Origin of the sequence: Streptomyces sp. NPDC053069 (genome assembly GCF_044546895.1) — a bacterium.
Lineage (GTDB): Bacteria > Actinomycetota > Actinomycetes > Streptomycetales > Streptomycetaceae > Streptomyces.
The window spans coordinates 454789-500997 of sequence record NZ_JBITZN010000006.1 but is presented as its reverse complement, the minus strand read 5'-3'; the positions used below and the strand labels follow the sequence as shown (position 1 = coordinate 500997).

The following is a 46209-nucleotide window of genomic DNA, read 5'->3' as shown; positions in this document are numbered from 1 at the left end:
ACGACACCGGCGACCGGGGCGACTATCTGCGTGCCATTGTCAGACTCGCGTGCGAACGTGAAGACCTGGGCCCGGACTTCCGGACCTGGCTTCGCGATTATGTCGGCCAGGAGCTGACGGGCGACGACAGCTGACGCCGGCACCGAGAAGACGAGAGGGCGGGCCGGAGGATCACCTCCGGCCCGCCCTCTTTCGTTTCCCCTGCTCCGCGCGGCGGGCGGGCTGGAACGGCTGCTAGAACGGCTCGAAGTCGTCGAACTCCCGGCTGGCCTCGTCGCGTTCGGCCTGCCGGTCCCGGCGCCGCTGGGCGGCGGGGCGGGACTCTTCGAATCGGTGGTCCTCGCCACGGCGCCCGAGCATCTCCGCGCCGGCCGTGACCGACGGCTCCCAGTCGAACACGACCGCGTTCTCCTCGGGACCGATGGCCACGCCGTCGCCGGAGCGGGCACCCGCCTTCATCAGCTGCTCCTCGACACCGAGGCGGTTGAGCCGGTCGGCGAGGTAGCCGACCGCCTCGTCGTTGTTGAAGTCGGTCTGCCGCACCCAGCGTTCGGGCTTCTCGCCGCGCACCCGGAACAGCGGCTCCCCGCCGACCTCCTCGCGGGTGACCGTGAAGCCCGCGTCGTCCACGGCCTTCGGCCGGATGACGATCCGCGTCGCCTCCTCCTTGGGCTTCGCGGCGCGTGCCTTGGCGACCAGTTCACCGAGCCCGTACGACAGCTCCTTCAGCCCGATGTGTGCGACCGCCGACACCTCGAAGACGCGGTAGCCGCGCTCCTCCAGGTCGGGGCGGACCATCTCGGCGAGGTCCTTGCCGTCCGGTACGTCGACCTTGTTCAGGACGACGATCCGGGGCCGGTTGCCGAGGCCGCCGTACTGCCGCAGCTCCTCCTCGATGACATCGAGGTCGGAGACCGGGTCACGGTCGGACTCCAGGGTCGCGGTGTCCAGCACGTGCACGAGCACGCTGCACCGCTCCACGTGCCGCAGGAACTCCAGGCCCAGACCCTTGCCCTGGCTGGCACCGGGGATCAGACCCGGCACGTCGGCGATGGTGTAGACGGTGGAACCGGCGGTGACGACACCGAGGTTCGGCACGAGCGTCGTGAAGGGGTAGTCGGCGATCTTCGGCTTGGCCGCGCTGAGCACGGAGATCAGCGAGGACTTGCCGGCGCTCGGGTAGCCGACCAGCGCCACGTCGGCGACGGTCTTGAGCTCCAGGACGATGTCGTGCAGGTCACCGGGCTCGCCGAGCAGCGCGAAGCCGGGCGCCTTGCGGCGGGCGGAGGCCAGCGCCGCGTTGCCGAGGCCGCCGCGGCCGCCCTGGGCGGCGATGTACGAGGTGCCGTGGCCGACGAGGTCGGCGAGCACGTTGCCCGCCTTGTCCAGGACGACGGTGCCGTCCGGCACCGGCAGGATCAGGTCCTGGCCGTCCTTGCCGGAGCGGTTGCCGCCCTCACCGGGCTTGCCGTTGGTGGCCTTGCGGTGCGGCGAGTGGTGGTAGTCGAGCAGCGTCGTGATCGACTGGTCGACGGTCAGGATGACGTCACCGCCGCGTCCGCCGTTGCCGCCGTCCGGGCCGCCGAGCGGCTTGAACTTCTCGCGGTGTACGGAGGCACAGCCGTGACCTCCGTTACCCGCGGCGACATGCAGTTCGACGCGGTCCACGAAGGTGGTCATGGTTCAGTGCCTCCAGATAGTGCGGGTATGTGCAGTCGTTGACACCAGGGTCAACACGCGAAAGGCGGACCCGCCTTCCCGACCGGGAAGTGAGGTCCGCCTCGCGAAAGCGTTCGGTCGGAGCCTGGCTCAGGCTCCTTGAATCAGCCGATTCAGGCGACCGGAACGATGTTCACGACCTTGCGGCCACGGTGGGTACCGAACTCCACCGCACCGGCCTGCAGGGCGAACAGCGTGTCGTCGCCGCCACGGCCGACACCGGCGCCGGGGTGGAAGTGGGTGCCGCGCTGGCGGACCAGGATCTCACCCGCGTTCACGACCTGACCGCCGAAGCGCTTCACGCCGAGCCGCTGGGCGTTGGAGTCGCGACCGTTCCGGGTGGACGATGCGCCCTTCTTGTGTGCCATCTGTTCTCAGTCCCTTACTTCGCAGCCGTGGGGATCTCAGTGACCTTGATCGCCGTGTACTGCTGGCGGTGGCCCTGACGACGACGGTAGCCGGTCTTGTTCTTGTAGCGCAGAATGTCGATCTTCTGGCCCTTGTGGTGGTCCACGACCTCGGCCTGGACCTTGATGCCGGCCAGCACCCACGGGTCACTGGTCACAGCGTCGCCGTCGACAACGAGCAGGGTCGAGAGCTCGACCGTGTCGCCAACCTTGGCGGTGGAAATCTTGTCAACCTCAACGATGTCGCCGACAGCAACCTTGTGCTGGCGACCACCGCTGCGCACGATGGCGTACACGCGGATCTCTCTTTCGCTCGTTCAGAACCGGCACCCCCGCAGGCCAGCCGCCCAGAAACGCCATGGACGACCTCTCCCGGCCAACCCAGTGCCCGGGAGGAAGAGGTTTACGGGGATGTGGCGTGCTCAGTGGACACGCCGACGGTCAAGGTTACGGGGCACGGCCGTAGGGGTCAAACTGGGCGTCGGCTCATGCAGCGACCGCGGCGACGTAGTCCGCGTACGCCTCCCTGATGCCCCTCGGCGACAGCTCCAGGTGCTCCAGGACGGTGTAGCGGCCGGGCCGGGTCTCCGGGGCGAACTCGACGGCCCGGACGAACTCGTCGTCGCTGAAGCCGATCTCCTCCGCCACGACGGGCAGCCCGTGCCGGCGCAGCACGTCGGCCATCAGCCGGGAGCCCTCGTGATCGCCCCGCAGGTGCGTGGCGAAGGCGGCACCGAGGCCCACCTGCTCGCCGTGGCTCGCCGCCCGCTTCGGATACAGCAGGTCGAGCGCGTGACTGATCTCATGGCAGGCGCCCGACGAGGGGCGGGTGTGTCCGGCGATCGACATGGCGACGCCCGACAGCACCAGTCCCTCGGACAGCACGGTCAGGAACCCGTCGTCACCGCATCCGCCCGGGTGGCGCAGCACGGCCTCGCCCGCCTGACGGGCCATGGCGGCGGCCAGGCCGTCGAGCTTCTCGCCGTTGACGCGGTTGGACAGCTCCCAGTCCGCGACCGCGGAGATGTTGGACAGGGCATCGCCGATGCCCGAGCGCACGAACCGGATCGGGGCCTCGCGGATCACCGTGAGGTCGATGAGGAGGGCGATGGGGGTGGGCACGCCGTACGAGCCGCGGCCGGCGTCGTTGTCCAGGATGGACACGGGCGAGCAGATGCCGTCGTGGGAGAGGTTGGTGGCGACGGCGACCATGGGCAGTCCGATGCGCGCCGCGGAGTACTTCGCGCAGTCGATGACCTTGCCGCCGCCGAGCCCCACGACCGCGTCGTAGTGGCCGGACTTCATCTCGTCGGCCAGCCGGACGGCGTCGTCGAGGGTGCCGCCGCCGACCTCGTACCAGCCGGCGCCGGGCAGTGACGGGGCGATGCGCTCGCGCAGCCTGGCACCCGAGCCGCCGCTGACGGCCACGGCGAGCCGGCCGGAGTGCGAGATGCGCTGGTCGGCGAGGACGCTCGCCAGGTCGTCCAGGGCACCCGGGCGGATGTCCACGACGACCGGCGAGGGAATCAGCCTGGTCAGTACCGGCATGCGATCTCCCGTCCCCGGGCGAGGTCGTCGTGGTTGTCGATCTCGACCCACGGCACGTCGCCGATCGGCGCCACGTCGATCTTGAAGCCCCGGTCGACCAGCTCCTGGTAGCCGTCCTCGTAGTACAGCTGCGGGTCACGCTCGAACGTGGCCCGCAGGGCGTCGGCCAGCTCCTCGGCGGCGTCGCCCTCGATGAGCGTGACGCCGATGTACTCGCCGGTCGCCTCGGCCGGGTCCATCAGCTTGGTGATCCGCCGAACGCCCTTCTCGGGGTCGACGACCACCTTCATCTCCTCGTCGGCGAGGTTCTTCACCGTGTCCAGGGCGAGGATGATGCGACGGCCCTCACCGCGCGCGGCGAGCAGCGTCTTCTCGACGGAGACCGGGTGCACGGTGTCGCCGTTGGCGAGGATCACGCCGTCCTTGAGGGCGTCACGGCCGCACCACAGGGAGTAGGCGTTGTTCCACTCCTCGGCCTTGTCGTTGTCGATCAGGGTGAGCTTGAGGCCGTACTTCTGCTCCAGAGCCGCCTTGCGCTCGTAGACGGCCTCCTTGCGGTAGCCGACGATGATCGCGGCCTCGGTCAGACCCACCTCGGCGAAGTTGCCGAGCGTCAGATCGAGGACGGTGAGGACGTCCGGTGCGTCCTCCGCCCCGACGGGCACGAGGGCCTTGGGCAGAGTGTCGGTGTAGGGGCGAAGACGCCGTCCGGCACCAGCCGCCAGCACGAGGCCTATCATCGCGGTTCTCTCCTTTGTTTCACATGTGGCACGGTGGCTCGGCCCGACGGCAAACAGGTGTGGCCCTGTCCTGAGGTGGACAGGGCCACACCGTGTCGCGGCGACAGGTCAGCTGTCGTCGGAAGAAGCGGACGACGCGGACGACACCGTCTGCGGAGCCGCCGCGGTCTTCTTCGCCGTCGACTTCGCGGCAGCCGTCTTGGCGGTCTTCGCCGCCTTCTTGGCCGTCGTCTTCTTGGCGGCCGTCTTCTTGGCCGTCGTCTTCTTCGCCACGGTCTTCTTGGCGGCGGCCTTCTTCGCCGTGGCCTTCTTGGCGGTCTTGCGGGCCGCCTTCTTGGCCGGAGCGGCCTCCTCGGCCGTCTCCTCGGCGACCGGGGCCTCCTCCGCCGCGGCCGACGGGACGACCACGACGGCCGTCTCCTCGGACGCGGTCGGAGCGCTGGCCACGCGTACGGCACGGCGGCGCGGGCGGGCCGGGGCGGCGCTCTCGGCGGGCGCCTCCTCGGCCGGAGCCGCGGCCTCGGGCTGCGGCTCGGGCTGTGCCACCGGGGCCTCGGCCGCGGGCGCGGTCTCGGGCACCGTCACCACGGCCGCCTCGGCGCCCGCGGGGGAACCGGCCGGCGCCGACACCTTCCGGGTCGCACGACGGCGCGTACGGCCCTTGGGTGCCGCCTCCTCGGCGGACTCGGCCTGCGGTGCCGGAACCACCTGGTCCTCGACGGCCGCGGGCTCGGCCAGGGCCTCGGCGGCCGGCTCCGGACGCACGGGACGCGACGCCGCCTCCTCGGCGGTGACCTCCTGTGCGGTCGGCGCCTCGGCGGCCACCGTCGTCGGGGCCTCTTCCTGCGCGGCCTCGGGCTGCGGGGCCTCCTCCCGAGGAGCCTTCACGGCCCGCTCCGCCTTCGGAGCGCCCGCCGGAGCCGAGGCCCGGCGGCTCGCCCGGCGCCGCGTGCGGCCACGTGTGGCCGCCGCCTCCGCCTCGGCGACGCTGCTGTACAGCTCCTCGTCGGGGGCGAAGTCGGGCGCGGGCAGCGCGACGGGCTCGGCGACCTCGGCGGCCACCTCGACGGCCGTCTCGACCTCCGGCTCGACGGCCTCGCCGGTCTCCACGGCCACGGCGGCGGTCTCGTGCACGTGCTCCTGCACGTCACCGCCCCGGCCGCGCTTCTTGCGCTTGCCGCCACCGCCGCCGGCGGCGGTCGGCTGCTCCATGTGCACGATGACACCGCGGCCGTTGCAGTGGACACAGGTCTCGGAGAAGGACTCCAGCAGGCCCTGGCCGACCCGCTTGCGGGTCATCTGCACCAGACCCAGCGAGGTCACCTCGGCCACCTGGTGCTTCGTACGGTCGCGGCCCAGGCACTCCAGCAGGCGGCGCAGCACCAGGTCGCGGTTGGACTCCAGGACCATGTCGATGAAGTCGATCACGATGATGCCGCCGAGGTCGCGCAGCCGCAGCTGGCGCACGATCTCCTCGGCCGCCTCCAGGTTGTTCCTGGTGACCGTCTCCTCCAGGTTGCCGCCCTGGCCGGTGAACTTGCCGGTGTTGACGTCGACGACGACCATCGCCTCGGTCCGGTCGATCACCAGCGAACCGCCGCTGGGCAGCCAGACCTTGCGGTCCAGGGCCTTGGCGAGCTGCTCGTCGATCCGGTAGGTGGCGAAGACGTCGACCTCGGAGGTCCACTTCTGCAGCCGGCCCGCGAGGTCCGGGGCCACGTGCGAGACGTACCCGTGGACCGTCTGCCAGGCCTCGTCACCGCTGACGACGACCTTGGAGAAGTCCTCGTTGAAGATGTCGCGCACGACCCGGACGGTCATGTCCGGCTCGCCGTACAGCAACGACGGGGCGTTGCCGTTCTTCGACTTCTTCTGGATGTCCTCCCACTGCGCCTGCAGCCGCTCGACGTCCCGGCGCAGCTCGTCCTCGCTCGCGCCCTCGGCGGCGGTGCGCACGATCACGCCCGCGTCCTCGGGGACGATCTTCTTGAGGATGGTCTTCAGCCGGGCCCGCTCGGTGTCGGGCAGCTTGCGGCTGATGCCGGTCATCGAGCCCTCGGGGACGTACACGAGGTAGCGGCCCGGCAGGGAGACCTGGCTGGTCAGACGCGCGCCCTTGTGCCCGATCGGGTCCTTCGTCACCTGGACGAGGACCGACTGGCCGGACTTCAGGGCGGACTCGATGCGGCGCGGGCCGTTGGCCATGCCCAGCGCCTCGAAGTTGACCTCACCGGCGTAGAGAACGGCGTTGCGTCCCTTGCCGATGTCGATGAACGCGGCCTCCATCGACGGCAGCACGTTCTGGACCTTGCCCAGGTAGACGTTGCCGACGTACGACGTCGCCTGCTCCTTGTTGACGTAGTGCTCGACGAGCACGCCGTCCTCCAGGACGCCGATCTGGGTGCGCTCGCCGTGCTGGCGCACGACCATCACGCGCTCGACGGCCTCACGGCGGGCCAGGAACTCGGCCTCGGTGATGATCGGAACACGCCGGCGGCCCTGCTCGCGCCCCTCGCGGCGGCGCTGCTTCTTGGCCTCCAGACGGGTCGAGCCCTTGATGGACTGCACCTCGTCGGACGGCTCGCTGGGCTTGCGCGGCTCGCGGACCTTGACGACCGTACGCTCGGGGTCGTCGGCGGACGGCTCGGTGTCGAGGGCGGTGTCACCGGCCCGGCGACGACGCCGGCGGCGGCGCCGGCTCCCGGCGCTGGAGGACGCGGCCTCGTCCCGGTCCTCCTCGGCGTCCTCTTCCTCCTGCTCGGCGGTGTCCTCGGCGTCCTGCGCGGCCTGCTCGGCGGCCAGTTCATCGGCCTCGGCGTCCGCGCCCTCGCCCTCGGCGGCGTCACCGCGGCGACGGCGACGGCCGCCACGACGGCGACGGCGGCGCGAGCCGGACTCCTCGAAGCCCTCGGCGCCCTCCGTCTCCTCGGCCTCCTCGCCCTCGGCGAGGTCCTCGACGGGCTCCTGGGCCTGCTCGGTCTCCTGGGGCTCGGCGGCCTGGACGGTCTCCGGCTCATCGGCGACGGCGGCGCCCCGGCGACGACGGCGGCGGCGCGGGCCGGTCTCGGCGCGCTCCTCCGCGTACTCCTCGGGCTCCTCGGGCTCCTCCGCCCCGGCGGCCTCGGCAGCCTCCGCGGCAGCCTGGGCGGCGGCGCGCTCGGGGGTCTGGAACTTCGGCTCGGTGAACACCGGCGCCTGGAAGACGGCGACGGCGGGCCGGGCGGGCCGACGCGGAGACTCACCCTCGGCGTCCCCGGACTCGGCGGCCGGCGCGGGCTGCGCGGGCTCGGAGAACCCGAACACGGGGCGCACGACCCGGCGCCGGGCACGACGCGGAGCGGCCTCCTCGACGGGGGCCGACGGGGCGGCGGGGGCGGGCTCGGGGGCGGGCGTGGCGGCGGGGACCTCCGGGGTCTGCGCGCCGGCACCGGCGGGCGCGGCCTCGGCTGCGGTCGGCTCGGCCTCGGCGACGGGAGCGGCGGCGGCCTCGGCGGGCGCGGACGCGCGGCGTGTGGCCCGGCGCCGGGTACGGCGCGGGGCGGCCTCCTCGGCGGCACCGCTCACCTCGGCGGCAGCGGGGGCCTCGGCGGCGGGGGCCGCCTCTGCGGCAGCGGCAGCGGCAGCCGGGGCTTCCTCGGTGGCGGCCTTCGGTGCCCCGGCGGGCGCGGACGCGCGGCGGGTGGCACGACGGCGGGTACGGCCGGCGGGCGCGGCCTCCTGGGCCGGGGTCGGCGTCTCGGCGGCGGCAGGCTCCTCCTGGGTCCGGCCGGCCTCGGCGGCCGCGGCCGCAGCGGAAGCGGGCGCGGCCTGCGCGGCGGTGGCCGGTACGACGGTCTCCGCGGCCTCGGCGGACACGGGCGCCCCGGCCGGCGCGGAAGCGCGGCGTGTGGCCCGGCGGCGCGGGCGGCCGGCGGGCGCGGCCTCGGCGGGAGCGGCGGGGACCGTGGCCTCGGCGGCCTCCTCCGTGGCGGCAGCGGCGGCGCTGGGAGCCTCCGGGGCTCCGGTGGCACCGGTCGGCGCGGACACGCTGCGCGTGGCGCGGCGGCGGGTACGGCGCGGGGCGGCCTCCTCGCCGACGACGACCTCGCCGCCCTCTGCGACGGCAGCGGGCTTCTCGGTCCCGGCGGCGGGCGTGGCCGGTACGACGGTCTCGACGGCCTCGGTGGCCGACGGCGCCCCCGCGGGCGCGGACGCACGGCGCGTGGCCCGACGGCGCGGACGGCCTGCGGGAGCGGCCTCCTCGGCGCCGGGCGCCGGGACGGGCTCTGCGGTCTCGGGGCTCTCCACGTCGGCCTCCACAGCCTCAACGGCCTCTTCGGCCTCGATTGCGGCTACGGCCTCGTCGGTGCCCTCCGCCGCAGCCACGGTGATCTCGTCGGAGTCCGCGGCCGGTATGGCCGGCACGGTCACCTCGGCGGGTGCCTCCGCGCCGGCGGGCGGGCCCGCCGGGCGGGAGGCGGCACGGCGACTCCTGCGCGGCGGCAGGGTGTCGCTCGGAGTGTTCGGTTCGGAACCCTCACGGGGTTCGGTCGGCTCGAGCATGCGGGCGTTTCTCCCGTCAGGCTCCCGGGCGCCGCGCCTGGTCCGGCGACGGTCTCGGTGGACCGTCCGCCGTTGACGTCCGCGGCCCGCGTGATCCGCGATGGCCGCCGTCCGGGGCGCGGGCGCCGCACGGGAGCACTCTGTGTCCTGTCTCGCCGGTTCCGTACGCCTTGTCGGTACGGCCTGGCGAAAGTCTTCTGGTCGGTGCGCTGCCCGACCCAGGTGGCTCCCGAGTACAAGGGCGGCGCTACGACGTCCGTCCCTACGCGGAACCTTCCGGCGTCGGCGCCGTCGCGGCGGCAGCCGGCTGGGCCGTCAGGGCCTCGGCTGCCTCGCGGTCGGGCGCGAGCGGGTCGGTCACCGTGCCGGTCTCTTCATCGAACAGCCCCTGCGCCAGCCTGGTCACCGCTGCGGGGACCGGCGGCGCCAGGTCGGCCACGGCGCGGAGACCGGACAGGACGTCGTCGGGTCGTACGGCAGGCGTCACGTGCCGAACAACCAGCCGCAGTATCGCACAGGGCTGGTCGCTAGGCCTATCAGCCGGTGAACCGTGCGTTTCCAGGCTCACCACGGCCGGGCGGGCGTCGAAGGTGCGGACGCCGTTCTTGGTCATCCGCTGCACCTCGACGGTCTCGGCCCTGGTGAAGGCCTCGACCGCGCGCTCGGCGTCGGCCGGGTCGACGCCGTCCAGCCGCAGCTCCCACACGGAGGCCGTGAGCCGGTCGGCGAGGCCCGAGGTCCGCGCCTCGACCGCCTCGATCACGTCGAGCCCGGCGGGCAGCGACTCGTCGAGGAGGACGCGCAGCGTCTCCGGGTCGCGCGGTGCGGTGAGCGCGATCTCCAGATACTCCGCCTCACTGCCCGTGCCGGTGGGTGCGGCATTGGCGTACGACACCTTCGGGTGGGGCGTGAACCCGGCCGAGTACGCCATGGGCACCTCGGCACGGCGCAGCGCCCGCTCGAAGGCGCGCTGGAAGTCTCGGTGGCTGGTGAACCTCAGGCGGCCGCGCTTGGTGTAGCGCAGTCGGATGCGCTGCACCGCGGGTGCGGGCGGCGGGCCTTCGGGCTGTCGCTTGCCCAGTGTCCTAGTCCTTCGTGAGTGCGGTCGTACTGCTACCAAGACTACGTGTCGCGGGCCCGTGAGGTTCCCGCCGGTCCATGGCGGCCGGCTGCCGGGGCTCGCCGAACAGCATCCGCCGGAAGTCCGCGCGGGCCTGTCGTACGGTGTCTCGGGCACTGGCCAGCGCCTCGCGCACGGCCCGGCCCGCCACGCGGGCGCCCTCGGCGACGGGCCGCAGGACCGCGTCCCGGACGACGTGGCCGACCGGGGTGAGGACGGTCCGGTACACCCAGCGCACCGGCTCCACGAAGATCCACCGGAAGAGGGTCCCGAGCGCCCGGCCGACGGCCCGCGAGATGCGTCCGGCGATCCGCCAGGCGTGCCCGAGGGCGTCCCCGATCTCCCGCGCCACGACGGCGAGGAACCGGCCGACGGGCGCGAGGACCCAGCGCCACAGCGCGAGGGCGGGCAGGACGAGGAGCACGCGCAGGGTCCAGTACAGGGCGACGCCGATACCCGTGGCGATCAGGCCCAGCAGCCACCCCAGCCCGCGTACGCACCGGGCGACGGCACGTCCGACGGGCGCGAGGATCCACTCGTACACCCATCGCGCGGGCACGACGAGCAGATACCGCACCAGCCGGGCGACGGCCGTGCACACGCCGATGCCCAGGGCGGCGAGCACGGCGCCGATGCCCTTGAGCAGCCGGGTGACCGCGTGCTCGACGGGCGTGAGCAGGCGCGCGTACACCCAGCCGAGCCCGGCGCCCGCCCCGCGCGCCAGCCACGCCAGGGCGTGCCCGACGGGCGTGAGCACGGACCGGTACAGCCACCCGGCCGGTACGACGACGAGGACGGTCCCGAGCCAGGCGAGCGCCTTGCCGACGGGGACCAGGACATAGCGCCACAGGCCCACGAACGGCCAGACGAACAGGGCCTTTCCGACCCACAGCAGCGCCCGGCCGAGCGGCCTGAACACGGTGTCCCGCAGAAACCTTCCGGTGACGACGAGCGCGTCCCACGCCATCCGCACCGGCACCACCAGCACCAGGACGAAAATCCGCAGGGGGACGCGGATCGCGACGGTGAGGCACCCTTCGGGCTGCCGGGGCCGGGGAGGCGGCTTGTGCAGTTCCATACCGGGGTAGACGCCGGGCCCGCCCGTTCGGATCCGGTCAGGTCGTGCGCGCCTTGTACGACTCCGGATAGCGCTCGGTGACCTTCACGGCCACGACCAGCAGCGCGATCGGGACGACCCAGTTGAACCAGTCGTCCTGGGCGGGGAAGCGGATGGCCAGCCAGGTCGAGAGCGTCATCAGGGCGAAGGCCGTGCCCCACACGACTGTCAGCACCTGGTTGATGTGCTTGAACACCGGTGAGTCCCACACGTCACGGGGCGTCGACTCGCGGGCGTACTGCGCGGTGAAGGGGTCGCCGAACAGCGATCCGAGCGCGACGACGGCCACCAGTCCGTTCGAGATGACCTGGGCGTACGTCTCCACCCAGAGGAGCTGCCCGCGGGCCAGGGCCAGCCCGAGGACCGTGAGCACGGCGAAGAACACGATGCCGGTCATGTCGAGGATGCGGAGTGTGCCGCGCAGCATGTCCCCTCCCGACAGGACGATCGAGGCGACCAGTGCGGCGAGGGCCGCGTACTCCCAGGTACTCGGGCTCGCGACCACGCCGAAGATGATCCAGGGGGCGAACGAGAGGAAGACGCCGCCCATGCTGACGGGCTTCTTGGCCGGGGCCCTCGCCGCCGTCTGCTGCACCATGGGAGCTCCTTCCGTCGGGCGTCGGCGGTTCGTCACGGCAGGTCCTGTTCGGTCCAGATCGTCTTGCCCGTCGCGGTGTAGCGCGTGCCCCAGTGGTGGGTCATCTGGGCGATGATGAACAGGCCCCGGCCTCCCTCGTCATCGCTCGCGGCGTGCCGCAGATTGGGCGAGGTGTGGCCGGTGTCGGAGACCTCACAGGTCAGGGTCCGGTCGCGGATCAGGCGTACCTGGATCGGGCCGCCGGCATAGCGGATGGCGTTGGTGACCAGTTCGCTGACGATGAGTTCGGTGGTGAACGCCAGGTCGTCCAGCCCCCAGTCGCCGAGCTGCTTGCTGACGGCGGTGCGGATGGTCGCCACCCCCGCCGGGTCCGCGAGCAGTGCCCACTCGGCGAACTGGTTCCGGTCGAGCCGGCGGGTGCGGACCGTGAGCAGCGTCGCGTCCACGTCCACCGCCCCGGGCAGCAGGGTGGCCACCGCCCTGTCGCACAGCGCCGCCAGGGACGCGCCTGCGCCCTCGAAGCACTGGGACAGCTGCGCGAGCCCGGCGGCACGGTCGTCGGCCGCCTGCAGGAGGCCGTCCGTAAAGAGGGCGAGGAGGCTGCCCGGCGCCAGGTCCGCCTCCGTGCTCCGGTAGGGCGGGCCGGCGACGCCCAACGGCGGTCCGGGCGGCAGCTGAAGAGGGTCGACCACGCCCCCGTACGGCGCGACGACCGCCAGCACCGACTCCCCGGCCCGCGCCAGGCTGCACGTTCCCGAGACCGGGTCGTACACCGCGTACAGGCAGCTCACGCCCAGGGCCGCGTCGGGCTGCTGCCGCCGGATGCCCGGGCCGGGGCCGCCGTCCTGCCCGGTCTGGTCGACCAGGTCGTCCAGGCGGGACAGCAGCTCGTCGGGGGCGAGGTCCAGCCGGGCCAGCACGCGCACCCCCGTGCGCAGGCGTCCCATGGTGGCCGCGGCGCGCATGCCGTGTCCGAGCACGTCCCCGACCACCAGTCCGACCCGGCTGCCGGACAGGGGGATGACGTCGTACCAGTCGCCGCCCACTCCGGAGCCGCTGTCGGCGGGCAGATAGCGGCTCGCCGAGTCCACGGCGGCGTGCGGCGGCAGGCGGCGCGGAAGCAGGCTCCGCTGGAGTTTGAGGGCCACGCTGTGACCACGGGTGACCACCGGCATCAGCAGCAGACCGATCAGCAGGGCGCCCAGGCCCAGGACCGTTACCCCGCCCGTCCTGCCGATCAGCGGCAGGTCGACGGTGGTCATGCCGTACCCGGGGTTCGCGTAGACGACGAAGGTGGCGTAGAGGAACAGCGAGGCCATGATCAGCCCGCCCAGTCCGGGCAGCAAGCCCTTGAAGACCAGGTCCCGGGTGCTGCGGTTGAGGATCTTGCGGTGGTACCAGACGCAGGCGAATCCGGTCAGTCCGTACTGGAACGCGATCGCGAGACCGACCGAGTCGATCGAGTCGGCCAGGACGTTCTGGCTGAACGACGCCAGCAGGCCGAACAGGGCGATCGAGGCCGCTCCCATGCCGACGGTCCCCCAGGTCGGGGTGAGGAACCTGCGGTGGACCCGGGCGAACCGGGAGGGGACCGCCTTGTGGACCGCCATCGAGAAGACGGTCCTGGCCAGGGGCAGGATGGTGGTCTCGGCGGAGGCCAGCGCCGAGGTCAGCACCATCAGGATCAGCAGTCTCGACAGCAGCAGGCCCGTGCCCTGGCTCCCGAACACGGCCTCGCCCAGCCCCGAGAGCACATCGTCGGAGTTGTGCGTGTTGCCGAGCCCGATGCCCGAGGTGCCGACTCCCGCGAAGGCCTGCGCCGACGTGGCCACCAGCCCGTACATGACCAGCAGCAGCACCGTGGACAGGACGGCGGCGCGGCCGGGGACGCGGGTGCTGTCGACGGTTTCCTCGTTGACCGAGAAGGCGGTGTCCCAGCCCCAGTAGATGAAGACGCCCGCGAGGAGGCCCGAGGTCAGGGCCGTCGCCGAGGGCACCCTGAAGGGGTTGAACCAGGACGCGGAGACATGGATCGCCGTCGCCGGGGGGTCGGTGTAGACCCTGATCAGCGCGGCGACGGCGAAAAGGACCAGCATCACCACTTCCAGGCACAGCAGCCAGCGCTGGACGGCCGACGAGACCTCGATGCCGACGTAGCAGATCACGGTCAGCGCGGCGATCCAGACCATGCCCGCCAGGGTGGTCCACAGCCGGCTGCCCGCCAGGCCGTCGAGGCCCACCAGCCGGAAGCCGTAGGCGGCGGCGATCGCGGCGAGGTTCGCCATGACGATGATGTTGGCGACGATGAGGCCCCAGCCGCCCATCCAGCCGGTGCGCGGCCCGAAGGCGCGGGTGGCCCAGGTGAAGGTGGTCCCGCAGTCGGCGTTGCTCGCGTTGAGCTCCCGGAAGGCGTACGCGACCAGGAGCATCGGGATGAACGCCAGCATGGTGACGATCGGGGCCTGCAGTCCGACCCCGGCCACGATGAGGCCCAGCGTGGCGGCCAGGCTGTACGCCGGGCCGGTGGACGCCAGGCCCATGGCCACCGAGGAGAACATGCCCAGGGCGTCGTTCTTGAGTCCCTTACGGCCGGCCGCCGTCCCGGGAGCGGGGCGGTCGGCGGACTCGGCGCCGCCAAAGTGCCTCACACTTGATTGCAACGCGGGGGCGCTCGCCTCCGCAACAGCGCAGGGCGGCGGCACACGCCGGAAACCCCCTGAGCCCCTCCGCGATGGGACGGGGCTCAGGTGGTCGCTTTCTCAGCAGTTCCTGTCAGTACCTGCTGGGAATGACGCAGAAGTCGATGTGGCTGAGGTCCGCGAACTTGCCGCTGGGGTTGATCGGGGCGTGGAGCGATCCGTCCATCGTGATGCCGGTCGGGAAGCCCGTCGTGCTGTCGTACGTGTAGACGTTGGCGCCGCCGGTCCCGCCCTTGGCGGTCACCTTGACCGCGGCGCGCTGGTCAGTGGCGGGGATGCTGAAGCTGAACACCTGCCCCGCCGTGGTGTCGGTGACGGTGAGCTGGAACGTTCCGTCGCCGGGAATCGAGACGGTTCCGGTGGTGGGATCCTCCACGCGGAACCCGGTCGCGCCCGCGGGGCAGGACACGGGCGGGTTGTCTTCGACTTCCACGGGCTGGACGCCCGCGTCGCTCGGGGGACCCGCCTGGGCCGACGCGGGGCCGGCGGCGACACCGAGCGCCGCGACCGCGGTCATACCGGCGCCGACGAGTCTCACCCCCCATCTCGCCCGTGCCGATCGCGTCTTTGCTGACGTTGCTCCTCGCATGACGAGCATTCCTCCTTTTCCTCGGATACCGGTGGTACCGGATCTCGGATGACTGAGCTCGCCAACATTCGCATGGTCAGACTGTCATTCCGCTTCACGACTCCTTTCCTTGGTCCGTTTGAGTGGACGAGCCGTCGGAATCCGTGCGCGGATACCGAAGGCCCCCCGGACCACGAGGTCCGGGGGGCCTTCACCGCCACGGCCGCGGTCAAGGAAGGCGGGCCGCGACCAACTGCACGAGAACCAGAATCGTGATCGCCACCACCAACCAGGCGGCCTCGTGCAGCACGCTGGTCAGCGTGTCACCGTTGATCACGCAGGCCAGTACACCTGCCAGGCCGATCGTGGCTTTGTGGCGGCTGCCACTCCTGCATACGACATTCTGAAGTGGGTGGACTTCGAGTACAGACAGTCCACCGAAACCCTGGATGGACATTGGCCTCCTTGGATACTTGGAGGGCGCACCCGAGGACTCTCATTTAAGGTCACCCGAGGGCATGACCTGCGGTGATACTCCGCTTTACCACACGGTACTAACAAATGGCGAAGCCACTCGATTGACACGCCCTTAAACTACGTGCCGTTTTTAGGAAATACCCTGTTCGCTAAGTGGCCAAGGGCACTAAAAGTGACGGTGGTGGCGCCGTGCACAGTGGTGTGGTGGCTGCGAGGTGACCGGTTGCGGGCGGGTGGGGGACGAGGTCTGTCCACCGCGGAAGGACGGCGGGGCGTCACGTGGGGCAGTGCCCCATGTCGTGTCGGGGGTGTCGCCGAGCGTGTAGTCGAGGGTGCCGCCCTCGCGTACGAAGGACTCCGGGAGCCAGGCCCTGGAGGAGGGGACGCCGTTGACTTTCAAGGCATGCACATAGGGCGTGTCCGCGTCCGCACCGGGCGCGTTGATCCTGATCGGCCGGCCGCCGTCACGGTGCACGGTGACAGCCGGGAACAGGGGGCTGGCCAGCACCAGTTCGGCCCGGCCCGGCACCTGTGGATACATCCCGAGTGCCGACCAGACGTACCAGGACGACAGGGTGCCCAGGTCGTCGTTGCCCACCTCGCCGTCGGGGCCGGGGCCCCACAGGGTGTTGACGGCGCGGCGGACCACGCTCTGGGTGCGGTAGGGGGCGCTCGCATAGACGTACACCCAGGGAGAGTTCAGGGACGGTTCGTTGCCCAGGAAGGCGTGCGGCTCGTCCGGCCCGGCGTTCAATGCGGTGAAGAAGTCGTCGAGCCGGGGAATGACCTTGCCGTTGCCGCCCATCGCCGCGAAGAGCCCGGCGAGGTCGTACGGCACCATCCACTCGTACTGGGCGGCGTTGCCCTCGACGTAGCCCTTGTTGTCGGCCGGCTTGAACCGCGACTCGAAGGAGCCGGTGCGGCTGCGTGGCTGAATCCAGGAGCCGGCGGGGTTGAACAGGTTCCGCCAGTTCTGCGCCCGCTTCATGAACGTCGCCTGGGTGCCGGTGTCGCCGAGCCGTCCGGCCAGTGCCGCGATTCCGAAGTCGGCGGTGGTGTATTCCAGGGTCGTCGACACGTCGTCGGGCAGGTATCCGAGTGACAGGTAGTCGGCGAGACCGGGCCGCTCGACGTAACGGGCGCCGGCGTTCTGGACGGTGGTCGCGCCCTTGACCATGGAGGCCAGGGCTGCCCCGGCGTCGAAGTCGGTGGCCCCGAAGGCGTACATGCTGGCGAGGATCGAGTGGTACGGGTCGCCGTTCATGACGCCCGCGAAGTCGTTGGCGACCGACCACCGGTCCCACACGTCACCGGCCTGGCGCGCCTGGTTGTACATGGACTGGGCGATGTCCGAGGCCACGTCCGGTGCGAGGAGGGCGATCAGCTGCGCCTCACAGCGGTATATGTCCCAGCCGGAGAAGTTGGCGTACTGGTGGTGGCCGCTGCGGGCTTTGTGGATCTGCCCGTCGAAACCGATGTACTGGCCGTTCACGTCGTCGAAGACATTGGGCTGGAGGAGTGAGTGGTAGAGGGCCGTATAGAAGGTCGTTCGCTGGATGTCGGTGCCGCCGGCGATCTCCATCTGGTGCAGCCGGGCGTTCCACTGTGCCCGGGTCTTCTCAGCGACGGTGTCGAACGACGCCGAGCCCTGCTCCCGCGCCGCGTTCTCGGCGGCGCCGGCCGTGCTCACGTACGACAGGCCGACCTTGACGCCCACGGTCTGTGACCGGGTGGTGTCGAAGGTGACATAGGCCCCCGCGGGCTGCACGCCGCCCTGCGTCTGCTTCCTGTTCCCGGCCTGCTTCGTGGTGTCCTTGGCCGGGGCTGTGCCGACCCTCGTGCCACCGGGCGAGACGATGCCGTCGCGCCATGTGCCGACGGCGGCGAAGGGCTGGTCGAAGACGGCCGAGAAATACACGCGGTAGCGGTTGCTGCTGCCGCAGAAGCCGCCGCCGGTGACATAGCCGGTGATGGCGCGGCGGGTCTTGTCTATGGTCGCTCGGGCGTCGGACGCGCCACGCAGGGAGCCGGAGAGATCGATGAGGAGGGATGCCGTACGGCCGGCCGGGTAGGTGAAGCGGCCGGCGCCGGAACGCTGGGTCGCGGTCAGCTCGACCTTCGTACCGGAGGCGAGCGTGACACCGTAGTAGCCGGGCCGCGCCGACTCGGCATCGTGCGAGAAGCCGTCCAGATAGGCGCCGGGCCCGGTGGCCGGCGACTCGGCCACCGAGCCCACGTGCGGCATGAAGGGCAGGTCCTGGGCGCCGGTGCAGCCGGCGCCGGAAAGGTGGGTCAGGCTGAAGCCGCGGATCTCATGGTCGGTGTAGGCGTAGCCGCCGGGCTGGGGACTGGGGGTGTCCGGGCTCCACTGCACCATGCCGAAGGGAGCGTCGGCGCCGGGGAAGGTGTTGCCTCCGTCGTAGCTGGTGCTGCCGGTCTTCTTCGTGCCGACGAAGGGGTTGACGTACTGGGTGAGGTCCTGCGGGATGCTGCCGGTCCCGTCATCGGTCGCTGCCCGGACGGGGGCCGTGGCAGCGGTCGGTATCCCGGCAGTGACGGCTATGGCCAGGAGTAAGCGGCCCCATCGCCACGACTTCGCCAGCAGGGGCATATGGAGCCTCCCTGACCACATCGACCCGGCAGCCACCCCGTCACCAGGAGTATCCATGAGTGGGCTGTGAGTGACCAAGCGGATGGGGCAAACGGGGCGGGGCGGTTCCTGCCCGGCGCGGGAGCGGTGACCCTGCCCGAGAGCTCGCGCGGCGAGCCGTTGTCACGTGAACGTTGGGCCACCTGGGGGATGTCACTGCGTCGATCACCGGGCAAGGCGGATTCCGATGCTCCGATCATCCCAGGAGGCATATGACAATGACGCACGAGCGGCAGCAGGAAACCCGATCCCGACTCACCACGTCCCGGCGCCGTCTGCTGGCCGCGGCCACCCTTGCGCCGGTCCTCACCGGCGTGCCGGACCGGGCCCGCGCCCTGTCCGGGGGCCGGGAGGGTCACGACCTGGTCGAACCGGTGATGACCAAGCTGGCGGACTGGGCAGACGTGGGCGAGGTTCTCGGCCGGCCCGGTGACATGCGGCGATTCATGTACCACACGGCCTTCCCGCGCCGGGACCTCACGGTCTTCTCCCATGGCGTTCGGATCGATCCCGCGCTCGCCCTGGGCACACACGTGTCCTTCGTCCGGTACGCAGACCACAGCACGCTCCTGATGGGCGACGTCGTGGTCACCGAACGCGAACTGCAGCGCTTCTGCGACGTCCTGCAGGAGCACGGGATCATGCTGACCGCCCTTCACAAGCACCTGCTCGCCCACGAGCCGGACTGCTGGTGGGTGCACGTGCACGCCCACGGTCACGATCCGGTCGCCGTCGCCCGCGGCCTGCACACCGCGTTCAAGTGCACCGGCACCCCGCCTGCCGAACCCGCCGCCTCTTCGCCGCCGGTCGACCTGGACTCCGCCGCCATCGACGCCGCCATGGGCGTCAAGGGCGCCGCTGACGGGGAGATCTACAAGTGCACCTACGTCCGTCGCGAGACGGTCGCCGACGGCCATGTGGTCCTGCCGCCGGGGCTGGGCGCCACCACCTCCGTCAACTTCCAGCCGCTCGGCGGCGGAAGAGCCGCCCTCAGCGGCGACCTGGCCCTGATCGCAAGCGAGGTCCAGCCCGCCCTCACGGCCCTGCGACGCGGCGGCATCGAACTGGTCGAGCTGCACCACCACAACCTGACTGACGAACCACGCCTGTTCTTCATCCACTACTGGGCCATCGGCGACGCCGTCAGGCTCGCCGAAGCCGTTCGCAAGGCCGTGAACACCACCAACGTCGTACCCATGCCCGGAGGAGTCGGTTAATGACCGCGGACAACGAGACACCCATCTGCCCGTTCGACTTCAGCGAAGCCCTGGATTTCGACCCTGCGCTCGCGAAGCTGATGCAACGCGGATCTCCCACGCGCATCCGGCTTCCCTACGGCGACGCGGATGCCTGGCTGATCACGGGCTTCGACGCCGTCAAACAGGTGACCACCGACCAGCGGTTCAGCAGGGCGGGCGTCATCGGCCGCGACTACCCCCGGATGACGCCGGAGCCCATCGTCTCGCCGGAATCCATCAACGTGATGGATCCCCCGCACAGCAGCCGCATCCGCCACCTGGCCTCGCAGGCCTTCACTCAGCAGCAAGTCGACAGCACGCGGCACCGGATCGTCCAGCTTGCGGACTTCCTGCTGGACGACATGGAGAAACAGGGACCGCCGGCGGATGTGGTCCAGCACCTTTCCGACAGGCTCCCCCAGCACGCCATCCTGGACCTCCTCGGTATCGCACCGGAGGACTGGTCCTGGGTCGAGGAGTCCGTGCACCAACTGCTCATCGTCGGCGCGGACAACAAGGAGGCCGCCACGAGAGCCAAGGCCGATCTGACGGCCTACTTCGAGAAACTCGCCGCACAACGACGGATCTCACCCGGCCCCGACCTCATCAGCGCGATGGCGGCGGCACGGGAAGGCGAGGAACAGCTCGACGACAAGGAACTGGCGGTCATGACGCTGACGCTGGCGCTCAGCGGCCAGGACACGGCGACCTGCCAGATCAGCAACATCACATACCTGCTCCTGACACGTCCCGAGCTGATGCAGCATCTCCGGCGCCGACCGGAGACCTTGACCGACGCCTTGCACGAATTGCTCCGCTACATCCCGTTCCGCAAAGGGGTCGGCATCCCCCGGGTGGCTCTGGAGGACGTGGAACTGGACGGTGCACACATCCGGGCAGGCGACTTCGTCCACGTGTCGTACCTGACGGCGAACCGCGACCCGGAACGCTACCCGGACCCGCACGTCATCGACCTCGACCGCCCAAGCGCTCCGCACATGACCTTCGGCTGGGGCGGACACCGGTGCATCGCGATGCCATTGGCGATGGCAGAGCTCGAAGCGGCCATCGGGCGGCTCGTGGAGAGATTCCCCGGCCTGCGGCTCGCGGTGCCGCCGGAGGAGGTGCGGTGGGACACGAAGACGATCAGGCGGTTTCCACTCGAACTACCGGTGACTTGGTAGAAGCGCCCAGGCGGCAGCGCGCAGAGGGATGGTGCATCGGGTCACTCGGCCGATGGGCACCGCCGGCAGGGACGCACGGTGCCGGCGTCCAGGCCGGCGGTGTGCTGCCCCGGGGCTCATCGCCGACCCTCGTTTTCCACCACGACGCCCGGATCACCCCTGGCCCGGCTCGACCGACGCCCCGTCCCAGGTGAACCGGTAGCGGTCGCGTTCCCGGTCGAAGGTGACACCGATGTCGACGCCGCCGACGCCGTAGTTCTGCCGCAGGCACTCGATGACGGCGGCGGCGGCGACTTCCTCCTGGTAGTCCGTGAGCATGGGTACGTCCCAGTCGTCCACCCGCACCAGCAGGGCGTCGGCTCCCCCTCTGAGGGCGTCGAGCTGCTCGGCCACCAGTCCGACGCCGAACGCCATCCACCTGTCGTCCGCCGGCGTGAGCCCCTGCGCAGGCAGCCACCAGACGGCCGAGTCGTCGATTCTGCGCGCCTCGCGCGGCGGCTCGTCCAGGGGCTGGACGTCAAGGGTGACGCGGGCGACGAGCCCCCACGGGCCGATGCGTCTCTTGTACGTGTGTGTGACTGCCACGGGTTTGTCTGTGCGGGTGTGGATGAACAGGTCAGCCGTCCGCTCCCAGGCGTCGGCGAAGAGGCTCCGGCAGCGGTTACGGGCGTCCGGCCGGCAACTGAGGCCCGGCCTCCACGATCCTGCCATCGAGTACGGCGGAGTACGTCGACCGTGCCCGTTCGGTGACGTCCGCCATGTCCACGACCGGCCGAAGCGGGCGCCGGGTCGGCGTTCCTGATCTGCGCCCACCCATGATGTGGCCTCGACGAGAGCGAAAGTCAGATCCGCCGGACCGCGTCCGTGATGCCTCCGGGGCACGCGAGCGTCGCGATGTCCCATCCGGCGCGTCCGGCCCCGGCCCGGTAGGCGCTTTCGTAGAAGGCGAGGACGGCGGCACGGGGATCGCTCTCGACGCGGGCCGCGTCGTAGCGCAGCACGGCCAGGTGGTTGTCGCCGCGCGTGACCCACCGCGCGGACACGGGGTTGAGCGGCTCCCCGGCCAGGCCGGCGGGTTCGGGGGCGGTGTAGGAGTAGAAGGCGGGCTCGGGGAAGGTGTCGTCGCCGAACCAGAAGCCGAAGCTGATCACTTCCCTGGAGTACGCCTCCCGAGTCACCGGGTCCGCCTGCCGAGGCTGGTCGGTCTGTCGCCCGGAGAACCGGCTGTGGGCGATGTCGAAGGTGTGCCAGAAGTGGTGCACCGGGCTGCTCTTTCCCGAGTAACCCGCCGCGAACTCCTCCAGCACGGACGCCACCTGGCTCAGGATCCGCCAGTAGCGGTTGGCGGCCAGCGGATCGTAGGTCGCGTGCTCGGTGTCCTGGGCGAACGGCCGGCCGGCGTCGGGCAGGTCGAAGGGCCTGGGAATGGCGATGTCCACCCGGACGCCCAGCGCGGTCAGGGCAGCAAGGGTCGCGTCGTGGAAGGACGCCACGGACTGGCCCAGAAGCGGGAAGGACCGCTCTTCGCCGTCCAGCGTCGCGACGATGAGCCGGTGGTCGACGAAGTCGAAGTCGATCGTGAAGATCGGATTCCCGTCGACCAGACCCATCGGACGCGTGGTGATGCCCCGTCCCGTGACATGGAACGGGACGTTCCACCAGTGGTTGCGCCGGGTGCTCGCCGCCAGGCGGATCTTGCCGACGATCTGTTCGAAGCGGTGCAGGGTCTCCTTGGTGTCCCGCCACTCCGTCAACGGCATCGGTGGGAAAAGCTCCATCACGGTCCCATGATGACCTGGTGGGCGGCGTCCGGCACCCGCGCCGGGGGCCGGAGGCATCTGCTCAGCCAGGCTGCCCTTCATCTGCCCTGCAGAACAGCGCTGCGAGGACTGACGCCCGAACCGCGCGGCCCACTCCCCACCGTCCGCCTTGGCAAGGCTCATCGGCCGCAGCGGTTCCGGCACGCAAGTCCACACATCACCCAGCGAGGGCCTCTGCGTTCCCTGCCGCACGAGGCCCGACCGGCTACTTGTTGACCACAGTCAGAGGCAGCAGCTTCTTGCCCGTCGGACCGCCTGGATGTTCGTGTCCATGGCGGCCATACACCAACGGGGTCATATCCGCTACGGCGCTGGTCACGGCGAAGCGAACGAGGACGCGCATAGCAACTGACCGCGCACCGTACTCAGTTGAGGCCGAGTGGACCGACGCGGACTTAGCCCTCTTGGACGACCTGAATAAGGCTGAAGCGCTCTTACCCGACGACGCCCCACGGGCCCTGCTGTCTGTACGGCTGTCCGTGCTCACCGACGACACGACGTCACCCGTCCGTCAGGAACTCGACCTCCGGAAGCTGGCCCTGGACCGCGGCAGCCGAGTCGTCGGCGTGGCCAGCGACCTGAACGTGTCGGCTACGAAGGTTCCGCCGTGGAAGCGCAAGGAACTCGGCGACTGGCTGAACACAACAGGGCGCCGGAGTTCGACGAGATCCTTTTCTGGAAGCTGGACCGTTTCGTGCGGCGGCTCAGTGACCTCAGCACCATGATCGACTGGTGCCTGAAGTACGGGAAGAACCTCGTCTCCAAGAACGACTCGATCGACCTGACCACCACAGCCGGGAAGATCATGGTCACGATCATCGGTGGCATCGCCGAGATCGAGGCTGCCAATACGAGCACGCGCGTCCCAAGCCTGTGGAACTACGTCAAGACACAGACTGACTGGCTGGTGGGCAAGCCCGCGTACGGCTATCAAACGGCGGAGAACAAGGACGGCAGGGTCGTTCTCGTCATCGGCCAGGAGGCGCGCCGGGCACTGCACTGGTGTCGCAACGCCGCCATGAGGCCGAAGCCCGCTTCCGCTCGGCGCATGGCCAAGGTGCGTCCTTGTTCAGGTCACCCGAGGTCATTTCGGCGGTGCCGGGGTCGTTGACGCGGTGGCAGATACGGCCGCCGAGCTGGGCGCGACTTTGGAAGATCGCGTATGCGGGTGGGTGCTGATCAGGGAGACGCTGACCTGGGTGTTTCCAGTGCAGTCGCCGCGACCCCCTCGACCGTCGGCCGACCACCACCACGGCACCACTTCAGGGATCGATTCCCCGGCCGCGGGCGAGGTTCGGCTACCACTACAGGGTAAAGCGGTCATAAAATCTGCATGAACGGGAGCAAACGGACATAAAACGGAATAAAGTAAGCACTGTGCAGTCAAGGGGTGCATCACCGGGACAGCCCCGACGCCAGGAGAACTCAATGACCTACGGAACGATGGCCGCTCCCGAGTCCAACCCCCGCGCCAACGCCGCTTTGGCTGCAGACTGCGAGGTGTGCAACGGCTGGGGAACCGTGATCACTTCCCAGGGGCGGCACGAACTGTGCCAGGACTGCCAGTCCCCCACCGAACGCGAGTGCCACGACAGCAGCTGATTGCAGGGGGTGTTAAGTCCATGCCTGCATTCTGGATCAACAGCCACACCCCACTCTTCCGGACCGCCAAACACCTTACGGAGCGACTTTGGCCGGGAGCTGCTTTGGCGCGAGTGATCACGGCCCCGTAGGCTTCCGGCGCGTCGGGCAGTCAGTGGAACTGCAACGCCCCGCACCGGGACCACCGCGCACCCCTAGTGAGGCGGCGCGGCGGCGACCGGCCGGCGCCGCCGCGCTTGGCACGGCCCCCCGGGTCTTGATCCGATCTACTGGTGTAGGCAACCGGGTGGAAAAGGGTGCGCGGTGGCCCCGGTGCGGGGCGTTGGGGGTCTAGCTGCTGTTGCGGCTTTCCCTTCCTGAGGCCGGATCGTGGTGGCGGTGGCGTGGGGGCCGGGCGCGGCCGTTGATGCGCTTGGGCGGAGGGTGCGGCGGCCGGGTTGGCGAGCGAGTCACCGAACGCCAACGAGCCCCCTCCCGATCAGGCAAGGGGGCTCGCGGGGCCAGGCAGGGTCGCGCACAGACGCGGAATGTGCCTCAGACCCACTCCACCTCGGAGACGATGTGCCGGGTACTGCTGGGGCCCGGCAGCGGCGTCCCCGAGGACGCCAGTGGCAGGGACAGGCGAGGGACCGAAGCGCCGACCGCAGCCAGCGCAGCAGCCGCCTCCTCCTCGCTCACCCCCGCCAGCGCCTCAATCACCCGATCGAGTGCCTCGTTCACCTCAGTGCGCGTGACCACTCGAAGCGGGTGCCTGACCTGCGTTCTTGACCGTCAGCGGCAGCAACTTCTTGCCGGTCGGGCCGATTTGTATGGCCGTGTCCATCTGCGGGCAGACGCCGCAGTCGAAGCACGGGGTCCAGCGGCAGTCCTCGACCTCTGTTTCGTCGAGTGCGTCCTGCCAGTCCTCCCAGAGCCAGTCCTTGTCCAGGCCGGAGTCGAGGTGGTCCCAGGGCAGGACCTCCTCGTAGGTGCGCTCGCGGGTGGTGTACCAGTCGACGTCCACGCCGTAGGGGGCGAGAGCCTTGGCGGCGCAGGCCATCCAGCGGTCGTAGGAGAAGTGCTCACGCCAGCCGTCGAAGCGGCCGCCGTCGTCGTACACCGCGCGGATCACCGCGCCGATACGGCGGTCGCCGCGGGAGAGGAGGCCCTCGACGATGCCCGGCTTGCCGTCGTGGTAGCGGAAGCCGATCGAGCGGCCGTACTTCTTGTCGCCGCGGATCTTGTCGCGGAGCTTGGCCAGGCGGGCGTCCGTCTCCTCCGCCGAGAGCTGCGGCGCCCACTGGAAGGGGGTGTGGGGCTTGGGGACGAAGCCGCCGATCGAGACCGTGCAGCGGATGTCGTTGGAGCCCGAAACCTCGCGGCCCTTCTGGATGACGTGCGTCGCCATGTCGGCGATCTGCAGGACGTCGTCGTCGGTCTCCGTGGGCAGGCCGCACATGAAGTACAGCTTCACCTGGCGCCAGCCGTTGCCGTAGGCCGTGGCGACGGTGCGGATGAGGTCCTCCTCGGACACCATCTTGTTGATGACCTTGCGCATGCGCTCCGAGCCGCCTTCGGGGGCGAAGGTCAGACCGGAGCGGCGGCCGTTGCGCGTCAGCTCGTTCGCCAGGTCCACGTTGAAGGCGTCCACGCGCGTGGAGGGGAGGGACAGGCCGATCTTGTCGTCCTCGTACCGGTCCGCCAGGCCCTTGGCGATGTCGCCGATCTCCGAGTGGTCCGCCGAGGACAGGGAGAGCAGGCCCACCTCCTCGAAGCCCGTCGCCTTGAGGCCCTTGTCGACCATCTCGCCGATGCCCGTGATCGAGCGCTCGCGCACCGGGCGGGTGATCATGCCGGCCTGGCAGAAGCGGCACCCGCGCGTGCAGCCGCGGAAGATCTCCACCGACATGCGCTCGTGGACCGTCTCGGCCAGGGGGACGAGGGGCTGCTTGGGGTACGGCCACTCGTCCAGGTCCATGACCGTGTGCTTGGAGACGCGCCACGGGACGCCCGACTTGTTGGGGACCACGCGGGCGATACGGCCGTCGGGAAGGTACTCGACGTCGTAGAAGGCCGGGATGTAGACCCCGCCGGTCTTCGCCAGGCGGAAGAGGACCTCCTCGCGGCCGCCGGGGCAGCCCTCGGCCTTCCACTCGCGGATGATCCGGGTCATGTCCAGCACGGCCTGCTCGCCGTCGCCGATGATCGCCGCGTCGATGAAGTCGGCGATCGGCTCGGGGTTGAAGGCCGCGTGGCCGCCGGCCAGGACGATCGGGTCGTCGATGGTGCGGTCCTTGGACTCCAGGGGGATCCCGGCGAGGTCCAGGGCCGTGAGCATGTTCGTGTAGCCCAGCTCCGTGGAGAAGGACAGGCCGAACACGTCGAAGGCCTTGACCGGGCGGTGGGTGTCCACGGTGAACTGCGGGACGCCGTGCTCGCGCATCAGCGCCTCCAGGTCCGGCCACACGCTGTACGTGCGCTCGGCGAGGACGCCCTCCTGCTCGTTGAGGACCTCGTAGAGGATCATGACGCCCTGGTTGGGCAGACCCACCTCGTACGCGTCCGGGTACATGAGCGCCCAGCGGACGTCGCACTCGTCCCACGGCTTGACCGTGGAGTTGAGCTCTCCGCCGACGTACTGGATGGGCTTCTGCACATGCGGGAGCAGTGCTTCGAGCTGCGGGAACACCGACTCGGCGGCTTCGGCAGGCATCTCGCGAACCTTCGTGAGCTGACAGGGGTGACCATCAAGCGTAACCCGCCCGGCGGACTCCCCCGTACGCTCAGCCGGAGACCCCTCCCTCGCGCGCTCAGCCGGACGCCGCGGACCCGATCTCCCTCCACAGTCCGGGCAGCTCCGCCTCGGCCTGCGCCGCCCGTCCCTCCTCGCGCCCGTACAGCACCCCGTACGTGAACGTGCTCTCCCCCGCCGCGTGGGCCACCGCGGACAGCTCGCGCAGGGTCAGCCGGGTCATGACGCTGTCCTGGTGGTCGCCGAGCAGGGTGGTCAGGGACTTCATTCCCCTGGTCAGGGAGCGGGCCGGTGCTCCGAGGGCCGGGGTGGCCGCCTCGGCCGCGTACCGGGTGCGCTTGGCCTTCTTGCGGGCCTCGTGCACGGCGATGTCGCGGTTCTCGCCGGGCGGGGTGGCGATCGCCTGCTCGATCAGGGCGGACAGGGTCGCCAGGTCCTCGTCCACGGCCTTGGCGAGGACCTTCTCCGGCTGTTTCCCGGCGGCCTTCCGCAGGGGTGGCTCGGTGAGCAGGGCGTCCAGGGTGTCCAGCAGGGTCAGGTAGCGGCGGGAGTCCAGGACGCCGGTGACACGGGCGTGTGCCCCGCCGTGCCGGTCCTCGGCCCAGGCGGTGAGGCGTTCGTGGACCGGGCCGGCGACCAGGTCGGACGGGAGGGCGTCGAGGGCGGCCGTCAGGCGTTCGGCCATCACCTCCTGGTCGCGGTCGAGGCCCAGCTCGCCCGCGAGCCACTTCAGCTCGGCCCCGACGGGGTCGGTGACGGCGCGGTCGAGGACGGAGCCGAAGCTGCGCAGGGTGCTGCGGGCCCGGCGGGTGGCGACCCGCATGCGGTGCACGGAGTCGGGCACGTCCCGGCGGACGGCGGGGTCCAGCTCGACCAGGGCGTCCCGCTGGGCGCGCAGATAGGCGAGGACGTGGTCGCCGGCGGTCTGCGGCGGCGCGGGCTCGTTCTTCCTGCGCCGGCGTCCTGCGGCCTCTTGCGTGGCGGTCTGTTCCAGGGCGCGGGCGAGCTTCGACGGCGACGCCGAGGGGCGCACCCCCGCCTTGCGCAGCCGTTTCTCCACCAGGTCCAGGAAGGCGGGGTCGCCGTCGTCGGCCAGTTCCACCTCGATCTCGGTCCACTGGGCGGCCCCGCCCCCGCCGGTGAGCCGCTCGGCGGTGACGGCGTCGACACTCGCCTCGGCCAGCAGGGTGCCGTCGGCGCTGACGAGGTGGCGCACATCGCGGGCGGAGCGCAGCCGGACCAGCGGCACCAGTTCGGCGTCCCGGACTCGGGAGCGCACCAGGGCGCCGATCTCCTCGGGGACGGTGTCGGAGAGCGGGGCCCGGATCTCGTCCCGCACGCCGGGAGCGACGGGGAACTTCAGATGCCAGCCGGCGTCGGAGCCGCCGGTGCGGCGGCGCAGGGTGAGGGAGGCGGCGGCCAGGCGTTCGTCGGCGGTGTCGTAGTAGGTGGCGTCGAGTTCCACCAGGCCCTTGTCCAGGACGGCCGCCACGCCGCCGACGCCGGTCAGGTCGGGCAGCCCACTGTCGTCGGACTCGTACTTGCGCTCGATCTCGCGTTTCGCATCCGCCATGAATTGAATCTAGTGGGCCGCGGTGCGGCGCGGCAGAGGTCATCCCGGGTGAATGGCCGGAAAACTCCCGTCATCCACCCGGTGAACCATCACCCGGACTCGCGGCCCGAACCCGCCGGAGACCTATGCCGACATGGGTCTCTGCACCTTGATCGACTGCAGCAGTCCCACGGCCACCCAGACCGCGAACATCGACGAGCCGCCGTAGGACACGAACGGCAGGGGCAGACCGGTGACCGGCATGATGCCGAGGGTCATGCCGATGTTCTCGAAGGACTGGAAGGCGAACCAGGCGACGATCCCGGCGGCCACGATGGTCCCGTACAGCTCGGTGGAGTCACGGGCGATGCGGCAGGCGCGCCACAGCACCACGCCCAGCAGGAAGATGATGAAGCCCGCGCCGAGGAAGCCCAGCTCCTCCCCCGCCACCGTGAAGACGAAGTCCGTCTGCTGCTCGGGCACGAACTGGCCGGTGGTCTGCGAGCCGTGGAAGAGGCCGGCGCCGGTCAGGCCGCCGGAGCCGATGGCGATACGGGCCTGGTTGGTGTTGTAGCCGACGCCCGCGGGGTCCAGGTCCGGGTTGGCGAAGGCGGCGAAGCGGTTGATCTGGTACTCGTCCAGGATGTGCAGCTGCCAGATGGCGACACAGCCCAGCACACCGGCGATGAGCAGGCCGAAGACCCAGCGGTTGGAGGCGCCGGAGGCGAGCAGCACGCCCAGGATGATGGCCACCATGGCCAGGACCGTGCCGAGGTCGGGCATGAGCAGCACGATCAGGATCGGCACGGCCGCGAGGCCGAGTGACTGCACGACCGTGCGGTGGTCGGGGTACGGCTTGTCCCCGGCGTCGACCCGGGCCGCCAGTATCATCGCCATGCCCAGGATGATCGTGATCTTCACGAACTCGGCGGGCTGGAGCGAGAAGCCGCCGCCGAACACGATCCAGTTGCGGCTGCCGTTGATGGTGGCGCCGACCGGGGTGAGCACCAGCAGCACCCCGAACAGCGAGATGCCGTAGAGGATCGGCACGGCGTTGCGCAGGGCGCGGTGGCCGAGCCAGATCGTGCCGATCATCAGGGCGAACCCGATGCCCAGGTTCATCAGGTGGCGGATCAGGAAGTAGTACGGGTCGCCCTGGTTGATCTCGGTGCGGTTGCGGGTCGCGGAGTACACCAGCAGCGAGCCCAGCAGGGACAGCCCGGTGGCCGCGAACAGGATCGGCCAGTCGAGCCGGCGGGTGAGCGAGTCACGGGCGAAGATCCTGGTCCAGCCGGCCCGCTCGGGGCCGTACCCGGAGACGGAGAAGCTGTTCGCGCCGGTCATGAGGGCATCCTCCGGCTTCCCCTCGTGCCGTTCCTGCGTGGCCGTCTGCGGGTGTCGCGGTTGCGCGTGGTGGGCGAGGGCGAGGTGGCGGGCTGCTGGTCGTCCCCGTTGCTGGGGTTGTCCTGCTGGGCCTTCTCGGTGTCCTTGGCGGGGTCGCCGGTGACCTTGGGGTTGATGATCGTGCCGTCCTTGCGGACCTTCGGCAGGCCCTTCTGCGGCGTGGGCAGCAGCGCCTTCTTCTTGTCGATGGAACCGTCGCCCTGGACGCCGTAGAGCGCGCTGTAGATGTTGCGCACGGCCTCACCGGCGGAACCGGAACCGGTACCGGCCTGGGAGATCGTCATGATCACCGAGTAGTCCTTGGAGTACGTGGCCAGCCAGCCTGTGGTCTGCTTGCCGTAGACCTCCGCCGTACCGGTCTTGCCGTGCAGCGGGATCTTGTTCTGCGGCCAGCCGCCGAACTTCCATGCGGCGGTACCTCGGGTGATGACGCCCGCGAAGGCGTCGTCCATGCCCTTGAGGGTGGCCTGGCTGACGGGCAGCTTGCGCTGCACCCTGGGCTTGATCTCCCGGACGGTCTTGCCGTCGGCGCTGATGATCGCCTTGCCGATGGTCGGGTAGTACTCGGTGCCGCCGTTGGCTACGGCGCCGTAGATCATCGCCTCCTGGATCGGCGTGACGAGGGTGTCGCCCTGGCCGATGGAGTAGTTGATCTCGTCGCCCTCACGCATCTTGTTGCCTTCGAGGCAGTTCTCGTAGGCGATCTTCTCGACGTAGGAGCCGTCCTTCTTGCCGCTCTTGCACCAGGCGTCCTTGTTGGCCTTCCAGTAGTCGAGCTTCCACTGGCGGTCGGGGACACGGCCGCGGACCTCGTTGGGGAGGTCGATGCCGGTCTCCTTGCCGAGGCCGAACTGGTGGGCGGTCTTGAAGAAGTAGTCCTTCGGCTGGCCCTTCTTGGGGTTGATGCCGCCGTCCCTCTTCCACTCCCTGTCCGCGAGGCCGTAGAAGACGGTGTCGCAGGAGACCTCCAGGGCGCGTCCGAGGGAGATGTCGCCGAAGTTCTCGCCCTCGAAGTTCTTGAAGACCTGGCCGCCGACCGAGTACGAACTGGTGCACGGGTAGCCGCCGTCCCAGGCGTAGCCGGCGTTGACCGCGGCGGCCGTGGAGACCACCTTGAACGTGGAGCCGGGTGCGGCCTGGCCCTGTATGGCCCGGTTGAGCAGCGGGTAGTCGGAGTCCTTGCCGGTGAGGGCCTTGTAGTCCTTGGCGGAGATGCCGCCCACCCACACGTTCGGGTCGTAGGTGGGTGCCGAGGCCATCGCGACGATCCGGCCGGTCTTGGCCTCCATGACGATGACGGCGCCGGAGTCGGCCTTGTAGTTCTCGCCGGTGATCTTGTCGTACGTTCCGCGGGCGGCCTTCATCGCCTTGTCGAGTTCGTACTCGGCGACGCGCTGCACCCGGGAGTCGATGCTGGTGACCAGGTTCGAACCGGGCTCGGCGGCATCCGACTTGGCCTTGCCGATGACCCGGCCGAGGTTGTCCACCTCATAGCGGGTGACGCCGGCCTTGCCGCGCAGCTCCTTGTCGTACTGCCGCTCCAGGCCGGAGCGGCCGACCATGTCGGAGCGCAGATAGGGCGAGTCGGTGTCCTTGGCCTTCTGGATCTCGGCGTCGGTGACGGGCGAGAGATAGCCGAGCACCTGCGCGGTGTTGGACTTGCCCGGCCCCGGGTAGCGGCGCACGGCCTCGGGCTCGGCGGTGATGCCGGGGAAGTCCTCGGAGCGCTCGCGGATCTGCAGGGCCTGCTTGGGGGTGGCCTCGTCGGTGATCGGGATCGGCTGGTACGGCGAGCCGTTCCAGCACGGCTGGGGGGTCTTGGCGTCGCACAGCCGGACCTTCTGGATGACCTCCTCGGGCTTTATGCCGAGGACGCCGGCCAGCTTGGTGAGGACCGCCCTGCCGTCGTCCTTCTGCTTGAGCAGGTCGGTACGGGAGGCGGAGACGACCAGGCGGGTCTCGTTGTCGGCGAGGGGCACGCCGCGGGCGTCCAGGATGTCGCCGCGCACGGCGGGGTCGACGACCTGCTGGACGTGGTTGCCGGAGGCCTCCTTCTGGTACTGGGCGCCCTCGCGGATCTGCAGGTACCAGAGCCGGCCGCCGAGCGTGCCGAGGAGGGAGAGGACGAGGATCTGGATCACGACGAGCCGGATCTGCACCCGTGGGGTCCGACCGGTCTCGGGGATGTTGGTCACTGCGGTTGTCTCCCCCTCTCAGTGCGCAGATGCGAGGACATGGACGCTTGATGAACGACCGGCCGGTGAGCCCGCGTTCCGCGAAGGCTGACCCGTTCGGGTGAACTCGTGGGCACTCACAGCCGCTTGACCCCCTTGATCCGGCCGACCCGTGCGGAGCGGGTGCGGGCCTTGGCCTTCAGCGCGCCGAGGCCGCCGCGCTGGCTGCCGATGCGCAGGCCGGTGCCGGAGGAGAGCCAGCCGGTGGAGATGTCGCCGGCCTTGGTGGCGGGGCCGGTCTCGGCGAGCGGGTCGTTGTCGGAACGGCGCGCCAGCCACATGATCCCGGGGACCACGAACGGAGCGAGCAGCAGGTCGTACAGGGCCGCCGAGAACAGCAGCCCGGGCAGGCCGACATGGCGGGCGGCGGTGTCGCCGACCAGCGCGCCGACGCCCGCGTACAGCAGCGTGGAGCCGATGGCGGCGGCGACCACGACGGCCATCGGGCCGGTCGCCGACTTCAGGCGGCCGTTCTCCGGCCTGATGAGCCCGGCGAAGTAGCCGGTGACGCACAGCACGAGGGCGTAGCGGCCGGCCGCGTGGTCGGCGGGCGGCGCGAGGTCGGCGAGCAGACCGGCGCCGAAGCCGACGAGGGCGCCGCCGACATGGCCGTACACCATGGCCAGGCCGAGGACGGTGAGCAGCAGCAGGTCGGGGACGGCGCCCGGCAGATGCAGGCGGGCGAGGACGCTCACCTGGATCACCAGGGCCACGACGACCAGCGCGGAGGAGAGCAGGATCCGGTTGACACGCATGGGGATTCAGCTCCTACTGCTGTTCGTCGTTGGCGGTCGCGTCGGCGGACGGGTTGACGGTGACCGTCACCGTCGGCGTCGGAACCGGCTTGGGCTTGGCCGGCAGGACTTCGTCACGCGGGTCCTTCTTCGGGGCCTGGACGACCACACCGACGATGTCCAGCTTGGTGAAGCCGACGTACGGGGTGACGTAGATCGTGCGGGTGAGGCCGCCGTTGGAGGGCTCGACGCGGGAGATCACGCCGACCGGCACGCCGGGCACGAAGGGCCGGTCGGCCTCCGAGCCGAAGGTGACGAGCCGGTCGCCCTTCTTCACCTCCGCCTTGCCGTTGAGCAGTTCCACGCGCAGCGGGCGGTCGCCCTGCCCGGAGGCGAAGCCGAGTTCGTCGCTGCCCTCCATGCGGGTGCCGACGGTGAAGTCGGGGTCGTTGGCGAGCAGCACGGTGGAGGTGTCGGGGCCGACCGTGGTGACCCGGCCGACGAGCCCGTCGCCGTTGAGAACGGTCATGTCGCGCTTGATGCCGTCGTTGGCGCCGGCGTCGATGGTGATGGTCCAGGAGAAGCCCTGCGCCGCTCCTATGGCGATGACCTGGGCGCCCTTGATGCCGTACTGGCCCTCGCCGGCGATCTTCAGCATCCTGTCGAGCTGGCCCAGGCGACTGCGGTTGCGGTCGTCGCTGCCGAGTTTCGCCTTGAGGGCCGCGTTCTCCTTCTCCAGGGCGGCGAGCCGGTCGTGCCGGCTGCCGGAGTCCCGGATCGCCGACACGGCGTTGCCGACCGGGTCGACCGCCGAGGACAGCCCGTTCTCGACCGGGCCGAACACCGCGGCCGCGGCCTGCCGGGCACCCTCGACCGGGGAGTTCCTGCCCCCGCGGATGTCCACCGTGATCAGCGCGAATGCGATGGCAACCAGCAGGACCAGGAGCAGCCGGCTCTCTTTCGTGTCCCTCACGTGCGGCGGCCGTGCCCTTCCTCAATAGGAATTCGGGAGCCCCTTTGCGGGCGCGATACGCGAAACGCAAGCCCGAGGGGCCATTTGTGGGAGCTTATGCCTCTCATCAACGATCCGCCGCACGAGCGGAGAACCTCTCGTACGGCGGAATCGAAGTGTCAGGTCATCTGCGGGGCTGGGCGTCCAGGACCTGCTGCAGCGCCTCGAACTCCTCGACGCACTTGCCGGAGCCGAGCGCGACGCTGTCCAGCGGGTCCTCGGCGATGTGGATCGGCATGCCGGTCTCCCGCCGCAGCCGCTCGTCGAGCCCGCGCAGCAGGGCTCCGCCGCCGGTCAGAACGATTCCTCGGTCCATGATGTCGCCGGACAGCTCCGGCGGGCACTTGTCGAGGGTCGTCTTGACCGCGTCCACGATCGCGTTGACGGGCTCCTCGATCGCCTTGCGGACCTCGGCGGCCGAGATCACGACCGTCTTCGGCAGCCCGGAGACCAGGTCCCGGCCGCGGACTTCGGTGTGCTCGTCGGCGTCGAGGTCGTACGCGGAACCGATCGTGATCTTGATCTGCTCGGCCGTGCGCTCACCCAGCAGAAGGCTGTACTCCTTCTTGATGTACTGGATGATCGCGTTGTCCAGTTCGTCGCCCGCGACCCGGATGGACTGCGCGGTGACGATGCCGCCGAGCGAGATGACCGCGACCTCCGTGGTGCCGCCGCCGATGTCCACCACCATGTTGCCGGTGGCCTCGTGGACCGGCAGGCCGGAGCCGATGGCGGCCGCCATGGGCTCCTCGATGATGTGCACCTGGCGGGCACCGGCCTGGGAGGACGCCTCGATCACGGCGCGGCGCTCGACACCCGTGATGCCCGAGGGCACACAGACGACGACCCGCGGACGGGCGAGATACCGCCGCTTGTGGATCTTCAGGATGAAGTAGCGGAGCATCCGCTCGGTGATCTCGAAGTCGGCGATCACGCCGTCCTTCAGCGGGCGGACGGCCACGATGTTGCCCGGCGTCCGGCCGATCATCTTCTTCGCTTCGGCACCGACCGCGAGGATCCCACCGGTGTTGGTGTTGATCGCGACGACGGACGGTTCGTTGAGGACGATTCCGCGACCCCTGACGTACACCAGCGTGTTGGCGGTCCCGAGGTCGACAGCCATGTCACGGCCGATGAACGACATTGAGTTCCCCATCCGGATTCATCTGGCCTTCCCGAGCTTTTGAGGGCATGTCAGGACGGCGAGGCGGGTGCTGTGACGTGAAGGCTTCCATCGTAAACGCGCCTGCACGGACACTGCGCGAGGGTCTCCGCCATTGTCACCAGATGGCGGGCCGCCCCGCTTGTGGAGACGGTCCAACGGAGGCACGCGTTCCCCCGATCGGCAAGGCATATGCCAAGGGACGGCCGGAAATGTACGGCCGTCCCTGGTCGGGCACCAGCGGGCGGAGCTGACGTCCCCTCAGAAAAATTACCGAAAACTAAAGCACCCGCAGTTCACGCCCGGCCCGGGAAGAAGATTTTCACCTCGCGCTCGGCGGACTCCTCGGAGTCCGAGGCGTGGATCAGGTTCTCGCGGACGATCACGCCGTAGTCGCCGCGGATGGAGCCGGGCGCGGCGGCGATCGGGTCGGTCGGCCCGGCGAGCGCGCGCACGCCCTCGATGACCCGCTCGCCCTCGACGATCAGCGCGACGACCGGGCCGGAGGACATGAACTCGACCAGCGGCTCGTAGAAGGGCTTGCCCTTGTGCTCGCCGTAGTGCTGCTCCAGGGTCTCCTGGTCCAGGGTGCGCAGTTCCAGCGCGGTGATCTGCCAGCCGGCCTTGCGCTCGATACGGCTGATGATCTCGCCGGTCAGGCCTCGACGGACGGCGTCGGGCTTGAGGAGGACGAGGGTGCGCTGGCTCACGGGAGGACTCCTTACGACTGGCGTGTGCGGTGGGACGAGGTTACAGGGCGTGTCGGGACGCCCGTTACGCAGCGTCAGCTGTGGAGGATCCGGACTCCGCCTGCGCGGCGAATCTGGCCTTCGCCTCGTCCACCTTTCTGCCGAAGTGCACCGACGCCCACCACAGCGCCGCGAACACCGCGCCCATGAAGTACATGGTCGGGACGAAGACACCGGAGGCGATCAGCGCGATCTGCAGCGCCCAGCCGAGGGCCACCCCGCCGGGCCGGGTCACCATGCCGCACAGCAGCACGCACAGCAGCATGGCGATGCCGCTGACCAGCCACACCGTGGACATGGACAGGCCCGGGTCCTTCATGGCGACGAGCCCGGCGAACCCGATGACGAAGAACTCGCCGATCAGGGTCGATGCACAGAGCGTACGCATCTACGATCCTCAGCCCTTCCCCAGCAGCAGCCGGGCCTCGCCGACGGTGATGACGGAACCGGTGACCAGCACGCCGCCGCCCGCGAACTCGCCCTCCTCCTCGGCCAGCGTGATCGCCGCCTCCAGGGCGTCCGGCAGCCGCGGCTCGACCTGCACCCTCTCCTCGCCGAACACCTCCACGGCGATCGCGGCCAGCTCGTCCGCGTCCATGGCCCGCGGGGTGGAGTTCTGCGTGACGACGACCTCGGCGAAGATCGGCTCGAAGGCCTCCAGCAGACCCCGTACGTTCTTGTCGCCGCTCGCGCCCACGACACCGATCAGCCGGCTGAAGTCGAACGCCTCCTGTACGGCCTCCGCGGTGGCGCGGGCGCCCGCCGGGTTGTGCGCCGCGTCGAGCACGATCGTCGGCGAGCGCCGTACGACCTCCAGGCGGCCCGGGGAGGACACGGCCGCGAAGGCCTTGCGGACGGTGTCGATGTCGAGCGGATCCGGGCGCTGCGCGCCGACGCCGAAGAACGCCTCGACGGCGGCGAGGGCCACGGCCGCGTTGTGTGCCTGGTGGGCGCCGTGCAGCGGGAGATACACCTCGGGGTACTCGCCGCCCAGGCCGCGCAGCGTGAGCAGCTGCCCGCCGACGGCGATCTGCCGGGCCACGACCCCGAACTCCAGCCCCTCGCGGGCGACCGTGGCGTCCACCTCGACGGCCTTCTTCAGCAGCACCTGCGCCGCGTCCACCGGCTGCTGGGCCAGGATCACGGTCGCGTCCTGCTTGATGATGCCGCTCTTCTCACCGGCGATCTCGGCGGGCGTCTCGCCCAGGCGGTCGGTGTGGTCCAGGTCGATGGGGGTGATCACGGCGACGTCGCCGTCGATGACGTTGGTGGCGTCCCAGGAGCCGCCCATGCCCACCTCCACGACGGCCACGTCGACGGGGGCGTCCGCGAACGCGGCGTACGCCATGCCGGTGAGGACCTCGAAGAAGGAGAGCCGGTACTCCTGCTGTCCGTCCACCATCTCGACGTACGGCTTGATGTCGTCGTAGGTCTCGATGAACCGCTCGGCGGAGATGGGCGCGCCGTCCAGGCTGATCCGCTCGGTGATCGACTGCACGTGCGGGCTGGTGTAGCGGCCGGTGCGCAGTTCGAAGGCGCCGAGCAGGGCCTCGATCATGCGGGCGGTGGAGGTCTTGCCGTTGGTGCCCGTGATGTGGATCGAGGGGTACGAGCGCTGGGGCTCGCCGAGGACGTCCATCAGCGCGGAGATCCTGCTGACCGAGGGCTCCAGCTTGGTCTCGCCCCAGCGGGTGGCCAGGTCCGCCTCGACCTCGCGCAGCGCCCGGTCGACCTCCGGGTCCTCCGGCCGCGCGGGCACGTCGGCGTGCGGCTGCCCGCCCTGGGTGCGCAGGGTTCGGCTGCCGGCCTCGATCACCGCGAGGTCGGGGTCGCGGGTCGTCTCGGCTTCGATGATCTCGTCGAAGCTGTCGAGGGGGTCGGGGGTGTCGCTGGTGCCGGGGTGGTCGCTCACGGTGCCAGTCTACGGAGCGGAGGTGACAACGGACCGGTTCGGGGTGGTTGCTCGCGATTGCCGGGTGCGGGTGCGCGGGGGCTGTCGCGCCGTTCCCCGCGCCCCCAGGGGTCGCAGTCGCCGTCGGCCTCTCGGCGCCGGAGCCGCGGGCGGTCGTGCCTCCCGGCGAGCAGCGCCCCGTCCCGGGCACACGAAGGCCCCGGTGCCTGAAAAGCTCCGGGGCCTTCATCGCCGTACGACCGCTACGCCGGCGGCAGCTTCTCCAGCTGGGCGGTGAGGCGGGCGATGTCCTCCTCGGCCTTGGACAGGCGCGTGCGGATCTTGTCCACCACGTGGTCCGGAGCCTTCGCGAGGAACGCCTCGTTGCCGAGCTTGGCCGTGGCCTGGGCCTTCTCCTTCTCGGCGGCGGCCAGGTCCTTCGCGAGGCGCTTGCGCTCGGCGGCCACGTCGATCGTGCCGGAGAGGTCGAGGGCGACCTCGGCGCCGGCGACCGGGAGGGTGGCCGTGGCCGTGAAGGAGTCACCCTCCGGCTGCAGACGCAGCAGCTGGCGGATGGCGGCCTCGTGCGGGGCGAGGGCCGTGCCGTCGAGGGTCAGGCGGGCCGGGACGCGCTGGCCCGGCTGCAGGCCCTGGTCGGCGCGGAAGCGACGGACCTCGGTGATGACCGACTGGAGGGTCTCGATCTCCTTCTCGGCCGCACGGTCCCGGAAGCCGCTGTCCTTCGGCCACTCGGCGACGACGACGGACTCGCCGCCCGTGAGGGTGGTCCAGAGGGTCTCGGTGACGAACGGGACCACCGGGTGGAGGAGCTTGAGGGTGACGTCGAGGACCTCGCCGAGGACCCGCTTGCTGACCTCGGCCGGCTCGCCGCCCGCCTGGAAGACGGTCTTGGACAGCTCGACGTACCAGTCGAAGACCTCGTCCCACGCGAAGTGGAAGAGCGTGTCCGACAGCTTGGCGAACTGGAAGTCGTCGTAGTAGGCGTCGACTTCGGCGACGACCGAGTTCAGGCGGGAGAGGATCCAGCGGTCCGTCGCCGACATCGCGGACGGGTCCGGCAGCGGGCCCTCCACCGTCGCGCCGTTCATCAGGGCGAAACGGGTGGCGTTCCAGATCTTGTTGGCGAAGTTGCGGGAGCCCTGGACCCAGTCCTCGCCGATCGGGACGTCGACGCCCGGGTTCGCGCCTCGGGCCAGGGTGAACCTGAGTGCGTCGCTGCCGTACTTGTCCATCCAGTCCAGCGGGTTGACCGCGTTGCCGAAGGACTTCGACATCTTCTTGCCGAACTGGTCGCGAACCATGCCGTGCAGGGCGATGGTGTGGAACGGCGGGGTGCCGTCCATCGCGTACAGGCCGAACATCATCATCCGGGCGACCCAGAAGAAGAGGATGTCGTAGCCGGTGACCAGGACGGAGTTCGGGTAGAACTTCGCGAGCGACTCGGTCTGTTCGGGCCAGCCCAGCGTGGAGAACGGCCACAGGCCGGAGGAGAACCAGGTGTCGAGGACGTCGGTGTCCTGGTGCCAGCCCTCGCCGGTCGGCGGCTCCTCGTCGGGGCCGACGCAGACGACTTCACCGTTCGGCCCGTACCAGACGGGGATCCGGTGACCCCACCACAGCTGGCGCGAGATGCACCAGTCGTGGAGGTTGTCGACCCAGTCGAAGTAGCGCTTCTCCATCTCCTGCGGATGGATCTTGACGCGGCCGTCGCGGACGGCGTCGCCCGCCGCCTTCGCCAGCGGGCCGACCTTGACCCACCACTGCATCGACAGGCGCGGCTCGATGGTGGTCTTGCAGCGCGAGCAGTGGCCGACGGAGTGGACGTACGGCCGCTTCTCGGCGACGATCCGGCCCTCGGCGCGCAGCGCGGCGACGATGGCGGAGCGGGCCTCCAGCCGGTCCAGGCCCTGGAAGGGGCCGTGCGCGGTGATGACGGCGTGCTCGTCCATGATCGTGATGGACGGCAGGTCGTGCCGCTGGCCGATCTCGAAGTCGTTCGGGTCGTGGGCCGGGGTGACCTTGACGGCGCCGGTGCCGAACTCGGGGTCGACATGGGTGTCGGCGACAACCGGGATGGAACGGTCGGTCAGCGGGAGCCTGATGAGCTTGCCGACCAGGTGCTTGTACCGCTCGTCGTCCGGGTGGACGGCGACGGCGGTGTCACCGAGCATGGTCTCGGCGCGGGTGGTGGCGACGACGATGGCGTCGTCCCCGTCCCCGTACTTCATGGAGACGAGCTCGCCGTCGTCGTCCTGGTACTCGACCTCGATGTCCGAGATGGCCGTCAGACAGCGCGGGCACCAGTTGATGATGCGCTCGGCGCGGTAGATCAGCTCGTCGTCGTGGAGGCGCTTGAAGATGGTCTGGACGGCCTGGGAGAGCCCCTCGTCCATGGTGAACCGCTCACGCGACCAGGCGACGCCGTCACCGAGGCGGCGCATCTGACCGGAGATCTGCCCGCCGGACTCGCCCTTCCACTGCCAGACGCGCTCGACGAAGGCCTCGCGGCCGAGGTCGTGCCGGGACTTGCCCTCCTTGCCCAGCTCCCTCTCGACGACGTTCTGCGTGGCGATACCGGCGTGGTCCATGCCGGGCTGCCACAGCGTCTCGAAGCCCTGCATGCGCTTGCGGCGGGTCAGCGCGTCGATGAGGGTGTGCTCGAAGGCGTGGCCCAGGTGCAGGCTGCCCGTGACGTTCGGCGGCGGGATGACGATCGTGTACGGCGGCTTGTCGCTCTTCTCGTCCGCCTCGAAGTAACCGCGCTCTACCCAGCGCTCGTACAGCGGCCCCTCTACATCGGCCGGCGCGTACTGGGTCGGCAGTTCGGTGTCGGGCGCGGGTGGCTGCTGCTGAGCGTTCTCGGTCACGGGGGTCAGTTTAGAGGTGTCACGGGGTGGTCCCGAAACGCGTTTGTTCTGTAACGGTGCGGCCCCCGGTGCCATGCGTTTCCCGGGCCTGGGCCAGGATGTTCGGAACACATAAGCATCTGGAGGGGAACCCAGAGATGAGCAACAACCAGCCGGGCCCGTACGGCGGGCCGCCCCAGCAGCCGGGTCCGTACGGCCAGCCGGGGCAGCCTGGGCCGTACGGCCAGCCGGGGCCCTACGGCCAGCCGGGCCAGCCGGGCCAGCCCGGCCCGTACGGCCAGCAGCCGCAGGCTCCGCAGCCCGGCTACGGCTACCCCCAGCAGGCGCCTGCGGGCCCGCCGCAGCCCGGGTACGGCTACCCGCAGCAGGGCGTGCCGCAGCAGCCGAACCCGTACGGCCAGCAGCCGGGTCCCTACGGCCAGCAGCCGTACGGCATGCCGCAGCCGCCGCAGGCCGGCGGGAGCAAGAAGAAGACGGGCCTGATCATCGGCTCGGTGGCCGTGGTGGCGGCCGTGGCGGTGGCGGGGTACTTGCTCTTCAGCGGGAGCAGCAACGGCGTGGCGGATGACGGGCCGCACAAGCTGACGGCGCCGGAGGCGGTCATCAACGGGACGTACACGAAGCAGGCGAGCTCCAACTCCTCGGATCCCAGCGGCGCCGGTAAATCGGACTTCGAGAAGTGGGGGGTGAAGAACCCCACGGAGGTGAGCGCCAAGTACCAGAACGGCAAGGGCCTGACCATGAAGGCTCTCGGCTTCCACGGCGTGTACGGGACCGTCGCCGACCCGGAGACGGTCGTCGACGGCTTGTTCGCCAAGGCCAAGGCGGAGTCCGAGAAGGACCAGAGTGGTTCCGACACCAAGGGCAAGCTGATCGGCAGCCCCGAGACCGTCCACCCGGCAGGGTTCTCCAACGGCGTCATGAAGTGCCAGATGGCTCAGATCGACACCAGCGGCTCGTCGAACTCGGAGTCGGGGGTGCCCAAGACCATGCAGGTGCCGATCTGCATCTGGGGCGACCACAGCACGGTCGTCACCGTCACGTCGTTCAGCGTCGCCTCTCTCGCCTCCGGCCAGGGCGGCTCGATGAGCGACGCCGCTGAGCTCACGGCCAAGCTGCGCAACGACGTCCGCAAACCAATCTGACCGCAAACCAATCTGACCGCTGCAAAACGCGAATTGCACACACGAGGGGCTCTGGCTCGTTAGACCAGAGCCCCTTGATGCAGGGACGCTTAGTTCGCCACTTCAGCCACACAGGAGCTCAGCGGTCAAATCGCATAACGTTTAGCGAGCCCCTAGCTGCTGAGGCACTGGACCGGCACCTGCACTACCTGCCGCCGGCGAGGTCTGGTCTGATCACAGCCTCGAAGCCATCCTGGATAGCCCAATTCACCGGGGCTGAACCCGCGGCAGTTCGGCAAATTGGTCACTGCGATGCGGTGGCCGGTTATAAAAGGCAGGCGCTCCAGGTCGTGGTGCACCAGGACCCGGCGGACGGTCGAGACGGAAAGGCCCAGGATCGGACCTATACGAGCCGGAGTCCGATGCGGACTCGCGGCGACCATCTCGCCACCGATGTGATCCCGCCGGTCCGCGGCCGCGTCTGCCAGCCCGCCGCGGGTCGGATGCACCCGATCGCCCGGCGCAGACACGACACGACATCGCCCGGGCGCCTATCCCTGGGGAGCGAGCGCCGTTTGCGTGAGCGCATGGCTTCCGACGTCCGCTGGGAACGGCGGGTCGACATCCACGAAGCGTTCCTCAAACTCGCCTGCTACCTGATCATCCGCCGACAACTCGGCTCATGTGTTGGCTGTTGTAGCAGCGCTCACCAACGGACCGGCCCCCTCGTGCACCACCGTTCGTAGTTGCCGCCATTCTTCGCGAGGCAAACTTCAATATCAAGTTCCACAGATTCGGGCAGGTTCTTGCTTACGACATTGCAGTGCCCTTCGCCACCGTTATTATAATTCCTGATAAGTACAGCGTCGTCGGAAGACCTGAGTATGCGAGACAAAACCGCATAGCCATCCTTCTCCAGGTCGCACGATTCCAAGAGGTCGCCGTTTTCCGTCCACCGACCTATACCCCCATAAGGCGAACCATCATCGGTGTACACCCACGCCCCACTCCCACCAGCGGAGGCACTCCCGGAGAACGAAACGATACTCACTGCAGCCATAAAGCCTGCAGCAGCAAAGCGCCCTATCGCCTTCACTTAACCCCTCACAATCTTCAGGTGTCAAACAACCTCTTGATCATCTCACGAAAGACAGACTCGCTTCTGTGAAACTGAAGTACTGTGAGGTGGATCACCAATTAAGCGGATCGACGGGAGTTGGATTAGCACATCTGCCGAGGCCACCCTCTTACTTGGATTGACTGGGCCCTGCGGGAATCACGCCGCTGATCTTGGATCAACGGGCACGGCCGCACGACGGAATAGCCAACGCATCTGATGAGACGCTGTTCGCAGCAAGCATCTACGCTCTGGTCAGCAGGTGCGCTTGACGCGTTTCTTTCATCCTGCTCCGGCTTGTCGAAGTCAGCCGTACGCCAAATGATCCGCTCCAGAGCCGGAGTGTGAGACCGCCTGTAGTGAAAAGCCGACCCTCATCGACTGAACAACACCCGCCGGTGTCCCGTCATCCGCATCATCCTCGACACCACCCATCTCAGGGCGATACAGGTCGTATCGGACGCCAACGGACTGCTCTGACCCTGCCTCTCCGCTGGCAACGTCCGAGAGAGCGAAGGGCTGAAGCCTATGAGGGGGGTCATCAAACGCGACATGACGCCAATCTGGTCGCTACCTCAAGCCGCAGAATCTGCACGCGGAGGCATACCCCACCCGAACCTGCAGAAATGTCGCCATTAATACTAACTATGTAGATAGTGACGGAGAGGGCGCCGGCGCCCTCTCCGTCGTACTGGACGGGCTACGCCGACTTCTGCTCCCCCGACCCCCGCCCCCGCGAATCGCGGGGGATCAGCGTGGGGTTGACGTTGGAGAGGACCACGTCCGCCGTGATGACCACGCGGGCCACGTCCTTGCGGGACGGGACCTCGTACATGACGCCCTGGAGGACTTCCTCCATGATGGCGCGGAGGCCTCGGGCGCCGGTCTGGCGGAGGATGGCCTGGTCGGCGATGGCTTCCAGGGCCTCGCGTTCGAAGTCCAGCTCCACGCCGTCGAGTTCGAAGAGGCGCTGGTACTGCTTCACGAGCGCGTTGCGGGGTTCCACCAGGATCTTCAGCAACGCCTCGCGGTCCAGGTTGTGGACCGAGGTGATCACGGGCAGGCGGCCGATGAATTCCGGGATCATGCCGAACTTGACCAGGTCCTCCGGCATGACGTCCTCGAAGACGTCCTTGGACTCCAGCTCGCGCTTGGAGAGGATCGTGGCTCCGAAGCCGATGCCCTTCGCGCCCGCGCGGGCCTCGATGATCTTCTCCAGGCCGGCGAAGGCGCCGCCCACGATGAACAGGACGTTCGTCGTGTCGATCTGGATGAATTCCTGGTGGGGGTGCTTGCGGCCGCCCTGGGGCGGGACCGAGGCCGTGGTGCCCTCCAGGATCTTCAGGAGGGCCTGCTGAACGCCTTCGCCCGATACGTCGCGCGTGATCGACGGGTTCTCGCTCTTCCTCGCGACCTTGTCGATCTCGTCGATGTAGATGATCCCGGTCTCGGCCTTCTTGACGTCGTAGTCCGCCGCCTGGATCAGCTTCAGCAGGATGTTCTCGACGTCCTCGCCCACGTAACCCGCCTCCGTGAGCGCCGTCGCGTCGGCGATCGCGAAGGGCACGTTCAGCATGCGTGCCAGGGTCTGCGCGAGGAGGGTCTTGCCGGAGCCCGTTGGGCCCAGCAGGAGGATGTTGGACTTTGCCAGCTCAATGGCGTCGTCACGGCCGCCCGGACCGCCGTTCTCGCCCGCCTGGACCCGTTTGTAGTGGTTGTACACCGCGACGGAGAGCGCCTTCTTGGCTGCTTCCTGGCCGACCACGTAGCCCTCGAGGAACTCGTAGATCTCGCGGGGCTTCGGGAGTTCCTCCCAGCGCACCTCGCTCGTCTCGGCGAGCTCCTCCTCGATGATCTCGTTGCAGAGGTCGATGCACTCGTCGCAGATGTACACACCGGGCCCTGCGATGAGCTTCTTGACCTGCTTCTGGCTCTTGCCGCAGAACGAGCACTTGAGCAGATCGCCGCCGTCACCGATGCGTGCCACGGTGTGCTTCCCCTTCGCCTGGGAGACGCCTGGACGCTTTCGAATCCAGCGGCTCCTGGTGCTGCCTTATGTCCGACGGTACCTTGCCGGGCCCGGTGTTCGGGCCCCTCTTGGCAGGGTTCACTTTGACGTGCACCGTGCCAAGAGGGGCAAAGAGCGTGCCGCTCCGCGTCAGCGGACCGCGGCGTTGTTCAGCTTGCGGGTGGAGATGATCTGGTCGACGAGGCCGTACTGCAGCGCCTCCTCGGCCGTGAGGATCTTGTCGCGCTCGATGTCCTCGCGGATCTTCTCGATCGGCTGGTTCGAGTGCTTGGCCAGCATGTCCTCCAGCTGCTCACGCATCCGGGTGAACTCGTTGGCGATGATCTCCAGGTCGGAGAGCTGACCGCGGCCGGTGGAGCCCGCCGGCTGGTGGATCAGCACGCGGGAGTTCGGCAGCGCCATGCGCTTGCCGGGCGTACCGGCGGCGAGCAGGATGGCCGCGGCGGAGGCCGCCTGGCCCATGCAGACCGTCTGGATGTCGGGCTTCACGAACTGCATCGTGTCGTAGATCGCCGTCAGGGCGGTCATGTCGCCACCGGGGCTGTTGATGTAGATCGAGATGTCCCGGTCCGGGTCCATCGACTCCAGGCACAGCAGCTGCGCCATGACGTCGTTGGCGGAGGCGTCGTCGATCTGGACGCCGAGGAAGATCACGCGCTCCTCGAAGAGCTTCGCGTACGGGTCGTACTCGCGGATGCCCTGGGAGGTGCGCTCGACGAAGCGCGGGATGACGTAGCGGCTGTCGGGGCGGGGCCCTTCGTACATGCCGCTGGCGGCGCCGGGGAAGTTGCTCATGGGGTTCACCGTCCTGGTGGCGTTCGGGGGGCTGGTGTCTCGGCGGTGCGTGGCGTGGCCGGGCCGGTCAGGCACCGGTGCCGCCGCCTCCCGGAACACCCGAGGCATGCGTGATGATCTCGTCAATGAGACCGTACTCCTTGGCCTCTTCCGGGGTGAACCAGCGGTCGCGGTCGCCGTCGCGGATGATCGTCTCGACGGACTGGCCGGAGTGCAGCGCGGTCAGCTCGGACATGGTCTTCTTGGTGCGCAGCAGGTACTGGGCCTGGATCTTGATGTCCGAGACCGTACCGCCCAGGCCCGCGGAGCCCTGGTGCATCATGATGTCGGTGTGCGGCAGGGCGAAGCGCTTGCCGGCGGTGCCGCCGGTGAGCAGGAACTGGCCCATCGAGGCCGCCATGCCCATACCGATCGTGACGACGTCGTTCGGGATGTACTGCATGGTGTCGTAGATCGCCATGCCGGCCGTCACCGAGCCGCCGGGGCTGTTGATGTAGAGGAAGATGTCCTTGTCCGGATCGGCGGCGAGGAGCAGCAGCTGCGCGGTGATCTTGTTGGCGATGTCGTCGTCAACCTGCTGGCCGAGGAAGATGATCCGCTCGCCGAGCAGCCGGTTGTAGACCTGGTCGCCGAGGCCACCACCGATGGAAGGCTCGCCGGCGGCGGAGGGCATCAGATTCGTCACGTATCCACCTGCTCGTCTTACGACGGCGCCGGGCCGTCTCATTGTTCTGCCTTTCATGGACCCTAACGCGAGG

34 protein-coding genes and 2 pseudogenes are annotated in these 46209 nt (G+C 69.6%); 6 read left to right on the top strand and 30 right to left on the bottom strand.

The window, feature by feature from the left end; translation table 11 throughout:
• Positions 1 to 134: pseudogene (locus ACIGXP_RS17340) on the top strand (UTP--glucose-1-phosphate uridylyltransferase); the annotation flags it as partial.
• A gap of 100 nt (positions 135 to 234) precedes the next feature.
• Here the strand turns inward: ACIGXP_RS17340 and obgE are convergent.
• From obgE to ACIGXP_RS17275, 13 genes are all read right to left on the bottom strand, one after another.
• Positions 235 to 1680, bottom strand: coding sequence for a GTPase ObgE (obgE, locus tag ACIGXP_RS17335; RefSeq protein ID WP_363219394.1), 1446 nt, complete (start codon positions 1678 to 1680; stop codon positions 235 to 237).
• Positions 1681 to 1832: 152 nt separating this feature from the next.
• Positions 1833 to 2087 carry a 50S ribosomal protein L27 gene (gene rpmA / locus ACIGXP_RS17330; protein WP_023550764.1) on the bottom strand — a complete coding sequence of 85 codons (255 nt, stop codon included), beginning with the start codon at positions 2085 to 2087 and terminating at the stop codon, positions 1833 to 1835.
• Between the two features lie 14 nt (positions 2088 to 2101).
• The gene (gene rplU / locus ACIGXP_RS17325) at positions 2102 to 2422 is read right to left on the bottom strand and encodes a 50S ribosomal protein L21 (protein WP_003990208.1); all 321 of its coding nucleotides are present in this window, start codon (positions 2420 to 2422) and stop codon (positions 2102 to 2104) included.
• A gap of 190 nt (positions 2423 to 2612) precedes the next feature.
• Positions 2613 to 3674 carry an iron-containing alcohol dehydrogenase family protein gene (locus ACIGXP_RS17320; RefSeq protein ID WP_399769078.1) on the bottom strand — a complete coding sequence of 354 codons (1062 nt, stop codon included), beginning with the start codon at positions 3672 to 3674 and terminating at the stop codon, positions 2613 to 2615.
• The gene (locus tag ACIGXP_RS17315; RefSeq protein WP_399769075.1) at positions 3662 to 4414 is read right to left on the bottom strand and encodes a sugar phosphate nucleotidyltransferase; all 753 of its coding nucleotides are present in this window, start codon (positions 4412 to 4414) and stop codon (positions 3662 to 3664) included. Before ACIGXP_RS17315 ends, ACIGXP_RS17320 begins: the two co-directional genes overlap by 13 nt.
• Before the next feature lie 108 nt (positions 4415 to 4522).
• The gene (locus ACIGXP_RS17310) at positions 4523 to 8956 is read right to left on the bottom strand and encodes an Rne/Rng family ribonuclease (RefSeq protein WP_399769073.1); all 4434 of its coding nucleotides are present in this window, start codon (positions 8954 to 8956) and stop codon (positions 4523 to 4525) included.
• Between the two features lie 262 nt (positions 8957 to 9218).
• Entirely contained in the window at positions 9219 to 9995 is a 777-nt protein-coding gene (locus tag ACIGXP_RS17305; protein WP_363214819.1) for a TIGR03936 family radical SAM-associated protein, read from the bottom strand.
• Between the two features lie 46 nt (positions 9996 to 10041).
• The gene (locus ACIGXP_RS17300; protein WP_399769071.1) at positions 10042 to 11154 is read right to left on the bottom strand and encodes a hypothetical protein; all 1113 of its coding nucleotides are present in this window, start codon (positions 11152 to 11154) and stop codon (positions 10042 to 10044) included.
• 37 nt (positions 11155 to 11191) lie between these two features.
• Positions 11192 to 11791, bottom strand: a complete 600-nt coding sequence (locus ACIGXP_RS17295) for a hypothetical protein (protein WP_399769069.1) — start codon at positions 11789 to 11791, stop codon at positions 11192 to 11194.
• 32 nt (positions 11792 to 11823) lie between these two features.
• Complete coding sequence (locus tag ACIGXP_RS17290) at positions 11824 to 14439, bottom strand: amino acid permease (RefSeq protein ID WP_399769067.1); 2616 nt, start codon at positions 14437 to 14439, stop codon at positions 11824 to 11826.
• A 124-nt stretch (positions 14440 to 14563) separates the two neighbouring features.
• A complete protein-coding gene (locus ACIGXP_RS17285) occupies positions 14564 to 15028 on the bottom strand; it encodes a hypothetical protein (protein ID WP_363214822.1) in 465 nt (154 codons plus the stop codon).
• 259 nt (positions 15029 to 15287) lie between these two features.
• Complete coding sequence (locus ACIGXP_RS17280) at positions 15288 to 15515, bottom strand: hypothetical protein (protein WP_363214823.1); 228 nt, start codon at positions 15513 to 15515, stop codon at positions 15288 to 15290.
• 186 nt (positions 15516 to 15701) lie between these two features.
• Entirely contained in the window at positions 15702 to 18146 is a 2445-nt protein-coding gene (locus tag ACIGXP_RS17275; RefSeq protein WP_399769064.1) for a GH92 family glycosyl hydrolase, read from the bottom strand.
• Between the two features lie 251 nt (positions 18147 to 18397).
• Between ACIGXP_RS17275 and ACIGXP_RS17270 the strand changes: the two genes are divergently transcribed.
• Together ACIGXP_RS17270 and ACIGXP_RS17265 are read left to right on the top strand one after the other, a co-directional pair.
• On the top strand, positions 18398 to 19402 hold the full coding sequence (locus tag ACIGXP_RS17270) for a DUF1259 domain-containing protein (protein ID WP_399769062.1): 1005 nt from the start codon (positions 18398 to 18400) through the stop codon (positions 19400 to 19402).
• Positions 19402 to 20607, top strand: a complete 1206-nt coding sequence (locus ACIGXP_RS17265) for a cytochrome P450 (RefSeq protein ID WP_399769060.1) — start codon at positions 19402 to 19404, stop codon at positions 20605 to 20607. The genes ACIGXP_RS17270 and ACIGXP_RS17265 overlap by 1 nt, the downstream gene beginning before the upstream one ends.
• Positions 20608 to 20760: 153 nt before the next feature.
• Here the strand turns inward: ACIGXP_RS17265 and ACIGXP_RS17260 are convergent, their stop codons facing one another.
• Together ACIGXP_RS17260 and ACIGXP_RS17255 are read right to left on the bottom strand one after the other, a co-directional pair.
• The gene (locus ACIGXP_RS17260; RefSeq protein ID WP_399769058.1) at positions 20761 to 21192 is read right to left on the bottom strand and encodes a hypothetical protein; all 432 of its coding nucleotides are present in this window, start codon (positions 21190 to 21192) and stop codon (positions 20761 to 20763) included.
• A 257-nt stretch (positions 21193 to 21449) separates the two neighbouring features.
• Positions 21450 to 22385: a DUF5996 family protein gene (locus ACIGXP_RS17255; protein WP_399769104.1), complete on the bottom strand. Its 936-nt coding sequence runs from the start codon at positions 22383 to 22385 to the stop codon at positions 21450 to 21452.
• A 383-nt stretch (positions 22386 to 22768) separates the two neighbouring features.
• Here ACIGXP_RS17255 and ACIGXP_RS17250 point away from each other — a divergent pair.
• Positions 22769 to 23466, top strand: a pseudogene (locus tag ACIGXP_RS17250) (recombinase family protein); the annotation flags it as partial.
• A 389-nt stretch (positions 23467 to 23855) separates the two neighbouring features.
• Positions 23856 to 24029 carry a hypothetical protein gene (locus ACIGXP_RS17245; RefSeq protein WP_399769056.1) on the top strand — a complete coding sequence of 58 codons (174 nt, stop codon included), beginning with the start codon at positions 23856 to 23858 and terminating at the stop codon, positions 24027 to 24029.
• A gap of 534 nt (positions 24030 to 24563) precedes the next feature.
• On the opposite strand, the gene ACIGXP_RS17240 is transcribed toward ACIGXP_RS17245, so the two are convergent.
• The 12 genes from ACIGXP_RS17240 to ACIGXP_RS17185 form a co-directional block, all read right to left on the bottom strand.
• Positions 24564 to 24749: a hypothetical protein gene (locus ACIGXP_RS17240; protein WP_399769054.1), complete on the bottom strand. Its 186-nt coding sequence runs from the start codon at positions 24747 to 24749 to the stop codon at positions 24564 to 24566.
• 1 nt (position 24750) lies between these two features.
• Entirely contained in the window at positions 24751 to 26721 is a 1971-nt protein-coding gene (locus ACIGXP_RS17235; protein ID WP_399769052.1) for a TIGR03960 family B12-binding radical SAM protein, read from the bottom strand.
• A 97-nt stretch (positions 26722 to 26818) separates the two neighbouring features.
• A complete protein-coding gene (locus tag ACIGXP_RS17230; RefSeq protein WP_399769050.1) occupies positions 26819 to 28333 on the bottom strand; it encodes a CHAD domain-containing protein in 1515 nt (504 codons plus the stop codon).
• 123 nt (positions 28334 to 28456) lie between these two features.
• Positions 28457 to 29656 carry a rod shape-determining protein RodA gene (gene rodA / locus ACIGXP_RS17225; protein WP_399769049.1) on the bottom strand — a complete coding sequence of 400 codons (1200 nt, stop codon included), beginning with the start codon at positions 29654 to 29656 and terminating at the stop codon, positions 28457 to 28459.
• Positions 29653 to 31911, bottom strand: a complete 2259-nt coding sequence (gene mrdA, locus ACIGXP_RS17220) for a penicillin-binding protein 2 (protein ID WP_363214832.1) — start codon at positions 31909 to 31911, stop codon at positions 29653 to 29655. The genes rodA and mrdA overlap by 4 nt, the downstream gene beginning before the upstream one ends.
• Positions 31912 to 32027: 116 nt before the next feature.
• Positions 32028 to 32705, bottom strand: a complete 678-nt coding sequence (gene mreD, locus ACIGXP_RS17215; RefSeq protein WP_363214833.1) for a rod shape-determining protein MreD — start codon at positions 32703 to 32705, stop codon at positions 32028 to 32030.
• 13 nt (positions 32706 to 32718) lie between these two features.
• Positions 32719 to 33657, bottom strand: coding sequence for a rod shape-determining protein MreC (gene mreC / locus ACIGXP_RS17210; RefSeq protein WP_363214834.1), 939 nt, complete (start codon positions 33655 to 33657; stop codon positions 32719 to 32721).
• A gap of 163 nt (positions 33658 to 33820) precedes the next feature.
• A complete protein-coding gene (locus ACIGXP_RS17205; protein ID WP_031158632.1) occupies positions 33821 to 34840 on the bottom strand; it encodes a rod shape-determining protein in 1020 nt (339 codons plus the stop codon).
• 314 nt (positions 34841 to 35154) lie between these two features.
• Positions 35155 to 35568, bottom strand: coding sequence for a nucleoside-diphosphate kinase (gene ndk, locus ACIGXP_RS17200; RefSeq protein WP_351245956.1), 414 nt, complete (start codon positions 35566 to 35568; stop codon positions 35155 to 35157).
• Between the two features lie 64 nt (positions 35569 to 35632).
• Positions 35633 to 35995: a DUF4233 domain-containing protein gene (locus ACIGXP_RS17195; protein ID WP_363214835.1), complete on the bottom strand. Its 363-nt coding sequence runs from the start codon at positions 35993 to 35995 to the stop codon at positions 35633 to 35635.
• Positions 35996 to 36004: 9 nt separating this feature from the next.
• Entirely contained in the window at positions 36005 to 37519 is a 1515-nt protein-coding gene (locus tag ACIGXP_RS17190) for a bifunctional folylpolyglutamate synthase/dihydrofolate synthase (protein WP_399769044.1), read from the bottom strand.
• Positions 37520 to 37761: 242 nt separating this feature from the next.
• On the bottom strand, positions 37762 to 40386 hold the full coding sequence (locus ACIGXP_RS17185) for a valine--tRNA ligase (RefSeq protein ID WP_399769042.1): 2625 nt from the start codon (positions 40384 to 40386) through the stop codon (positions 37762 to 37764).
• A gap of 137 nt (positions 40387 to 40523) precedes the next feature.
• Here ACIGXP_RS17185 and ACIGXP_RS17180 point away from each other — a divergent pair, with 137 nt between their 5' ends.
• Positions 40524 to 41531: a hypothetical protein gene (locus ACIGXP_RS17180; RefSeq protein ID WP_399769040.1), complete on the top strand. Its 1008-nt coding sequence runs from the start codon at positions 40524 to 40526 to the stop codon at positions 41529 to 41531.
• Positions 41532 to 43327: 1796 nt separating this feature from the next.
• On the opposite strand, the gene clpX is transcribed toward ACIGXP_RS17180, so the two are convergent.
• The 3 genes from clpX to ACIGXP_RS17165 all read right to left on the bottom strand — a co-directional run bounded on the left by clpX (position 43328) and on the right by ACIGXP_RS17165 (position 46124).
• Positions 43328 to 44614, bottom strand: coding sequence for an ATP-dependent Clp protease ATP-binding subunit ClpX (gene clpX, locus ACIGXP_RS17175; protein ID WP_399769038.1), 1287 nt, complete (start codon positions 44612 to 44614; stop codon positions 43328 to 43330).
• Positions 44615 to 44785: 171 nt separating this feature from the next.
• On the bottom strand, positions 44786 to 45451 hold the full coding sequence (locus ACIGXP_RS17170; RefSeq protein ID WP_228625090.1) for an ATP-dependent Clp protease proteolytic subunit: 666 nt from the start codon (positions 45449 to 45451) through the stop codon (positions 44786 to 44788).
• A gap of 67 nt (positions 45452 to 45518) precedes the next feature.
• Positions 45519 to 46124 carry an ATP-dependent Clp protease proteolytic subunit gene (locus ACIGXP_RS17165; protein ID WP_363214881.1) on the bottom strand — a complete coding sequence of 202 codons (606 nt, stop codon included), beginning with the start codon at positions 46122 to 46124 and terminating at the stop codon, positions 45519 to 45521.
• Between the last annotated feature and the right edge of the window lie 85 nt (positions 46125 to 46209).

Bases quoted from the DNA above. Each gene is read 5' to 3' on its own strand.
- obgE (WP_363219394.1), bottom strand. From the start codon at position 1,680: ATGACCACCTTCGTGGACCGCGTCGAACTGCATGTCGCCGCGGGTAAC.
- rpmA (WP_023550764.1), bottom strand. From the start codon at position 2,087: ATGGCACACAAGAAGGGCGCATCGTCCACCCGGAACGGTCGCGACTCC.
- ACIGXP_RS17320 (WP_399769078.1), bottom strand. From the start codon at position 3,674: ATGCCGGTACTGACCAGGCTGATTCCCTCGCCGGTCGTCGTGGACATC.
- ACIGXP_RS17315 (WP_399769075.1), bottom strand. From the start codon at position 4,414: ATGATAGGCCTCGTGCTGGCGGCTGGTGCCGGACGGCGTCTTCGCCCC.
- ACIGXP_RS17310 (WP_399769073.1), bottom strand. From the start codon at position 8,956: ATGCTCGAGCCGACCGAACCCCGTGAGGGTTCCGAACCGAACACTCCG.
- ACIGXP_RS17300 (WP_399769071.1), bottom strand. From the start codon at position 11,154: ATGGAACTGCACAAGCCGCCTCCCCGGCCCCGGCAGCCCGAAGGGTGC.
- ACIGXP_RS17295 (WP_399769069.1), bottom strand. From the start codon at position 11,791: ATGGTGCAGCAGACGGCGGCGAGGGCCCCGGCCAAGAAGCCCGTCAGC.
- ACIGXP_RS17280 (WP_363214823.1), bottom strand. From the start codon at position 15,515: ATGTCCATCCAGGGTTTCGGTGGACTGTCTGTACTCGAAGTCCACCCA.
- ACIGXP_RS17275 (WP_399769064.1), bottom strand. From the start codon at position 18,146: ATGCCCCTGCTGGCGAAGTCGTGGCGATGGGGCCGCTTACTCCTGGCC.
- ACIGXP_RS17270 (WP_399769062.1), top strand. From the start codon at position 18,398: ATGACAATGACGCACGAGCGGCAGCAGGAAACCCGATCCCGACTCACC.
- ACIGXP_RS17265 (WP_399769060.1), top strand. From the start codon at position 19,402: ATGACCGCGGACAACGAGACACCCATCTGCCCGTTCGACTTCAGCGAA.
- ACIGXP_RS17255 (WP_399769104.1), bottom strand. From the start codon at position 22,385: ATGGAGCTTTTCCCACCGATGCCGTTGACGGAGTGGCGGGACACCAAG.
- ACIGXP_RS17245 (WP_399769056.1), top strand. From the start codon at position 23,856: ATGACCTACGGAACGATGGCCGCTCCCGAGTCCAACCCCCGCGCCAAC.
- ACIGXP_RS17235 (WP_399769052.1), bottom strand. From the start codon at position 26,721: ATGCCTGCCGAAGCCGCCGAGTCGGTGTTCCCGCAGCTCGAAGCACTG.
- ACIGXP_RS17230 (WP_399769050.1), bottom strand. From the start codon at position 28,333: ATGGCGGATGCGAAACGCGAGATCGAGCGCAAGTACGAGTCCGACGAC.
- rodA (WP_399769049.1), bottom strand. From the start codon at position 29,656: ATGACCGGCGCGAACAGCTTCTCCGTCTCCGGGTACGGCCCCGAGCGG.
- mreD (WP_363214833.1), bottom strand. From the start codon at position 32,705: ATGCGTGTCAACCGGATCCTGCTCTCCTCCGCGCTGGTCGTCGTGGCC.
- ACIGXP_RS17205 (WP_031158632.1), bottom strand. From the start codon at position 34,840: ATGTCGTTCATCGGCCGTGACATGGCTGTCGACCTCGGGACCGCCAAC.
- ACIGXP_RS17195 (WP_363214835.1), bottom strand. From the start codon at position 35,995: ATGCGTACGCTCTGTGCATCGACCCTGATCGGCGAGTTCTTCGTCATC.
- ACIGXP_RS17180 (WP_399769040.1), top strand. From the start codon at position 40,524: ATGAGCAACAACCAGCCGGGCCCGTACGGCGGGCCGCCCCAGCAGCCG.
- ACIGXP_RS17170 (WP_228625090.1), bottom strand. From the start codon at position 45,451: ATGAGCAACTTCCCCGGCGCCGCCAGCGGCATGTACGAAGGGCCCCGC.
- ACIGXP_RS17165 (WP_363214881.1), bottom strand. From the start codon at position 46,124: ATGCCCTCCGCCGCCGGCGAGCCTTCCATCGGTGGTGGCCTCGGCGAC.